Origin of the sequence: Gramella sp. Hel_I_59 (assembly GCF_006714895.1) — a bacterium.
Lineage (GTDB): Bacteria > Bacteroidota > Bacteroidia > Flavobacteriales > Flavobacteriaceae > Christiangramia.
Genome location: NZ_VFME01000001.1, coordinates 1,384,119 through 1,441,789, shown reverse-complemented (window position 1 = coordinate 1,441,789; position 57,671 = coordinate 1,384,119). Strand labels below are relative to the sequence as shown.

Here is a 57,671-nt window from a genome sequence, read left to right as displayed (position 1 = left end):
TTATTAACCAGATTCATTATATCTTTTGAAAATTATAAAATTCCTTTTATCCACCTTTTTAATAATTAGGTAATTAATTTGAAAGTATAGATCTAAAATTTCTGATTAAACTTGGAGTGAATAATCACGTCTTTGAATTGATTATTTATAAAGCAATGTTCACTTAGTACAGCTTCTTTAGAATAGCCAGAATTTTCTAAAATACTATATATTTGTGGCCTCAAATCAAATGCATAAGTGTGAATTTTATGAAATTTAAGTTCTTCAAAAGCTACCTTCTCTATTAAATTTAAATAATTAGTCCATAGCTCATCAAATCGAAATTTTTCGAGTTTAGTATCCATCACAAATGAAATTTCTGCATTTTTATCTGGCCAATTGATGTGTACCAATCCACCATAGCCCAGAAATTTATCATTTTCTAAAAAGGAAAAAAGTAATTGTTCGGGTTTCTCAACTACAAACAATTTTTCAACAACATTTTTAAAGTATTTATCCTGGTCTTCTACGGACAACTGTTTTTGTTGCCGTAAATGATACAATTGCTCATTGCGCCATTTCATAATTTGATATCGGTCTTCTAAACGAATTGGAATAAGAGAAAATTCGTCTTGTGAAAATTCTTTTTGGTTTAAGATTTTATAGGAATTCATTTCTTTCTAATTTAGAATAGTCACTTAAAGGATTTTTTTAAGAAATTATAATATTCTTAAATGCTTTAGCCAATTCAAGATCCTCATAATTATCAATATCAACAGCATTTTTCCAATCCATTTCCCAGAAAATATGTCCGTCTCCGTAGAATGTCTTTTCTTGTTTCAATTTATCGACCTTTCCAATCCAGATTGCACCTGTAGGTGAATATAATTCTGGTAAGTCCTGAGATCTTTTCATTTCACCTTCAAATATCCAATCTGGCTTATTGTTATCGTCCAAGGTTACAGCCCACCATGGATTCATCCATATAAATTTGTAACAGGACAATGAGAATGGAACATCTCGACTTAGAAAATCTTGATAGCTATTGATAATATCATCTGATGTTCTAAGTGGGCATACAGCAAATAATTGCACTACATCATCATAAAACTCACCCTGTTCCTCCAACTGCAATACTGTGCGCAAGGTTGCATCGCTAACAGGACTATGATCATCTGCAGCAGCATCTCTCAAAAAAGGAACTTCCGCGCCGTATTCTCTGGATACTTCAGCAATCTCTTTAGAATCAGTACTTACAACAATCTTATCAAATAGATGAGATTTCTTTGCGGCCTCAATAGTCCAGGCAATTAGAGGCTTTCCTAAAAAATCTATAATATTTTTTTTAGGAATTCTTTTCGATCCACCTCTTGCTGGGATTATGGCAATTATTTTTCTGTTATTTCTCAACTTGCTCTATAATTTTTAAAACATTCAGTCCATCTTCCAAAGTAGCATTATGACTTGTGCCATCCTTAATAAATTGACAGAAATCCTCCATTTGATTTTGATACATTTGTAAACCTGCTTCAGGCGGACAAGAGAAGATCATTTGCCTTTTGCCGTCATCATACTTTATAAAATTAACTTCTCCATTACTCCATTCATATTTACCCTTATCAGTAAATGCTTCTCCAGTATTAATATTATTAGGGGAAAAGAAATCTAATTCAAAATTAATTCTAGCTTCATGTTTACTTTTCAAAGTAAAAAAAGCGTAATCATCGACATCCATATCTAAAAATGAAACCTTGTCTACAACACCATTTACACTCTCGGGCTCACCAAACCAATCCAGTGAAATATCGATTTCATGGCTTAAGGTTCTAATAACGCCACCACCTAATTTGCGTTGTGCAGTATATTCTGATCTATAATCTGCATAAGGATGCCAATTGGGTAAATAAAAAGAGCGTTTGAAACCAACTTTGAATGGTTTGTCCTGATAGAAGAGATCTTTTAGAAAAATAGATTGAGGATGGAAACGTAAACAATAAGCAACTCTAATATTTTCCCTGTAAGGTAATAGCTTAGTAGCGTTTGAAATAGAATAATCAATAGGTTTTTCTATTAGAACCTTAATACCTTCTTTCAAGAATGGCAAAGCCGTTTCTACGTGTAAGGAAGTTGGATTGGAGATAATAACACCGTCTGGGTGAAAATTGAGGGCGTCCTCTAATTCAAAGAACTCCGTAATATCACTCTTATCAGCCATTGAACCTCTACCTGTTCTAAGAGCTGCAGGCGTGACCCCTTCTATTGATCGTAGATGCTGCACATGTCTTCTACCTATTGACCCTAATCCTACTAAAAGTATTTTTATTTCCTTCCCCATTCAATAATTTTAACGAGTTCTAAAGTTTCTTCTTCTGGAATTAATAATTCATCTTTTTCAATCTGTTTTATAAAACTAAATAAAGAACTTCTAAAACAAGCGAATGAATCTTTAAACCTTTTTGTGATGGTACCATTAAGCCCATAAAATGTTAAAAATGGTAATGTTGGTAAACTACCAGTCACTTTAATATAAGCATTCAAGTGCTCCCATTTAATTAAAGCCTGATGAATAGCATTATTCTTTACTGCTTTAAGCTCTAATAAATTTCCTCTGTCAGGGAATTGAGCTATAATAGGTTCGATAACATGAATAGCATAAGTGTCCCATTCTTTACTTATTCCAGCTTCAACGTATAAAATCTCACCCAAAGTTTCTCTATCTGAAGTTGTCAACTTTAATTCTTCAGCATATCTAATAGATGAACAAGTAAATATTTGATTTTTAGACACTCTACACGAAAGCATTTTTTCAGCATCAGAAATGCTTAACGCAAAAGGTTTATCGATAAAAATGGGAATCCCAGCGTCAAGGAATGGTATTGCCATTTCGACGTGATGCTCTGCATCATCACGAGCTAGTAGGATGGCATCAACCTTACCAATCATCTCATCGGCTCTATCAACTACCCAATCAATATTTGAAGCTTTAGCGATATGCTCAGATAATTTTCTATCCTGCGTCCATATATGGGTAACTTGACCTAGTTCTCCTAAGCCATCTTCTGGAAACTGTTGATTTTTTAAATATGCTGGAATTGCCGGAAAAGGACATTCCTCCATTATCTCTCTATTATACCCATTAAAGATAGCACTCCACGAATATGGATGACCATTACCTTTGCTCATGCCTATAATACCAAGTCTTATCTTTGAGGCCATCTTGAAGGTATTAAGATATTATCTGAAATTTCCATATCTAAAGCAGGAAGAGAACTGGCATATTTGAGTTCGTTCATATTTTGGTCTAATTGATGGCAGTTTTCAACGCCGATAATTACTTTATCTATAAACGGTTGTTTAAGCACAAAGTTTAACAAAGAACCACCTAATCCATCTACATTTTGAAGTTTTATCAAGTTCGGTTTGATAGAATTAAAATAATTATTAAGGCTATGTGGATTCATAAAAAATAACCCTTGCAGAAAAGCCGATCTTGTATGAATTTCACAACCTTTACTTTTTAGCTTGAGGATTACTGTCTCGAAACGTCTATCAAAATAGTTATATGGAACCTGTACTAAATCTGGTATGAAACCATTCTTAAGCAATTTTTCAATTTCCCCAGGATCATTTAAAGAAAAACCGACTTTTTTAACTTTCCCTGTAGCTTTCAAAGCTTGCAATTCCTCCCATTCATTAGGATAATCTAACAAATTCATAGGTCGATGAGCTAAATATCCATACAAAGTTTCAGTTTTCAGATTCCTCAAACTATTAGCCAATTGAGCATCAACAGTTATGCCCAGAGAAGCCGGTAAAAATTTTGACACTATTTTAAATCTGCCTAGATCGCATGTCCCTAAAACTTCTTCTGCATTACCATAAGCCGATGCTGAATCCAATATATTTATGTTATTTGTTTCAGCAAAATTTAAAATCTTTTGAACTTCCTTTTCTGAAGTTTTACCAGAGTTATTAGAAATACCATATGATAAACCAAATTGAACAGTTCCTAAGCCTAATTTTTCACTAAGCTTCATAATATGAGTTTATTCTTTCTATTACGTAGGATTGTTCTTCATTTGAAAGTGTTGGAAATATAGGTAGACTAATACACATTTTATAATATTCTTCAGCATGCGTAAAATCACCTTCCTTCCATCCAAGATTTCTATAATAAGGCATTAAATGACAAGGAATATAATGTATTTGCGCGTAAATATTATTTTCCTTTAAATAGTTATATAATCCAAGCCTATCAGAAACCTCAATAACATATAAATGATAAGCATGACCTTCTATATCACATGACTGACCCTTTATATAATCTTTATCAGCAAAGTTTGTAAAATATTCTTTAGCAAGTTCTCTTCGTCTCTCAAGACCGTCATCTGCTCTTTTTAATTGGCTTGAACCTAAGGCTGCCTGAAAATCTGTAATTCTGTAATTATAACCCAAATCCTGCATTTCCATGTACCATCCAGGATAATTTTCAGAATTAGATTCTTTGTTGTTCTCAACCCCTTGTGCAAATTCAAGTGAATTCTGATACTTGTTATCATTTTTCACGATCCCATGAGTCCTCAATTCTAGTAGCTTTTCGTAGAGAACTTCATTATTTGTAGTGATCATCCCACCTTCTCCACTGGCTATATGTTTAACTGGGTGAAACGAAAATATAGATAAATCTGCAAAATTACCGTTACCACAGGTTTGGTTGTTTCCATTAGAATCTTTGAAATATCCACCTGGAGCGTGGCAGGAATCTTCAATAATCCATAAACCAAATTCGTCAGCTAATTTCCTATAATCCTCAAGATTTACAGCCCTACCAGCGAAGTCGACAGGAATAATCCCCTTATATGTTCCTTTTGGAGACGCTTCTAATAGCGCACGAACCTTATCTATATCCAAAAGATAGGTATCAGGATCTATATCAGAAAAAACTACTTCGCCACCACAATATCTAATACAGTTTGCGGAGGCAGCAAAGGTTATAGGGGTAGTTATAACCTTATCCCCTTGCTCTACGCCCAATGCCATAGCACATAAATGTAAAGCCGCTGTTCCATTAGAAACAGCCACAGCGTATTTACTACCGCAGTATTTTGCAAATTCAACCTCAAACTCCTTAATCTTTGGACCTTGAGTCAAATAATCAGACTTGAGCGTCTCGATGACAGTATCTATATCTTCCTGTGTAATATTCTGCCTACCGTATGGAATTGTTTTTTTCATAACTACGCTTGAAATTGTGGATCTACATGTTCTTTTATTAGCCTGCGAAGATCTTCTACAGATTCCCATTCTGTATTTTCACCAGAGTTGTACTTAAATCCTTCAGTAACCTTCTCGGCTTTAAACTCACTTACAAAATCTTCAAGCTTCCATCGATGTGTGTTTGGAACTATAACATAATATTTACCTAGATCATAAGTATAAAAAGAATCGGAAGATGTGATCATCTCCTCATGAATCTTTTCACCAGGACGAATACCTATAATAGGTTTCTCACATTCTGGCCCTATCGCCTCAGCAACCTGAGTAATTTTATAAGAGGGTATTTTAGGCACAAAGATCTCTCCACCCCAAGCCGTATCCAGTGCATGCATTACCATATCAACGCCTCCCTGTAAAGATATATTGAAACGAGTCATTGTAGGGTCGGTGATAGGAAGAACTCCTTCTTTTCTTTTCTTTAGAAAGAAAGGAATAACAGAACCGTTAGACCCCATTACATTTCCATATCTCACAACCGAAAAACGTATTGGATTTGATCCAACGATATTATTAGCTGCAACAAATAGCTTATCAGAAGCTAGTTTGGTTGCTCCGTATAAATTAATTGGTGCAGCTGCTTTATCTGTAGATAATGCAACAACAGAACTAACACCGGTTTCAATACATGCATTTATGATATTTTCTGCTCCCAGAATATTTGTCTTCACACATTCCATAGGATTATACTCAGCTATTGGGACATGCTTCATTGCAGCAGCGTGAATCACATAATCCACACCTCGAAACGCTCTCTTTACTCGCTCAAAGTCTCTAACATCACCAATAAAAAATCTGAGTTGAGGGTATTTTGAAGATGGATATTCCTGCGCCATTTCAAATTGTTTTTGTTCATCTCTCGAGAAAATGACAAGTCTTTTAATATCAGGGCAGCGTTTTAAGATATGGGCAGTTAAGGCTTTTCCCAAGGAACCCGTTCCGCCCGTGATAAGGACAGATTTACCAGATAAATCTAACATAAATTAATTGGTTTTTTAATAATTGACAAAATTACTGACTTTAAAAGTTACAGTAATAGAACCGTAAGTAAATTAAAGATATTTTAACAAAAAAAATAATGAAAGTAAAAAGCAATTTATATTCGAATATATATTGTGATAAACGATGATTAATATGAAGCATAGAAGCTTATTCCTTTGAAAAATTAAACTATTAAGCTGCTCAATTGGGTATACGTCAAAGAATTACTTAAGTCGAACTAAAGTTATGAAAAAATGAATCAGTAGTAATCTTGAATATTTAGTAATATCCATATTGAGAAAGATCAGTATTGATTTTTTTTGCAAAATCTTTATTGTTATCTGCATATCTTTTCATCACCATTGTTTCGTGAGTTGCTGAAATTCCAATTTTAAGGCTTTTCAATCCCAATATATTCCTTATTAACTTTTTCATTTGCGCCCGTTGCTCTTTAGAGGAAATTAGCTTAATTGGACCAGACATTTTGCTTATGAAATTGTTTCTTTCAAGTGGCTGTGCTTTATAAGATGCATTCCAATTATGATCATCTAAATTTTTTTTTACGTTTACATCTCTCTTTTCTAAATCAGTATTTAATGCAAGATCTGCGATACCTGTGAAATTTCTTATGGATCGCCAGGTCTTATCTTCGTGAAGAGCTTCGAATGGCAGAGCTAGAACATTTTTGGCCCCTAAATTTTCAACCAACTGCTCATATAGTAAATTATAATTTAGAACTTGAGTAGAATGATGGTCTTTGTTTAAAAAATAATCCAATCGATCTTCAAAATCTTTTTGAGATGGGTTTTTAAGCTTATAACAAACCATAGAATAGATAGAAGGAAGCCAATCTGCCTGGCGTCTAAAAAAAAAGAAAACTTTTGTTTTACCGTGTGGCCAGGAATATTTGGATATCTCTTTTAACCTAGCACTTAAAAGATAAGGTTCAGCAACCAAATTTTCTTTGCTTTCTTTTGGTCTGAAAGGAACGTGTTCATATAAGCTTTCGTGGCTTATTACTACTGGTTCATCCAATGACAAATCGTATGTAAAGTATTTTTTGCTGATTTCTGGATTTCTCCAAACACTAGGATTTGATGAATGAAAGAAGGACTGAAACTCTCTGGCTTCTTTTTTATCCTCATTCCAATCTTTCGCCCTTTTAAGCGTATGCATTTTCCCATTGAAAACTTTTTTTTGCAAAAAAGAACTTGCTGTTTTCGTTAAACCTATATGGAATATTAAATCAGGCATTTTATATATTATTTTTGTTGAGATAAATTCATTTTTTTTCAATTCAAACTAAGGTCTAAGTGATCACACCTCCTGTAACTCCACTAATTTCTTGAAGTATGGAGAAGAATTTATTAACGGTTTGAATGCTCCTATATCTGTAATTTTTCCATCGTTCATTATGACTATGCGATCTGCATTCTTAATAGTGGAAATTCTGTGGGCAACAATCAATATTGTGTATTCACCCTTGAGTTTATCTATGTTTTCTTGAATTGCACGTTCAGTTTCAGAGTCCAGAGCCGATGTTGCCTCGTCAAGAATTAAGATTTCCACATTTTTGTATAACTCTCTGGCAATAGAAATTCTTTGCCGCTGTCCACCACTCAAATTGGTTCCATTATTGCCTAAAACCGAATCTTCTTTCTCTGGAAGTCCATCTATAAAATCAATAATAGCAGCCTGTTGGATCGCCTTCCTGAATTTCTTTAGGTTTGCTTCAGTTTTTTTATCCCAGAAGCTAACGTTGTTGAAAACAGAATCGTTAAATATTACCGGATCTTGAGTAATATACCCAGTTCGTTCCTGTAGACTACTGATATCCATCGTACGAGTACTAATACCATTAATCAAAAATTCTCCTCCATCTATAGGAAGAAGACCTGCAATCATATTTACCAATGTTGTTTTACCGCTTCCACTTTCACCTACGAAAGCTATCGTTTCATTGCTATTTATTTCCAAGGAAACCTCATTAATTACTGGCTTACTACCGTAATGAAATAAAACTTCTTGTAAATTGAAATTTTCCAGTTTACCAGTTAATCTATTCTTTCCCTTTTTTTCTTTGTTCGCTTTCAATTCTTTAACAAACTCTGTAAGGTTCTCCATTGATCCAGAAACAGAAAGGAATTTATTATATCTCACTTGCATTTGCATGAGATAATTCAAAGCCCTGTAAAAGAAAATCAAACTAATCAAAATTGGAGCTAATTCTGAACCCAAATAGGAGGTTTGAATAAAAATTACAGTAACCACCACAGTAATCAAAATCGGTTCCCTTCCAGCCGTCAATAAAGCTTCAAGTTTTCCAATTCTTTTATTACTACGCTCAATACCTTGAACAGATTCTTCAAGTTTTTCACCGTATCTGTCTAAAGAGCCTGTAGCTTTCAGGTATTTGTAATTAGAAACATTCTGGATAACAAGTCCTTGAAAAATATTACTTTCTCCAGTTAAGGTTTTAGAAATTCCTTTGGTATTTTTATAGAGACTTTTGTATAGGAAGTTAGTCAGAACACCGCCAATAGTCACAAGTATGGCAAATTGAGCATCCACTCTAAATGCAAACACCATGTATACAGCCACTAGAATAGCATATTCGAGAGCTTTGAAATAGTTAGTGAATGCGGTTGATATTCGCTCTACTTCCCCAGTTAAAGTATTTTGAATTCGACCTACATCAGAGGTTACAAAATATTTGTAGGAAAGATTATTCAAACCTTTAATGTTCGTAATCCTTACTCTTTTCATAAACCATTGCTGAACGTTCACCCGGTAAATACCAGCTATATACTGTGCGATCCCCTTTGCGAAAAAGAAGAAAGCCATTAAAACCAAAATGCTGAGTAAATTAATTGTTATTCCCATATTCTCCAGGAAATCTACTAAAAATTTTAAGGAACCCATTTCTTCAGAATCTACAGATGATGAATCACTTACTAACTGCAGTAGTGGCAAGAACATTGTTAACCCGAAACCATCGAGAATTCCTACAAGCAAATTAAACAATACTAATATGAGAATCCTGTAGCGTAAAAAGGAGTAAAAAAAAGCAAAGCTTTCAAAGTATTTCTTGATAAAATTTTTAATCAAAGCTTATATTTTTGATATTTTCGACTTTTACCAAATCATATGTGATAAGAGCCATTAATGATTAAGTTTTTCAGGCTTAGGTCTTATAGTATGAATTATACCATTTGACAAATTTTCTTACTCCCTCCTTCACAGGAGTGCTAGGATTATAACCAAAATCTTGCTGAAGTGGAGATACATCTGCCCAAGTCCTTTCTACGTCGCCTGGTTGCATTGGCAACATTTTCTTCTGTGCATTTTTACCCAGATTCTTCTCTATTTCAGTAATAAAATCAAAAAGTTTTACTGGCTTACTATTACCTATATTATAAAGAGAATATTTCTTATCACCGTCTAATTGCTCTTTATTCGTGATTTTCATAATTCCGTTGACGATATCATCGATATATGTAAAATCACGTTCTAAATTCCCGTGATTAAATACCTTTATAGGTAAATCGTTGCTAATAGCATCTGTAAATAGAAACATAGCCATATCCGGTCTTCCCCAAGGACCATAAACTGTAAAAAATCGAAGTCCTATAGTTTCCATATTGTATAGATGGCTATAAGTATAAGCCATTAGCTCATTGCTCTTCTTAGTCGCGGCATATAAGCTTACTGGCGTATCCACTCTATCTTCGGTCGAAAAAGGCATTTTTTCATTATTACCGTAGACGCTGGAACTACTAGCAAAGATAAGCCTGCTAACTTTATTGTGGCGACAACACTCTAGCAAATTTGCAAAGCCCGTCAAATTGCTATCTATATAAGCATCTGGATTCTCAAGACTATAACGTACTCCAGCTTGAGCGGCTAAATTACAAACAATATCAAAATTTTCTTTCTTAAAGAGCGCTGGAAGTGATTCTCGGTCCTGAAGATTTTGCTTTATAAAAATAAATTTTTCATTACTTGTACTTTCTAGTCGTTCATCGTATTTCAATTCATTTTGGATTGAAATGCCAAGTTCCTTTAATCTATCTAATTTCAGGTTGACGTCATAATAATCATTTAGATTATCAATGCCTACAACTTGATAATCCTCTTCAAGTAATTGCTTCACGAGATGAAAACCTATAAAACCAGCTGCACCTGTTACAAGAATTTTTTTATCCATTCTATTAATTCACCTTTTTTAATTCTATTAATACTTTAAAGCATTGTCGATCGTAAATAGCTTAAAAGGTATTATCACATACCTCATTCCAAAAAATAGAAAGCAATCTTAATTATTTACGCCAGAAATGATAAACATATTCCGGTTCCTTAATCTCGAATCCATATCTCTTATAAATAGCAAGTGCTTTCTTATTTAGATTTTGGGTACCACTTAAAACTTTAGTTACTCCTTTTGCAAACATAACTGACTCCGCAGCTTTCATTAATGCAAAAGAAATACCTTTTCCTTCATATTCTCTAGCAACCGCAAATAGTGGTGCATATCCAATTCCATTTCCTACTTGTAGAGTGGAAAAACCCACTATTTTACCGTCCTCCTTGTAAACTAACACATCCGAGGCCATTTCTCTATTAACTGAATTAATAATCCAATTTTTGAAGATGTCGTTGCACTCTTGTTCAGAAATATTAGGATCTTTTCCAAACCTTCCCTGCGCTCCCGCTAACTGTGATAATTTAATAAGTTCTTCATCCGGATAAGATACAGGATATGAAAATATTTTATCATGGCTGTAATCGATAGCCGATAGATCTTTCACAATAGGAACCCTGGTTATTACAAGATGTATATTAAAAAAATCATTATTTAATATATTTTCATTTAAAGGCGATTTACCTACGTAATAGGCTAATTTCACCTCATTTGAGTACATATCTTTTAATTGTTCAGACCCATTGTCCTTCTCAATTATATTTGCCTGCAAACGAGCTACCTTAAATCCGAAAAAGTTTGTATCCCAGGAAACAATCTCATAGTTCTTTTCCATAAAATTTAAAGATAATAAATTTTATACGTCAATGCTCTCTTAAAAGATATCATGGTATAGTATGTTAATAAGAGAATACCAGATTTTTGAATCCTACCTTTGATTAAACTCAAGAATTTCATAACACTATAAAGTCAATTATTTATACAATATATTGATATAATAGCTTAGATATATTAAGAACGTGTTGCATATTAGAATATATCATTAAAATTTATATTGTTAGCACCTAAAATATAATTAGGGAAATTTTCTCAACTTATATGATTCTGGTATTTAGGCAATTTAGGACTAAGTATTAACTCCCAATGGCATAGTAATCGAAACCGATATTCTCTTTTTCTACACGATCTAATATTCTTCTTCCATCAAATAAAAATGCTGGTTTAAGCATATTCTTGTAGATCGCTGTCCAATCAAGATCTTTAAATTCATCCCACTCAGTAAGTACGGCTAATGCATGCGCCTGCTTAGTGACATCTTCAGGAGAATTAACAATTGTCACGCGCGCTCTGTTTTCATCTTCCGGTCTTGAATTTAAATAATCAAGATCTGCATAAATTTGTTCAGCTTTTACTTGCGGATCATAAACCACAACCTCTGCGCGTTCATTAAGCAAATAGTCTACTACATATATCGAAGCAGATTCTCTAGTATCGTTGGTGTCCTTCTTAAAAGCCCACCCCAATATACCAATCTTTTTACCTGAAACCGTATTGAACAGCGTCTTCACGATATTAGCTGCAAATCTTTTTTTCTGATGATCATTCATGATGATGACCTGTTCCCAGTAATCTGCTACTTCATTCAATCCGTAAGACTTAGCTATATACACCAGATTCAATATATCTTTCTGAAAGCAAGAACCACCGAACCCAACGGACGACTGTAAAAATTTTGGACCTATCCTCGAGTCCATTCCAACAGCCTTTGCGACCTCATTCACGTCAGCACCAGTTTTTTCGCATAACTCTGAAAGCGCATTTATACTTGAAACTCGTTGAGCTAAAAAAGCGTTAGCGGTAAGTTTTGATAATTCAGACGACCAGACATTCGTAGTCAGAATCCTTTCACGGTCAATCCAATGCGCATAAACATCGACTAAAGCTTCCACAGCTTCAGCTCCTTCAATCGTATCAATATCTCCTCCAATGAGCACTCTATCTGGATCCATTAAGTCATCCACTGCTGTACCTTCGGCTAAAAATTCAGGATTAGATAAGATTTGATATTTGACACCATTTCCAGTGTTATCTAGAATATTTCTTAGTGCTTCCGCAGTTCGAACTGGAAGAGTTGATTTTTCGACTACAATTTTATCGGTTGTTGAGACTCTGGCAATTTGCCTGGCACATAACTCTATAAATTTCAGATCAGCTGCCATACCTTTTCCAATACCATAAGTTTTGGTAGGCGTGTTCACAGAAATAAAGATCATATCAGCTTGATCTATCGCAGCATCTACATCAGTCGAAAAAAAAAGATTTCTTCCTCGAGCCTGCTCTACAACTTCAGACAAGCCAGGTTCGTATATAGGGATATTATTTACATCCTTATCATTCCATGCAGCTATCCTTTTTTCGTTAATATCTACTACAGTGACATTGATTTCAGGACATTTTTGAGCTATTACCGCCATAGTTGGCCCGCCAACATATCCCGCACCAATGCAACAAATATTCTTGACTTTCATTTATTATAATTTTTTGTCACACTTGTCACCTAATACTCCTTTTACATCATACACCACAGAGGTAGGTTCTTTAAGATCTTCAAAATTAAGTTCTAAAAATTCTTTATGTGCCACAGTAAGCAGAATGGCATCAAATTTAGATTTAGGCAATGTTTTAACGATTTCTAATCCGTATTCATGCTTTACTTCGGAAGGACTCGCTAGAGGGTCGTAAATAGTAATCTCCATGCCATATTCTTTCAGGCTTTTAATTACATCTACCACCTTAGTATTCCTAACGTCAGGACAATTCTCTTTGAAAGTAATTCCTAAAACCAAGATCTTCGAAGCCTTTACCTTTATATCATTCTTAAGCATTAGTTTAACGAGTTCCGAAGCCACATACTGCCCCATACTATCATTCATTCGTCTCCCTGCGAGTATGATTTCCGGGTGATAACCAATTTCCTGTGCTTTTTGTGCTAAGTAATATGGATCTACACCTATACAGTGCCCTCCAACTAATCCAGGTTTAAAAGGTAAAAAATTCCATTTCGTACCAGCAGCCTCAAGAACATCCTGCGTATCGATACCCATCATGTTAAAAATTTTAGCCAGCTCATTTACGAATGCAATATTTATATCTCTCTGGGAGTTCTCTATAACTTTTGCCGCTTCAGCCACTTTAATCGTTGGCGCTAAATGTGTTCCTGCTGTAATTACTTCAGCGTATAGATTATTTACCTGCTCTCCTATTTCTGGTGTTGAGCCAGCGGTTACCTTAAGAATTTTTTCAACAGTATGTTCTTTATCCCCTGGATTTATTCTTTCTGGAGAATATCCTACAAAGAAATCTTGATTAAACTTTAGACCTGAATGTTTTTCAAGCACTGGAACACACTCATCCTCCGTAACTCCAGGATAGACCGTAGATTCATAAACCACTACATCTCCTTTTGACAATACTTTAGCCACAGTTTCACTACTCTTGTACAAAGGAGTAAGATCTGGCCTATTATTTTTATCAACAGGAGTTGGAACGGTAATAATATAATAATTGCAATCTCTTATCTCATCAAGATTTGCTGAACAATACAAGCCTTTAGCTTCAGAATTTTCATTTTTAAGGGAAGCTTGTAATACTTTATCTTCAACCTCGAGCGTAGAATCTGTACCAGACATTAATTCCTTTACTCTCGCCGAGTTGATATCAAAACCAACCACAGGAAATTTCGTTGAAAAAAGTCTCGCCAGCGGCAATCCGACATAGCCTAAACCTATAACTGCTATTTTTTTAGTGTCTTTCATCTGTCTATAAATTATCCCAGTACCAATTAGTAGCCTCTTTTAGACCATCTTCTATTCTATGTGTGGGATTATAATTAAGTAATTTTTTAGCCTTCTCTACCGATGCTAGTGAATGTGGAATATCTCCAGGTCTATTAGGCCCATGTTTTATTTCAACTTCAGCAATATCTGAGTCGAATTCAGCTAGATTTTGCTTAAGGAGCTGCGTCAATTCCTTTAAGTTTGTACGATCACCTACTGCAGTATTATACACCTCGTTTAAGGCTTTTTCATTATCTGTAACCAGACAAAGAAGGTTCATCTGCACAACATTATCTATATAAGTGAAATCTCTGGAATAAGTTCCGTCTCCGTTAATAACAGGACTTTCCTTTTCCATCAATTGCATAACAAATTTTGGAATGACCGCAGCATATGCGCCATTTGGATCCTGGCGTCTTCCGAATACGTTAAAATAACGAAGCCCTATTGTATTCAAGCCGTAAGACTTATTGAATATATCAGCATAAAGTTCGTTGACATATTTAGTGATAGCATATGGTGAAAGAGGTTTACCAATAACGTCCTCTACCTTTGGCAGGTTTTCAGAATCACCGTAAGTAGATGAACTCGCCGCATACACAAATCGTTTGATTCCATTATCACGAGATGCGACAAGCATATTTAAAAAACCTGACACATTAACGTCATTACTTGTTATAGGATCATTGATAGACCTTGGCACTGAACCCAAAGCTGCTTCATGCAGAACAAAATCTTGATTTTTAGTAGCCTGAAGACACGTTTCCAGATTTCGAATATCCCCTTCAATAAATTTGAATTTGGAATTTTCTAAAAACGGTTTGATGTTATGTTTATGACCGGTAGCGAAATTATCAAGGCAGGTTACTTCAGCTCCAAAATCTAAAAGCTTTTCGCAAAGATTAGAACCTATAAATCCGGCTCCACCCGTTACTAGTACTTTTGATGATTTTAATAAATCTTTCTGAGAATCAGTTATCAAATTATTAGTTTTAAATTATCAATTTGCAAAGATAGAATTTCAATCTTAAGTAATGTTAAAGGAAATTTAAATAAATTTTTCTAAAATTTACTCGATTCCAAATGAACCATAGTTGTTGCGATTATTTTCTCTTCAAATTTACCGGCAGCGATATCGCCAGAAATTCTTCGGTTTAGTACCTCTACAGCCTTAATTCCCAGTTCCGATGGATGCTGCTCGATATAGCTAAGTGATGGCGTAAGATATTCTGCGATGTCTTTATTTATATAGCCAATGATCTTTAAATCTTCCGGTATTTTGATATTTTGTTCATAAGCCACTCTTGTTGTGATGATCGCGCTTTCAAAATCTGTACAGAGTAAAGCCTCAACTTTTTCTGTCACTAACAGCTTTTCGATCTTGGACTTCAAAGTTCCCTCGCTGCTACTCCGTGCTGTGAATACTGGCAACTTATCCATCGCCTTTTGATAACCAGATATCCTAAGCTTTCCAATCCCAACATGGTGAATGGCTGACGCAATCCCAATTCGCTCCAAACCTTTTGCTCTAAAGAATTTCGTAGCATCATAAAAACTCTTTTCATCATCCACGCCCACTTTATCCGCAAGGAGATCCAGGTTGATTCGATCGTAGACAACCACTGGAATATCATAATCTAATAGAGCGAACAGGTGATCGTAATCTGCCTTTTTCTGAGTTTCTTCTGAAACTGCAATCAAAACTCCGTCGACCATTCCGGAAGTCAGTAGATCACAAATCTGCTTCTCGCGATCGAGTGACTCATTGGAAATATAGGTAATGATCTGCTGATCGTATTGCTGCGCCTGAGCTTCTATTCCAGATAGAACCCTGGCAAAAAAGCTGTTCGAAATATTTGGAATCACAACACCAATTGTTCCTGTCTTACTTTTTTTCAAATTGACTGCTACCGGATTTGGGCGGTAATTGTGAAGCTTTGCTAGCTCTTTAACCCGCTCGGCTGTTTTAGGACTGATTTCCGGACTATCATGAAGTGCTTTCGAGACCGTAGAAACACTCACATTGAGTAATTTTGAAAGCTCTTTCAAGGTTATTTTACTCTTCATAATAAACTGTTGTAATAAATTAATTCAATAATTACTGCGGGAATGCCTGCCTTCAAACGCCAATTTGCAAAGAAAAGAATAATTTATGGTTTTGCAGTTATCAGGCTAATCGAACGAATTTTGCGCTGTCTAACAAACACCTTAATTTTTAAGACCGTTAATCACAAACAAATATTTCATTCCTAAACCTGAAGGATACACATCATTACTTTATTCGTAAACTTCCCGAAAACCCTTATAAACACTCAGTTAAACTTATCCTAAACACGACCAACCACTTGTGCATAATCTGCTATCATCGTAATTTACATCTACTAAAATTAAACAACCATGAAAGATTACGGAACATTATCCCAGGCTATAAACAAATTGAAATTAGAAGAAGGATACAAACATGATTTCAACCTTCTTGATGAAAAGATCGAATTGAAGTCAGAAAATGCAACCTTCGGTGTTGAAGAATTCGAAGTTGATAAAGTCCTGCGCTTCGAAGGAATGAGTAATCCCGACGATAATTCGATCCTGTACGCCATTACCACCACTAGTGGGCAGAAAGGTGTGCTTACTGACGGATATGGTATCTCCAGCGGACAGATATCCAAAGAAATGATGAAGAAACTGGATCTGAAGGATCACAGACCTATAGATTAATGGTTAAAGTTCTACTAAACCATTGATTAAAATTTTGGATTTGGTACAATCATTATATTTTTGAATTGAATTTTAAAAAACTATAAACAAAAACTATGAACTATTTAGGATTAGATAAAGAAAAGACTGCAAAAACGGTCTCTGAATTAAATATTTTGTTAGCTGACTATCACATATACTATCAAAAACTTAGAAATTTTCACTGGAATGTAATTGGAAAAAACTTTTTCGATCTGCATGAAAAATTCGAAGAGCTTTACGATGAAGCCAAACTGAAAGTGGATGAGATAGCTGAGCGTATTCTTACTTTGAGATACCAGCCTACTAGCAACATGAGTGAGTATCTAAAAGATTCTAATTTAAAGGAATCTCCTAGTGATATTTCTGATAGTAAAATGATCGAAATTTTACTTGAAGACCACGGACTACTACTTAAGCAAATGAGAAAGGTCGTAGAAATTGCAGATAAATCGGGTGATGAAGGTACAATTGACCTAATTGGTGCTTATATTAGGGAGTTGGAAAAAACTAGCTGGATGTTGGATGCATGGAAAATGAAAACTTCAGATCAGCATAAACCAGTAAAAAAATAATTAAATTAAAATATGCAAGAATTTAATCTTCAGGATTCAATAAAAGGTATATGGGATAAATTAGAGGGATGGTTAGATACCATAATTCTTGGTCTTCCAAACTTCCTTCTCGCAGTGGTTGTCTTTATCGTTTTTGTTTTTATCGCGAAGTATGTCGGTAAAATCTTTGATAAGATTTTCGCTAAAAGTATCAAGCAAGATTCCATACGCCAGATGGCCACGAAAGTGATCAAAGCAATTGTTATCCTGATTGGTTTTTTCATTGCACTAGGATTATTAAATCTAGATACAGTCCTGACTTCAGTTCTTGGGGCAGCGGGAGTTGTTGGTTTAGCTATTGGTCTGGCTTTGCAAGGAACCTTAAACAATACTTTTTCAGGTTTAATCCTAAGTTTTCTCCCAGAATTACAAATTGGTGATTGGGTTGAAACTAACGGATTTGCAGGTTCGGTCATGGAGATCAATCTCAGAAATATAGTGATTAAGCAATCCGATAATAATTATGTTATTATTCCTAACGGAAAGATTATTGAAGAACCATTCAAAAATTTCACACGTACTGCTCGTTCAAGAGTATTCGTTAATTGTGGAGTTGGATATTCTTCAGACTTAGAAATGGTTAGAGAGCTTACTATTAAGACTATTGAAGATATTTTTCCGCAGAGAGGCAATGAAGAAGTTGAATTGATGTTTCAGGAATTTGGAGATAGTTCAATTAATTACGTCTTGAGATTCTGGACAGATGTTTCGAAGAATAGAGATATTCTTATAGCTCAGAATACAGCGATCATCGCTATTAAGAAAGCGTACGATGCGAAAGGAATCAATATTCCATTCCCTATTAGAACAATTGATTTTACCAATAAACTTTCAGTCAATAAGGACTAAGAATAACATGTTTCAAAACAAAAAAACCGGCTAAATAGCCGGTTTTTTTTGTTCTTGATTCAACTTTAGAACTTTAATCCTAGGCTAAACTGTAATCTTGGACCTTCACTTCCCGCGAAGACGCTCGCCTTGGCTTGTATAGCATCTGCACTGTTGATCCAAAGTCCACCACCATAACTATCATGCCATTGGTTACTAGACTTTTCATTCAACCAAACCCTACCAAGGTCATATCCTCCGTAGATCCCTAGCTGGAAAGGTAGAAAGTTCGTAGATACCGTATCAAACGAATACCTTAGATCTGCACCTGTACCAAAGGAACTTTTTCCTGAATACCTCTCAAACCTATAACCTCTTAGCCCGCTATTTGCTCCTAATTGTGCCGATTGATAAAACTCATACTCATTTCCAATATTTATATGTGCTTCTGCTCTAGTCTTCAAAACAAGTTTTCTATCCCGGGTTAAGGCGTTATAAAAGCCCATATATGGTTTGAAATAACCAAATTGACGATCAATATCTGCTGTATTCAATTTTGCGCCCAGGTTCAACTCAAACAGCATCCCTCTGGTAGGAACCAGAACATCGTCATAACTTTCATATCGATACATAGCATCCAGACCCGCAAAATGTTTTCTCTGAAAAATATCTTCTTCTGAACTGGTGAATACTTCAGATAAATAACTATTATCGTTTTCGGTTACTTCAATAGACTCAAAAGTTGCTGTGAATCCGAAAAAGCTACCGAATGGAGTCTTATTGACTAATGCAGCTTTTGCTGAAATTTCATTAATCCCTACCCGGTTATAATCCATTCCTAGTTGATCTTCAGGATTATTGGTCTCATTTCCGAAGCCAAAGAAGTTATCTGAATAATCCGGACTTTGGAAATTAGCTCCTAATTGCAAGTTGTATTTTCCAACAATATTAGCAAACTCCGCCTCATAGCCTAACTCAAAACCATTTGTTGCTGAATGGTATTCCGCAGAAACAGTATGCTGAGAGGTAAAAGGATTTCGCTTAAATCTATTGATGGCCTTCACATATTCCAGCTGAAAATTAAAAGCATCATCTGGATTATAACTAAAATCAGGCAAGATTGATCCCGACGCAAAAGTTTTTTTATCCTTATCGTATGTATTGATCTCGTAATTGTCTGTAAGCCGAAGTTTAGCGTTGTCTAATTCATTAATAGTATTCGGTAGTGATTGATGATCATAAAGCTTTAATTTTGAACCATTTGTAATTGTGTATTCATCATTGTTCTGACCTCCAATCAGTCGTACAAATATTGCTGCCTTCCCCTCGCCTTTTACAAAAATTTTATCGTCATCATCAAGTCCATAAACCCATATCTCATTTGTTTCGTCTTTTTTATAGACTTTATCGCTTAATATTTCGGCTCTTTCTCCTTCCTTATTGCGTGTAATAGTCACCCGGGTGTTTCCATCAGTCAACCTTTCAATATCAATAAAATCGTCCTTATCTGTCCCGGTTACGATCGCGAGATCTGCTAATTTTTCGTAATATCTATTTGCGATATCAACCAAATTATCTCTTCTCCCCTGGACGTTTTTTATAAGTTCCTGAGTAGCCTCTCCTGTAGTTTCCTCGGGCAAATTAGCAAATGCCTTCTGAATAGCTTCATCGGTTACATTTTCTTTAATGTACTCAGCCTGCTCTATCCAGGTATTTTTTCCGGTATTCTGAAGTAGTGATCTATCCAGTCCCATTGCAGCGATATTAAACCATTCAACGTCTTTAATATCATCTCCATACACAGCGAATTGATTGGCAAATCCTGTGATCGCTCTTAATGTCCCAAAAAACGCTCCATCAAAATTGCTGAACACCTGGTCTCGATCCCTCGGAATAGCTTTGAATACGTGCTTATCCCCTTCTTCAATTTCGGCCCATCTCCACTGATCCTGATGCCTGTCCCAATCTCCAATAAGCATATCGAACAGACGCGAGCGAACATATACTGACTCATCCAGCAAGTATTTCTCATCTCTTCGCAGTCTTTCCAGCATGTCTGATGTACTTACGATATCATGATCTGGAGTCCCAAAGGATTCGTAGCCTGTCCAACCTTCTTCAGGTCTTTCAACGATCATATAAATATCATCACCATGCACAGAATTGTATTTTCCTAGTGCTTCTTGCTTAGGCAGGTAAAATATTTCAGGATTGGTATGATACACGCCAGCAGCATCACTAAGCTCTGGAATTGCCATAAATCCGAACGGATGTGCAGCGGTATAAAAGTCTGTAAGCAAGTTTTCTGCGACCGTATTTTCTAATTTATTTTCAACTGGCTGATTTTTAAAAGCTACACTCTGCAGAAATCTAAGTGCATCCTTTCGAACTCTTCTAATATTATATTCTCGTCCCTGTTTATCTTTTACTCTAAGTGATACGGTTTGATGCCCTCCACCTTCGCGAACAACTTCTAACCCACCATAAAGTGTATCCAGATCTGCAGTTCTCATTGTGATCTCAGTACCATAAAGTTCCCGATATCGTTCACCCCATACAGTCTCATGAACCGGACTTTTCTCTGTGTCCTCTTCCGTGTAAATTGAAGTCGTATAAGTTTCCGGAAATTCATCTGGATAATCCTGGAGTTCGAATGGTACAGGAGTTTCCAGAACTTCAGTTTGATACAGTAATTTAGGTTTGTTTTCCTGATTTCCGTAGAAACTTACCCAGGAAGATCCATCCTTAAAAACATCTAGTACCGCAAATCCCTGACCCGGATATGCAAATAATCCGTCATTACTCAATGTCGCATAAGAAGCTTTGGAACCGGAACCCGAAACGATTTGCTTCACACTATCATGCTCAATATACTGCAGGGAATGTTCGTGTCCCGAAGCAAAGATCACTCGCGAAGAACCTTGTGCAATGGTACTCAAGCGTGTTGCCAGAGATTTATATCGATTGTTCTGAGCATCCTGTATAGACACACCACCAGTTGTTCTGATCAATGTAGCTAAAGACCCTAAAATTGGAAGAGGGATTTTCTTTTGTGAAGGATATATATGCCTGTCGAAAGTATATTGCCCACCATGTACACCATTCGTATAGATTGGGTGGTGAAGTGCAATTAGAATGGTTTTATTCTGATTTTTTTTGATCTCAGATTCTACTTCCAGGAACATTGCTTCCCGTGTTTTGATCTGTTCACAATTATCGTTGATCTTGGGATTGTCATTCCAATCTTCTAAATACCATTGGGAATCTATAACAATCATCTGGATATTATCAGAAACTTCAATAGACTCCATTCCGCAGCCAATTTCCGGACTCCATACTAGAATATCTTCAAATCTCTCTTTCAAATAATCTTTCTGTCTATCAAGACCTTCTAACTTTTCATTGTACCAGTCATGATTTCCAGGTATAAAAACTACTTTTCCCTCGTAGTTTTCGATCGCATCCAGCTGTGCATCTAATCGATATTCAGCCTCTTCTCTTCCCGAAGAACCTTCAGCAGGCATACCGTCAGGATAAATATTATCACCTAAGAAAATTGAAATATTCTCCGTTTTCTTTACTGAATCAAGGTAAGATTTGAAGGCTAACAGACCTAGTGAAGAACCACCCGGTGGAGAATAACCACCATCACCCAGCAGGTAAAATGATTTTTCAATCTCTCTATTAGAAGGGTAACCAAAATCTGAAGTTGATTCTCCATCCCTGTATTTTGGCTCAAGACTGGCACAGGAAATGACCATTAATATTGTAAGTATACCGGCTAAAAGTTTAACTTTTTTCATAGAAAACTGTGGTCATTATTTTTTGTAATTTGGTCCTTGGAATCAAAAATTCATGTATGAATAATCTCGTTGAGAAAGCTGAAAAATTTGTTGAAGATTTATTTAAAGAAAAGTTACCTAACACCTTTATTTATCATAACTACCAGCATACTCAGCGTGTGGTTAAAAGTACTAAAGAATTAATCGAGAATTCTGAAATTAATGTTAAAGACAAGGAGGCACTACTCCTGGCTGCATGGCTTCATGACACCGGTTATATTCATACTTACAGAGGGCATGAAGATAAGAGTGCAGAGATCGCGGAAGAATTTCTTCTGAAGGAAAACGCTACTCAGGATCTTATAGATTTGGTAAAGCAATATATCCTTGTAACCAATTTCAGCAATATTCCAAAAACACCCGGTGAGAAAATAATACGTGATGCCGATAGCTCTCACTTTGGTAAGGAATACTTTGAAGAAACCAGTGAATTCCTGAGACAGGAACTGGAAATGCATAATATCAAGAACTTCACTAATGCGGAATGGCTTGAAGAGAACATCCATGTTTTTACTGAAAAGCATACCTATTATACAGATTATGCCCTGCAGGAATGGAACCCAAAAAAGGAAGAAAATTTGCTTGAGCTTATAGAAGATAAGAATAAGCAGGAAAAGAAATTAAAGAAAGAAGAGCATAAAGCCAGAATGAAGGCTAAGTATAAGAATGAGAATCCAGAGAGAAGTATTCAGACGCTGTTCAGGGTTACTCTTCGAAATCATATAAAACTGAGTGACATTGCCGATACTAAGGCCAACATTTTACTTTCGGTAAATGCGATCATCATTTCACTGGCACTTGCCAACCTGATCCCTAAACTGGAAGCAGAATCTAACAAACATTTGCTAATACCAAGTTTGGTACTAGTACTTTTCAGTGTGGCGTCAATTATTCTTTCGATCCTGTCTACCAGACCCAACGTTACAACCGGAGAGTTCACTAAAGAACAGGTTAAGAACAGGAATGTGAATCTTTTATTCTTCGGAAATTACCATAAGATGCCTTTTGATCAATTCAAATGGGGTATGAACCAGTTGATCAAGGATAAAGATTATGTATACGAAATGTTGATGCTGGATCTTCACCTTTTAGGTAAGGTACTACATCGAAAGTATTTCCTACTAAGAATGACCTATACGGTATTTATGTTAGGAATTATTATTTCGGTAATCGCCTTTATTCTGGCTTTTTACTTAATGTAGTTCCTCCATTAGATCTTCATAATTGATCGTTCTTTCTGGATGATTGGAATCGGGTGAATATAATATGTTCACCCTTATTGCTTTAAGCCCTACCACTCCCTGTACATCTTCCAGTTCCAACAATTCAACATTATCACCGAAGTAATTCTTTGCCTGAAGGTATTTGATATACTGTAAATACTCTCGTTCATCGCTTGCCTGGGAGTAGACAATTGTAAGTTTGCCTTTTTGAGTTACACGCTCCTCGGTACCTTTTACAAATGCCTTGTCAATACGTTTTTTAATAATCTCATAACGAGCATTATAAGTTCCATCTACATCGAACTTTTTCTCATCCATTCTGTATCTTATAGACATTGTACTATTAAAAACTAGAATTAAAGAAGCCGCTTCAAGCATTACGGGAGTTCTTTCCTGTAATTGATAGAACCTGTTCTCCATTTCGCACATAGTGCTCAACTGCCACAATCTCAGATTAAACAAATAGACCTTGTTAAAAGGTCGCTTGTTGGCCATGGAAGCGCCTATATACATATTATGGTCTACTCCATCAGTTTTATACCTCTCAAAGTAATGCGGATAGATATTCTGAGCCTGCACCTGCCTTTTATCAATATAGCGGGACATGGTACGATTTATTTGCTGTACTGTCTCGTCATACTTCTTACGGTGATTATAAACCAATCCGGTTTCAGGATTGAGCATGCCCGTATATTCCTCAACAAGCTCCCTTATTTCCTCCGACTGTTTTTTCAAATGGCTCATTAAAGGGTTCACTTCCTTCTTCAGTAAATTAAAAACTTTCTGTTCACTACTGGCATTCAGTCTATCCTGTAGTTCTTCTTTAAAATCTGAAACCCGATACTTTACCTGATCATAAATTGGAAGTTCTTCAATTTTGTATGCCTTGTCAATGATGTTCATGATAATCTCCAGCTGATCCATAAGATCACTTTTGATTGCGTTGTTCCTGGCTTCAGAAGATGCAACGATGTCAATCTGGCCATATAATGGAAAAACGTCCTTAAAAGTTATATCCTTAAAAGAAGCAAGTCCATCCTTATCCAGATCCTTGATAAACTTCTTGGCTTCTCTCTCAAATACCCAAAGAACACTTGGATGAATAGAGGTACACTCACTCTGGATTACCGCCTTTATTCTGTTTTCAAAATCGTTCCGGTTTCTCTCCACCGTAGTCACGATATAAGGCAGAATATCGTCTAGCTTTATAGCATTAATACTATTTAGCTCATTCTTTCTACTGGAGGCCAATTCCAAAATTCCCAGAAGCTTACCATTCTTCGCAACCGGAGCTAAGAGACAGCTTTTTACATCGTTCTTAATAAGATTCTTAGATAGTAAATTGTCATATTTACGCGCATAAGACTCTACATTGGAAATAGTGAAATAGGCATTGTCATCTATCAGGGTTTTGAAGCCTTTTTCACAGATTCCCGACTCACAATCATTCATCAGAACTTCGTCAAGGATAAAACTTTGAGCCTCTTTATTATCCATTCTTTCAAAAACCATATCCTTTTTATTGAATACGGTGAAACCAACCCGAAGGTCTGAAATGTTATATATTGAACGGAAAATCTCCTGAAGTTTGGCCAACTCTTCCTCTTCATTCACTTCTTCGAAAAGCAGGGTAGTTTTTAATTCTGAAATAGCATCATCTATAGTAACATCGGTTAAATTAACGATGGTAAAACCTTTGAAAATATAACTGTGCGGAGGAATCTTTTCCTTCCAGAGTTCGATATCATCTACATTTTGCAATAGAATATCCACATCTTTCTGTGTAACTTCCGGTGCATCATCTTTACGAATGATATCGACAAAATCAGCATTCATGGATATTCTGTAATGACGTTTTATTCCATCTTCATCTGGAATATCATAGTACAGAGGTCTCGAGATATCTATTTTGTACCCATAGGATTTTAAAATCTGTATACTCGAAAAGATATAAATTAGCTCATCATCCATATGCCTGAACTTCAACTTAAAATCTTTTCCGGCATTATTCAGAATAGCTTTTAGTCGTTTGGAAACATTGAAGAGAATATTATGGAATGGAACTGCTGCAGCTTTGATCTCGTTATTAGATAAAATGTTCGGAAACAGATCATCCAGCAAGATATTAATGGGAGCGTGATATTTCTTTAAAAGTTTTGGGTCTGAAAATCCTTCAGATAATTCCGGAAATTGACTAACATGATCAAGCATTTTCTGCATGTATTCCCTGGAAATCTCACTTTCTATCTCATCAAGCTCCTTTTGATACTCTTCGATCACCTTATGAAAACTGATCTGTATATCGAATGGAAAATCTTTTAATTGCTGCAACATAACTTGATAATTTAAGGTAAAATTAAATGGAAAAGTAGCCAGGACAGAGCAACGGCCTGAAATTAACATTTATTTATAAGAACGCCATCAGAATGAAGCATGAGTTCATTATTTTTGCAGAAATAGACATAAAAAATGAAGAAATTCTTATTCTTATTTAGCTCAGTCCTTTTCTTATTAACCGGATGTGGAGAAGATAAAGGTTATTATTTAAGTGGTGATGTGAAGGGTGTTGAAAATGGGACTAAAATCTATATATCAGAACTGGATGGAAAGACTCGTTCACCAAAAGCAGTAGATACAGCCATCGTTCAGGATGAGAAATTCGAATTGGATATGAAAGAAATGGATCTTCCTGCTCTAAGTTTTTTGCGTATCGAAGGAGTGAATGGAAATCTTGTATTTATTGCTGAAAACGAAAAACTGAAATTCAACATCAATAAAGACAGTATTCGTAGTTCACGTGTTAGTGGCGGACAGGAAAACGAAGCTCTTTACGAGTATCTGGATCATATGAAAGAAATGAACCGGAAGATCGGGAAAATGCAGAAGGAAGCGAGAACTGCAATGATACAGAAGGATACTGCAAAACTGAAGAGTATTCAGGCAACCGAAACCGAGCTTAAAGACAATGATCGTAAAGCTAAAGAAGAAATCTTCAGTCGGAATACAGATACTTTCCTCGCCGTTACTTTGCTTGCAGATATGTTGAGTTCAAAAAGCCATAGCTCCAAGGAAGTTCGCGATATGTTTAGTGAAGTTTCAGATCGTATCAAGCAAACTGATATGGCAAAAGATCTGAAGAGTGAATTAGAGAAGATGAAAAACGCTGAAACAGGATCTAAGGCACCAGATTTTGAAGCTCCTACACCAGATGGTGAAATGCTCGCACTTTCTGATCGCATGGGCCAGGTTACCGTAGTAGATTTCTGGGCGGCATGGTGTAAGCCTTGTAGAATAGAAAATCCAAACCTGGTTAATACTTATAACAAGTACAAAGATCAGGGCTTAAATATTATTAGTGTAAGTCTTGACCGACCAGGACAGAAAGACCGATGGGTACAGGCTATTAAAGATGATAAACTTGAACAATGGGATCATGTTTCTAATCTTCAGTTCTGGCAGGATCCTGTAGCAAGGTTATACGGAATCACAGCAATCCCGGCGACTTATATTCTTGATAAAGACGGAATCATTGTAGCGAAGAATCTTCGTGGTGATGCCTTAGCTGAAAAGATTGGTGAACTACTGAATTAATTCTACTTACTTAGATAGATACCCGGTTCTTTGAAGAAAGAACAATATTACGATAGGCACAGCTAGTAAAATAACCATTAGCAAGTGACTTTCCAACACCCAGGGTGCCAGAATCATCGTTAGAATATATCCACCGGTAGCACCGCCAAAGTGCGCATCATGACCAATATTATCTGTTCTGCGCTTCATTCCATAAATAGTATAAAGTAAATAACCTATTCCGAAGATGTAAGCGGGAACAGGTATGATAAAGAACAAACCAAGCGTCATATCTGGTTGTAATAGTATGGCAGAATATAAAATTCCCATGACCGCACCACTGGCACCTACGGCCGTATAATACGGATCATTTTTATGGAAATAGTAAGACAATAAATTCCCCAGTAACAGACTCCCAAGATAGATAATAAGAAAAGCTACAGAGCCTAACTGCCAGATAACCACATTTGCAAAGAAATAGAGCGTTAGCATATTTACAAAAAGGTGGCTTGTATCTACATGGAGGAATCCCGATGTGAATATTTGAAATTTAGAACCTCTTTGAATATCTGAAGTACTGAACTTGTACTTGTTGAAGAAGGTCTCATCGCTAAAACCTTTAAAAGAAATTAATGCATTTGCCGCTATGATCACCAGCGTGACCAGGCTCAATTCTCCCATTTTTACTAAAGTTTAATTTCAAATATACCATATATTTGCGGAAAGTTTTTTTATGCAAGGATTAGTTTTCTGGCTTGTTTACCCCCTACTCTGGCTTATATCCATTCTTCCGTTTCGTATTTTCTACATATTCTCAGACTTTATATATTTCCTGGTTTTTAGAGTCATTGGCTATCGCCGAAGTACTGTTCAAAAGAATCTAAGAATGGTGTTTCCTGATAAGCCTTCCGAAGAATTGATACGTATAGAAAAAGTTTTCTACAAGCATATGTGTGACATGTTTCTGGAAATGATCAAAAGCATCTCTATTAGTAACGAGGAAATTCAAAAGCGCTTCAAATTCACTAATCTTGAAGTTTTAAGAGATATTGAAAGCAGAAACAAGAGTATCGTCCTGATGTGCGCACATTATGCTAGTTATGAATGGATTATCGCGCTACAACTCTACGGACTCAAATATAAATCCTTCGGAATCTACAAGAAGATAAGGAACAGGTATTTTGATGATATGGTTCGCAAGATACGTAGTAAGCTTGGTGGAGAGCTTGTAAACACTCACAAAGCGACCAAGAGAATTATTCAAAATGAGCGGGAAGGATTACGGGGTAATTACGCTATGATCGCCGACCAATCGCCAAGACTTCAGCGTTCCAATCTATGGATGAAATTTATGGGTATTTCTGTTCCTGTTTTTGAAGGTTCTGAAAAACTGGCTCGTGGTCTGGATCTTAATGTAATCTACCTACATGTGGAAAAAACCGGCAGAGGATTTTATGAAGCTACGCTGGTTCCTATAACTGAAAATGCCCCGGAAGAACCGGAGCATTTTATTACTCAAAAGTTTTTTGAACTTCTCGAAAAGCAAATTCGTGAGAAACCGGAGTACTATCTCTGGACGCATAAACGCTGGAAACATAGAAATGAACCTGTTCCAGAAGGAGCTACCAGAGTAAGTTAGGCTATGATCTGCTCAATTTCAGATATCATTTTCTGTGCCAGCTCATCTGCTTCCTGTTGAGATTTTGCTTCAGTATAGATCCTGATGATTGGCTCTGTATTGGATTTTCTTAAGTGAACCCAATTTTCTGGAAAATCGATCTTTACTCCGTCTACTGTAGAAATTTCTTCTGAAGCGTGTCTTTTTTCAACCGCCTTCAAAACACCATCAACATCCAGATCTGGAGTCAGCTGAATTTTATTCTTACTCATATAATAAGAAGGATAACTTGCTCTTATTGAAGAAACCGACTCTTTCTTTTCTGCCAGATATGTAAGAAACAAGGCCGTACCCACGAGGCTATCTCTACCATAATGTGCTTCCGGATAAATGATACCACCATTACCTTCACCACCAATGATCGCATTTGAATCCTTCATAAGCTGAACCACGTTGACTTCACCTACGGCACTAGCATTATACTCTCCATTATGTTTTTCTGTAATATCTCTTAATGCTCTGGACGAGCTAAGGTTACTAACAGTGTTCCCGGGAGTTTTAGATAATACATAATCTGCACAAGCGACCAATGTATATTCCTCACCAAACATTTCACCGTTTTCGTCTATAAAAGCAAGACGATCTACATCTGGATCTACTACGATCCCAAGATCTGCCTTCTCCTTTTTCATTAAGTCACAGATATCGGTTAAATGCTCTTTTAAAGGTTCTGGATTATGAGGGAAATGTCCGTTTGGTTCACAGTATAATTCAATCACCTCTACACCCATTCTCTTCAGCAGTGCTGGAATAGCAATTCCTCCAGTGGAATTTACTGCATCCACAGCTACTTTAAATTTCGCGGAAGAAACTTTATCAGCATCAACAAGTTTAAGCTTCAGGACCTCTTCAATATGTCTGTCGATATAATCATCGATCACGGTGATTTTCCCCAGATCATCCACTTCAGCAAAATCAAAATTTTCACTTTCTGCTATTTCAAGAATCAGGGCTCCGGCTTCTCCGTCAAGAAATTCTCCTTTACTATTCAATAGTTTTAAAGCGTTCCATTGTTTAGGATTATGGCTGGCAGTAAGTATGATTCCACCATCAGCATTTTCCAAGGGAACCGCGACCTCTACCGTTGGAGTCGTAGACAAGCCTAGATCGATCACATCGATTCCCAGACCAGTTAGGGTATTCATCGTTAGTTCCTGGATCATTTTTCCAGATATTCTGGCATCTCTTCCTACCGCAACCTTTAGATTCTTGTTAGTAGAGTTATTTTTTAACCACGTGCCATAAGCTGCGGCAAATTTCACTGTATCTAAGGGAGTTAAATTATTACCGGTTTTCCCGCCAATAGTTCCTCTTATCCCCGAAATTGATTTTATTAATGTCATTATTAGTTATTTATAGATCTTGATAAGACCTGTAAGAAATTTTAACAAATATAATTGTGTCACCCCGTACTTTCCAAAACTTAACAAATATTAACCCTGGCCCTGTTTAATTCATATATTCCCGCATGAACTTTCTGGCACATATTTATCTATCTGGTGATGAGGACCTCGTTAAAATCGGCAATTTTATGGCAGATTCCATCAAAGGGAAAAAATATCGCAAATATGGCTCTCAAATTCAGAAAGGTATAATTCTTCATCGTGCAATCGACTTTTATACCGATACTCATCCGGTTTTTAAAGAAAGTAGTCATCGTTTGTCTGAAAGATACCGGCATTATAGCGGTATCATAGTAGACATTTTTTATGATCATTTCCTGGCAGCTAACTGGAAAGACTATTGTGATATACCATTGGAGGAATATACCATACAGTTCTATGAGCTACTGAAGCTTAACTACGAGGTTCTACCTCCAAATGTCAAGAATTTTCTCCCATATATGATTGAACAAAACTGGCTTTTGAGTTATGCCTCTATAGATGGAATTCAAAGTGTTTTGAATGGTATGAATAAAAGAACGAAGCTAAAATCTGGTATGGATCAGGCTACAGATGAACTAAAATTACATTATGATGAATTTGAAAATGAGTTTAGGCAATTTTTCAAGGATGTACAGCGCTTTTCAGATCAAAAACTGGAAGAAATAAGTTCTGAAAAATAAATAGCCCGACATCATATCGGGCTTTTCTTTTAATAAGTATCGTCTGTTTATTTAACGAATCTCCATCTTCCGTTAATTAGCTCAACTTCCCTTAGGTTTTTACCTTTTTCAACATACCATGTATCATTGTTTCTTAAAACCATAACACCTTCAATAACGTACCATTCCCCATTAATATATTCTGGCTCTGGATTCGTTGGTTCAGGTTCGGTTGGTTCTGGCTCTGTAGGTGCCGGCTCCTCTTCTCCTGGATACATCACTTCAATACCTTCCTGATCACCACTGGAAAGTACAGAACGTTGAACAGAATATAGGGATCCATCTTTTCGTGTGATCGTAGGCTGTCCATTGGCAGAAAATGAATAAGGACTATACATCATAATTGATCCAAGATCCAGACCAGCAGTATAATCTGCGCCATCATAACCGGCCTCTACGTACGTATAAAAATTATGTTCTCTTCCTGAAAGGATATTATTAAAATTTACCGTAATGGTTTGATCCCTGTCAGCTCTACTCTGTTCATGCCATAATCCAACGGCATGACCAATCTCATGTATTGTGTTTCCAGTTGAACAACCATCTGCAAGAGTAATTGGTTGTCTACCTCCTACCATACCCACGTAAGAAGAACATCCTCCTCCGGGCGTGAAATAAACATAGTTAGCTTCTGAAGATCGTTGCACGAATTTTACAGCAGTATTGCTTTCCCAGTGCGCAATTGCGTCTGAAACTCTCTGTTGGTTAGGTAATGCAGGATCTATGTTATAATAGACTACATTCTCAGGCCAGAAGAATTTTGTACGTCCAACACTTTTATCAGTGACTAGTACATCTTCATCAGCATTTAAAACCAGATCTAATGGAGTTTTAGAAATATTATCTTCTGAAAGAAAAATATCTCCCTGGTATACATACTTGCCATTTAATTCTTCTACTGGAAGTTTTCTTCCCGCAAAATAAATATCAGAAACAGTTCCAGATTCGTTCGGAAATGCAATTTCTGTAAACTCATCGTTCTGGAAGGAACTGGTTTCGCTCATTCCAGTATTAGAATCATCATAATTCTCTTCGTTACAGGCGACAAATGCCAATAACGGAACAGCTAAAATAAATTTTAGGTTTTTCATAAGTAGGTTAATTAGTTAATGTATAAGTCTGAAAATGATTTGGATTTAATTCAGACAATTTCAAATTAATCAAGGGAAAATCATCGAAAATTCAAACTCTTGAACTTTCGATGAGTAAACTAAAATTATTGAAGTGGGTTTGTATTAAGCAAAATACCAGACACCTTCTATCAACTCAACACGTTTCCAACCGTACCAGCCCATATTATAGTACCATTGATCGTAATATCTTAAAACTGTAAGACCTTCGATAGTGTAGTATTCTCCGTTTATATAGTTCTGAGTTGGTTTCTCTTCCCCACCATTAGATGAAGGGTACATAGCATTAATCCCTGTAACATCACCGTTGGACAGCTGAGATCTCTGAACACTATAGGTGTTACCATCAGTCTTAGTGATCGTAGGTTGACCATTTTTAGAGAATGCGTATGGGCTATACATCATGATAGAACCAAAATCTAAATTGGTTGTAAACTCATCACCATCAAAGTTATTTTCCTGGTAAGTCTGGAAATTGTATTCTCTACCTGTTTGAATATTTTCAAAGTTGATAGTAATATGCTTATCTCTATCCACTCGGCTTTGTTCGTGCCAAAGGCCAATGGCATGTCCAATTTCATGAATGGTGTTACCAGTGGAACAAGCATCGGCTAGAGTAATATTCTGCTTCCCGCCAACTTTTCCAACATAAGAAGAACAACCTGATCCCGGAGTGAAATAAATATAGTCTGACTGACCAGATCTTTTCACGAATTCGAGATTAGTGTTTGCTTCCCAATGGCTAATAGCATCGAATACGCGATCCTGGTTGCCTAGCCTGGAATCAATTTCGTAGTACACTGTATTATCTTCCCAGTAAGCTGAAGTTCTACCAACACTTTTAGCTTGAGATACCTCATCTCCTTTTTCTAAAACTAAATTTACAGGGCTTTTAGAAGCTTTACCCTTGGGAATCATAATATCCCCTTCAAAAATATAATTACCGTTGACATTCTCTACAGCCATTTTAATACCTGTATAATAAACATCAGTAGCAGTTCCTTTAGAATCTGGAAATGCAATCTCGGTAATATCATCTTTTGATTCTGTTGAAGTGATCTGGGTTTCATTTTCAGCAGTTGCAAGTTCTGAAGTTGAATCCTCGCTACAGCTTATCATTGCAAAAGCTGATAGCAGGAGTAAACTCTTTAATTTTGTCATAAGTAGGTCTTTTTTTAAAATTTAATAGTTAATAATACACTCTGGGTTTAGCAATTCTCATTCCATAAAAATTAACTAATAATTTAGTTAATTTTTTAACAATCTAATTCTTACAAAATGCTTAGAATCAGTCATTTTCAATTTATTCTACAGTTCGCGTTTCAGCTTTATCAGGAAATCATTTAACTGATAAAACCCTTATTAATGCAACATATCCCAGTTACTATGTACGTGGATTCCTTCATACAGTTAACTGATTTAGAATCGTTAACATATATATTTTTTTAATACCTCCACAAAAAAAAACTGTCTGGATTTCTCCAGACAGCCTTACACACACTCCACAGGAGTGGGTAAAAAACCCGCAAATTAGTCACCCCCCGGTTAATTAATCATGCGGGTCTTTTTAAGAATTAATTCACAGAAACTTCACAGATATCGAATTCGATTTTCAAGTATAAATCATCGAATGATGGAATTGTAAGTGTCTCGTTCGCCGAACCGCCCGCCGCAATTGAAGAACCAGATTCAACTATCGGGTCACTACCATCTGCATTTAAGCTTGCACTAATTGTGTATCCCGTTACTTCATAGTCTCCGTCTTCTAAATTAATAGCTACTCCAATTCCTCCTTCAACTGTACTCAACTGAATTGAGCCAATTTCCAGGTTTTCATTTAAACCATCTAAAGTAGAGGCTTCAGCAAAAATCCTTACAGGAAAAGCAAAATCTGAAACGATTACAAGACCAAAACCTTCTACGAGATCATCACGTCCCCAGGTTGCAGTTCCACAATCAGTTCCTCCTACATCTACGGGACAACCGTCTTCATCTACTGTAGTACCAGTTGGAGTTTCTTCACATAGATCATCATTGTCATAAACTCCATCTCCGTCTGAATCTGGACATCCAACTGCATTTACAGTAGCCCCGGCTGGTGTATTAGGACATTGATCCACATCATTGTCAACACCATCGTTGTCAAGATCTGTGTCTCCTGTTCCACCACCATTTCCACCAGTACCATCTCCGGTCAAGGCACCTTCACATTCACCAATAAGCAGGTGATAATATTCATTTGTTGTTCCATCTCCATTGAGTAATGACTTAACCATGTTCCATGATAAAGTTATTCCCTGTATTGGTGAGTTATCAATGTCACCAGTACCATCCCAATCTTGCGGGTACAGCACCATAAATAAGTAAGGTTCGTTGTCACCAAGATTAGCAGGTGGACCTGGAACTACAAGACAAAGTGGATCTGCGTAATACTGACCATCTCCGTAATCTCCAGTTGAAGCCATAGCTGAACTTTCGGTATGATCATAAAGTTGAATACCAGACGCATCCTCTCCAAAGTACAGATCAATACTATAATCAGCTACATAATGTCTGCCATCTTCGTCACAGTAGTTTACAAATAGACATAATGGATATATAACTTCTGGAAGAATATCAAAAAATACGTATCCATATTCGTTTACCATACGGCGATCAAAACAGAGAACTTCTACATCAATGTATGGTTTAGTACCATCTTCAACAGTAAAATCGAAAGGCAGTGCCTGGTCTACATAACCATCGAAATCACCATCAGACTCTTTTGGAGCTACCCAGATCAAGTTTCCGGTAGTATCCGGATCACCATCATAGACCATAAAACCGTCCAGGCTAATTGTCACCTGTCCATTGTTAGGAACTAATATTTTAAGATCTTCGGAATAGTCGGTAAAATATCCATTTGCATCCTTTAGAATTGATACATCTGTCTGGTAACTGTTTCCACCGTAGCTAAAATCTATTCTTGCTACAGCTGGTTCAGCATCAGAACAATCAGGAATTGTATTGAAATGATCCTTGCTTATGCTTTGAGCCGCTCGATCTACCAGATCATTAAGCGAAGCTCCAAACGTAATTTCCACTGCCTGAAGTTCTGCGTCATCTAGTCCCTCAGAACTTTCATCCTTACTACAGGATGTAAACATCATAGCGAACACGGCTACCAATGCTATATATTTATTAATAAATTTCATCATTTATATATTTGGTTAATATTTTATTCAAAATATTCCATCCTGGAGTTAATTAAAGTTTCTCCAAGATGGAACAATTTTTTATCTAATAACAAGCTACTCCGTGAACGATTATCCAAAAACTGGAATCGTCACTGGTACGGTCTAGAGTGAAATCTAAATTACCTGTACTTACCTCATCATTTCTGTTATACTGACCTGGACTTTTTGCTGTATTTCCAGGGTTATCTTCGCTTAAGTAAACGTGAAGATCATCCAAACTAACTCCTGACTCAAGATCGATATCAAAATTCACCTCGTCTCCATCGACAGTAATTGTGACAGTACCTACAAGTTCTCCTTTGCTAGTATCATTTTGACCAGCTCCAGCCCAGAAATTGAAAGTTTTACTGTTGCCATCGATAGTGGTATCGAAATTTTCGGCCCATCCCCAACGATTACCATTTGAAATGTCATTGATCTGTGTATCACCAAACATAAATGCTGTTTCACAAGTATCACCTCCATTATCTTCTGGACAACCATCATTATCTGCTGGACCCTGAGTATCTGGACATTCATCTTCACAATCTACTACACCATCATTATCAGTATCAGTGGTACAATCATCTACTGGGCAACCAAAATTATCAGCTGTTCCAGCATCGTTAGGACACTGATCACAGTCTCCGAACAATCCATCACCATCTAAATCCTCTCCAGGACATTCATCATCTGGACAACCAAAATTTTCAGCAGTACCTGGAACTTCTGGACATTCGTCATCAACATCTGGCACGCAATCTCCATCCATATCTCCTTCTGTTGGTACACCAGGACAATCTCCTATTGGTGGCTCGCAACCTATAAATAGGTGTATATAGTCTACAGATTCGCCATCGGCGCTTAATAATTCGTCAACATCATTCCAGTTTAGACCAACTTCTGCTAGTGGTGTATTGTCTATATCACCATAAGAATCTGCCCAGTCTAAAGGAGTAACTGTATAGAAAAGATATTCAGTAGTAGGATCTTCAAAAGGAGATTCTGGTACTACTAAACAAAGAGGATCTGCAAAGTATTCTCCATTAGTTTCACCAGTTGTTGGCGTTTGTGCTGTAGAATAAAGTTTAATACGCTCTTCACCATTATCATAATAAAGATCTACGCTATAGTTACCTACATAATGTCTACCATTTACGCTAGGGCAATAGTTTGCAAAAAAGCACAGAGGATACAGTTTTCCAGGTACCAGATCAAAGAAAGGATAACCATATTCGTTGACCATTCTGCGATCGAAACATAAAACTTCAATGTCGATATAAGGTTTCGTACCGTCACGAACTTCAAAAGTGAAAGGCAAAGGGTTATCTACATATCCATCAAACTGTCCGGGTGTAGCTTCAATTGGAGCTACCCAAATTAGCTCACCATCATCATCTGGATCACCGTCATAAACACGAAAACCATTTAAGGTCACGGTTACAGAGCTATTATTAGCTACTGGTATTTTTAGATCTTCTGAATATGCTGTATAAAAATCTGATCCGTCATTCAGAATGTCCACATCTACATCATAGTCATTTCCGCCATAGCTAAAAGCTATACTAGCTACCGCTGGAAGTGCATCTGAACAATCAGGAATTTGGTTAAAATGATCCTTATTTACGCTCATGGCCCGGTTTGCCAGGTCATTTAATAATGCTCCAAATTGTAAGTCTACAGACTGAACATCTGTGCCCGTTTCAGAGGAAGATTGATCTTCCTGGCTACATGACATTACCAGCAACGCTAACATTGCTAATAATCCCAAGCAAATTTTAAAATGTTTCATTTATGTTGTGTTTTAAGTTGATTTAAAAAAAGGGACACTTTGAATAAGTGTCCCTTTGATACTATTGAACTAAAGTAAGTTCTCCACATGCTACTGGTAAAGTAGCATTGCCATCAAGACCATGAATTACAATCACATTCTTATCAAGAGATGTAAGATTTTCCATTTCTTCCGCTGAAAGTGTGAAAACTCTTTCGTAGATATAATTTCCATTTGCATCGGCAACCGGGAATTCATCTCCAGAAACAGACAGACCTAGTTGGACAGGTCCATAGAAAGGAACGCCTTCTGCTAGGGTTAGAATTCCGTCAGCACCAGCAGCGTCCATAGTTGGACAGGTTGCATCCTGTTGAACTCCCTGTACAGGAGCAAATCCATGAATATGCTGTAGATGACTCATTCCTGCAGTAGTATTAGTAGCAAGTACGGTTACATCAAATTTATTTCCTGTTTTTGCAACAGAAGCCAAGGCTATAACACCAGAATCATTTAATTCTTTAGCACAAGTCTTATAAACCATGGTATCGTCACGAGGATCATCAAAGATTTGTGGATCATCAGACTCTCCACAACCTTCAAAGAAGTGGTAGTATTCCAGGTTATCATCGCCATCAAAAAATGTTCTAATCTCTAGATCTGTAAGAATTGCAGTTCTAATTAATTCACCTTCATTAGCGTCATAATCAGGACCATCTTGAATTCTAATTTCAATACGATATCTATCGGTCTCGTCTAATCTATCTGGTAATACGATACATAATGGGTCTGCAGAATACTGTCCGTCTTCTTCAACGATCATATTTTCTATTCCACCATCATAAAGATCTACAAGATTATTACCGTTTTCATCTACTGTCCATACATTTACGCTATAAGAAGCAAGGTAGTGTCTACCAGATGGTGGACAGAAGTTTCCAAAAATACAGAAGTTGATTAGTTCAGTATTTTCAAGTTCAAAGAATACATATCCATATTCATTTACCATACGTCTATCATAACACAAAACTTCAATATCAATGTATGGTTTTGTACCATCTCTAACATCAAAATCAAATGGTAGAGGATTATCTACATACCCATCAAACTGACCTTCTTCAGAAGATTTAGGTGCGATCCAGATAATATCACCATCTGTAGTAGGATCTCCATCATACACCATAAAACCAGTTAAAGTAACGGTAGTCGTACCATTATTTGCTACTGGGATCTTTAGTGCTTCAGAGTAATCTGTAAAGTATGCAGTTCCATCAAACAAAATATCTACATCTGTCGAATAATTCTGCCCTCCATAGGAAAATTCGATTCTTGCTACAGTAGGTGTAGCATCTGAACAGGTTGGAACTTGGTTAAAATGATCCTTATTAACCTGTACGGCCCGGTTTACGAGTTCGTCAAGTGATGCTCCAAAAGTGATCTCAACAAATGCTGAATCTTCGCCTGGATTTATTTTTTCGTTTTCATCTTTGCTACACCCGGTGAGCACCAAAGCACACATCGAGAAAATAGCGAGGTATAAATTAAATTTTTTCATGATTAAAAAGTTTTGGTTAAAATTTTTAGAATGGTTAATAAATGTCTGGTCCAGGGAACGATATATGTTCGTGGATAAAGGTTCTTAAGATCTAATCTTACGAGTTTTCCGGTTCAGATGGAACCAGGTGGGAGTGACTATCTACTTCATAATTACAGAGTTTTGGTTAATAAATTTTCGAATGGTTAATAAATAATATTTGTTATCTCAAATGAGATGATTCTTTTCAATTTATTAAGTAAGGATCGGGGGCGATCTTAGTGTAGGAAAGATTTTGTGAAGATGGGGGCAACCTCTTTTAGAAATCTAGGTAAATATATGTCATTGTATCTCTCAATTTTATAGGGGAAATCCCCTATTATAGATCTTAAAATACCTGTTTAACAATGCTTTAAGATTTAGGCATTTCAACCAGGTTGTGATTGATAGCGTAAATAATGCTTTCAAGGATCGTATCTGAATTTGTTCTTTTTATAATACTCGATCTGTGCTTCTCTATTGTTTTCGGACTTATAAATAGTGCTTCTGAAATCTCCTTAGTCTTATAGCCCTTACATAAAAGTGTAATGATCTCTTTTTCTCTTCTCGTGAAATTCTCCTCTTCCATACATTTTGCCATCGACAGAGAATTTTCAACTTCCGTAGCCGTAGAACCCACGTTCCCACGAAGGCTATATTCATCACCCATAAAATCGATTAGCATTATATAGGTATCCTGAATTTTCGGAGTCAGTTTTGAAAGCGTAATGCGTGCATTTCTAAGCTTCTGACTGGTGATCCTGAGAGTAGTTTCAGTTGTAGCATGCATATGCTTACCTTTTGCAAATTTGCGTAAGCATTCCCGTATGGTATTTTTAGTATCCGGTCTCACTATATCTGTAATATCCAGCATTTCCTCACTGGTCCTGAATGTATTTCTTGCGACATCGTTCATATTAACTATCTGGTCTTTCTCTAGAAGCAGCACGGGTTGATTCATTAAGTGAAAAAGTCCCATAAAGCATTCATGCCAGTAATTAAGTTTGTGTTGCTCTGCAGTGCGAGCGATTCTAGAAACCAATTGCTCTAAACCTGTGGCAGTAGAATGATACTCATCTACAAGATCTTTGTATCGTTTTGCCATCATCTTAATTTCCAACGGACTTCCATAGATTGCAAGATGTGCTCTTTTTAGAAAGTGGGTTGCTTTAAAGTTTTTCAGATTCTTAAAATCTGAAGGTTTACGATAGGAAGTTTTGTCAAAAACGATCGTATCTGGTAATAAGTTAAGAACCCTGTGATAAGCTACATGGATGGATCCTTCTATGGAAACATCAAACATAGTGCTCAAACCCTGAACAAGTTCCTGGATAAGCAATTCATTCTTACTTACAATAAGTAATTGTTTCTTCTGCATTTTCTCTCAAACATTAAATAAATATAAACAAGCTCCAATTGCAACTGAGTAGGGTTACAGTTACACTTCTAAATGATCATGAACAGATCGGGAACATTTTTAGGGATACTCAAATATAGTAGCTGTAAATCCAGAGATAAAATTTTTATAGTAATATTACTCTGACAATCAATAATTTAGATTGTAGGCAATTAAGATTTTATTAACGACATTAACTCCGTTAAACGAATGGAAAGTCAAAATCAGTCTTAATTTATGATTCGCTTAACAAGTTTAGCTCTGATTCCTTCTTACAAATAAATTACAGGTATCTTAACAACAGTACTTTGACTTCGGCTTTCTTAATAGCGCTACAATAAGTAACTTTGCCATCTTGAAAAAATGTATGGCGAAATTTGAAGACAGTATCGAAGTATTAGGAGCTAGAGTTCACAATCTTAAGAATATAGATGTTTCCATACCCAGGGAACAGCTGGTTGTGATTACCGGTCTCTCGGGATCTGGTAAATCTTCACTCGCATTTGATACTATCTATGCTGAAGGACAGCGTAGATATATTGAAACTTTTTCTGCATATGCCCGCCAGTTCTTAGGAAGCCTGGAACGTCCAGATGTGGATAAAATTGAAGGTCTCTCTCCAGTGATCGCCATAGAACAGAAAACAACCAGTAAAAACCCTAGAAGTACTGTAGGAACGATCACAGAGATCTATGATTTTTTGAGATTATTGTTTGCCAGAGCCGGAGAAGCCTACAGTTACAAGACTGGTGAGAAAATGGTGAGCTATACAGACTCCCAGATCAAAGAACTCATCTTGCAGGATTTTAAGGGTAAAAAGGTAAATATTCTTGCACCAGTAATAAGAAGTAGAAAAGGTCACTACCGCGAATTGTTCGAATCCATTGCCAAGCAGGGATTTATAAAAGTTCGGGCAGATGAGAAAGTGGTGGATATTGAAAAAGGCATGAAGCTGGATCGATACAAGACTCATGATATTGAGATCGTTGTAGACCGCCTGAAAATTGAAAAAAAGCCTGAAGCAGATAAAAGACTTGATGAAAGTATCAAAACTGCTATGTATCATGGTGAGGATACTCTTATGATCCTCGATCAGGATAGTGGTGAAGTTCGATACTTTAGCAGGAATCTTATGTGTCCTACTACTGGAATAAGTTACCCTAATCCAGAGCCTAATAGTTTTTCTTTCAATTCGCCTAAAGGAGCCTGTCCTAATTGTAATGGGATAGGTACTTTGTATCAGGTGAATATTGACAAGATTATTCCGGAGCCTAAGAAATCCATTAAAAACGGAGGTCTGGAACCTCACGGGCCTCAAAAAAAGAACTGGGTATTTTCTCAACTTGAACTTATAGCTGAACGCTTTGATTTCAGTCTGAATGATCCTATCAATAAGATTCCGAAGGAAGCATTGGATATGATTCTATATGGAGGAAAAGAAAAATTCTCCAAGGAATCCAAGGCTTTAGGAATCACCCGGGATTTTAAGATCGATTTTGAAGGTGTCGCAAGCTTTATTGAAACAACCTTTAAGAACAACGATTCTACTTCTTTACGCAGATGGGCAAAAGAATACATGGACAAGGTAGATTGCCCCGAATGTGAAGGTACCAGATTAAAAAAGGAAGCATTATACTTCAGAATAAATGATAAAAATATTGCAGAACTTGCTAATCTTGATATTTCAGACCTTGCTGACTGGTTCGAAAATATCGAAGCGAAGCTTTCAGCAAAACAATTACAGATTGGTGAAGAAGTCGTAAAAGAAATACGCGCCCGTATCGCCTTTCTGGTAGATGTAGGTCTTACGTACCTTAATCTAAATCGTGGTTCCAAATCACTTTCAGGTGGGGAAGCACAACGTATAAGACTTGCTACACAGATTGGATCTCAACTGGTAGGTGTTTTGTACATTCTTGATGAACCAAGTATTGGACTGCATCAACGCGATAACGAAAAGCTGATCAATTCTCTGGAATCTTTGAGAGATATCGGGAATACTGTGATCGTTGTGGAGCATGACAAGGATATGATCGAAAGGGCAGATCACGTGATCGATATTGGACCACGTGCCGGGAAATTCGGTGGTGAGATCATTAGCGAAGGTCCTCCTTCAGAACTGCTGAATCATTCTACGTTAACCGCAGATTATTTGAGTGGTAAAAAGGCCATCGCCATTCCGCAGAAAAGACGAAAAGGTAACGGGAAGTCGATCGAATTAAAAGGTGCGACAGGAAATAACCTGAAGAATGTGAGTATCAAGATTCCGTTAGGAAAGATGATCGCGGTAACTGGTGTTTCGGGAAGTGGTAAATCCACTTTGATCAATGAGACCCTCTACCCTATTATGAATGCTCATTATTTTAATGGAGTTAAGGTTCCTAAACCTTACAAAACTATTAAAGGACTGGATCATATAGATAAGGTAATTGATATTAACCAAAGTCCTATTGGACGAACCCCGCGTTCTAATCCCGCTACATATACCGGCGTATTTTCTGAAGTGCGAAATCTTTTTGCCAAAACACCCGAATCACTAATTCGTGGTTATAAACCAGGAAGATTCAGTTTCAATGTAAAAGGCGGAAGATGTGAAACTTGTAAAGGTGGCGGACTTCGTGTGATCGAAATGAATTTCCTGCCAGATGTTTACGTAGAATGCGAAACATGCCAGGGGAAACGATTTAATCGTGAGACTCTGGAGATTCGATATAAGGGAAAATCTATCGCAGATGTGCTGGAAATGACCATCAATGAGGCTACTCCTTTCTTTGAGAACATTCCGAAAATCTACAGAAAACTAAAGACGATTCAAGATGTTGGACTGGGATATATTAGTCTAGGACAACAATCCACAACACTTTCTGGAGGGGAAGCCCAGAGAATTAAACTGGCGACTGAACTTTCCAAAAGAGATACCGGGAATACTTTTTATATCTTGGACGAGCCAACTACCGGTTTACATTTCGAAGATATCAGGGTTCTAATGGATGTCTTAAATTCGCTAACCGATAAAGGAAATACTGTCCTTATTATAGAACACAATATGGATGTGATTAAAATGGCAGATCATATCATCGATATAGGATACGAAGGCGGTAAAGGTGGCGGTGAAGTTGTCGCAATCGGCACCCCTGAACAAATAATTAAAAACACTAAAAGTTACACTGCTCGCTTCCTGAAGAAGGAAATGAGTTAAACCAACCATATGAAAGCAGCAAATAGCAATAAAGCCTGGAACGAGATAAGAACGAATGATTCCTGGGCGATTTTTAAGATAATGGGTGAATTCGTGAATGGATACGAGAAACTAAGCCAGATTGGACCTTGTGTTTCTATTTTTGGATCTGCACGAACTAAACCCGATATGAAATATTACGGACTGGCCGAAAAAGTGGCGAAAAAGATTGTTGACCATGGTTATGGCGTGATCACTGGTGGTGGTCCCGGGATTATGGAGGCTGGTAACAAAGGAGCTCACCTTGCCGGCGGTACATCTGTTGGACTTAATATCGATCTTCCTTTTGAGCAGCATGATAATCCATACATAGACAACGATAAAAGTCTTGATTTTGATTATTTCTTCGTTAGAAAGGTAATGTTCGTAAAATATTCCCAGGGTTTTGTTGTGATGCCTGGTGGTTTTGGTACGCTTGACGAATTGTTCGAGGCGATTACTCTAATTCAAACACATAAGATCGATAAGTTTCCGATTATTCTTGTAGGAACAGAATTCTGGGGAGGCCTTGTTGAATGGATTAAAACTACCCTTCTTGATAGTTTTCAAAATATTAGTCCTGCAGATATTGATCTGGTGCAGGTTGTAGATACTGAAGACGAAGTAATAGACATTCTGGATAAATTCTATGATGAATATAACTTAAGCCCGAATTTCTAATATTTTCAACTGCTGAAGGTATCAAACTTTGTTTATATTTAGATCTGATTTTTATCAGCACTAAACTTAAATTTCGTTGAAATACCTTCAGTGTTTCTTTCTAGTCTTACTATTCCCGTTATGGCTTTCTGCACAAAATGCCATAAAGGTGAATGCCCGCCTGGTTGACAGTCTTCATACTATTAAAGTCGACCAGCAAATTACCTTTATTAATACTGAAGAGAGGGAACTGGTAAGTATTTACCTGAATGACTGGAACAATGCATTTAGTTCCAAGACTTCTCCGCTGGCGAAGAGGTTTGCTGAAGATTTTGCACGCCGATTTCATTTTGCCAGGCAGGAAGAACGTGGTCATACCACCATTGATTCTATTAATTCTGCTGAAGGATCCTCCCTGGAATGGGATCGTCCCGGCAATATTGAAGACCTCGTACGAGTATTTCTCCCAGAACCATTGGCCTCCGGAGATTCTATCACCTTAAATCTACAATACGACTTAAAAATCCCTGATGACAAATTCACCCGATTTGGTCGGGATGGTAATGGGAATTACAAATTGCGTTACTGGTACATGACTCCTGCTCCACTGGATAATGGGTGGAAACTCTATAGCCACAAGGATCTAGGTACCCAATATGTAAGTCCGTACAATATTGAGATCGCTATCGATATTCCTACTGAATATTATGCGGCTTCAGCATTAGACCTTACCCGCACCCAAACTAGAAAAGGTTTTAAGACCATTCATTTTAGCGGAGACCAACGCGTGGACAGCAAAATGTACCTGACCAATACTTATATTTTTGAATCTCTACCTGCAAACTCTAATAAAGTAATAACCAATATCCGTGATGAAGATATTGAGCTGGAAAACAAAACAAAGCTGCTCTCCCGAACTTTTAGTTTTCTTGATGATCGGCTGGGAAGCTATCCCAATGAAAATATCTTTATTACCCAGGAAGATTATCTGAACAGTCCTATTTATGGCCTGAACCAATTACCAGGTTTTATACGGCCATTTCCCGACGGATTTCAATATGATCTAAAACTATTCAAAACTGTAACTAATTACTATCTCCAGAACTCAGTTTTCATCAATCCAAGAACCGAAAAATGGGTGACCGATGCTATTCTGGTTTCATTAATGATCGATTACGTGGACACTTACTATCCCAAAATGAAACTTATTGGGAACTTAAGTGACATTATTGGAATTCGCTGGTTTCATGCTGCAGATCTTGAATTTAACGATCAATACCAGTTCCTGTACATGAACGTGGCCAGGATGAATATTGATCAGCCACTAAATACCAGCCAGGATTCGCTGGTCAAATTCAATAAGAATATCGCAAACGCCTATAAAGCTGGTGTTGGGATCAAATATCTTGAAGAGTTTCTAGGCGACTCGACGGTGTCGAAATCAATTGGTGAATTTTATAAGAATTATAAACTGAAATCTACTAGCGATGATCAGTTTGCAGAGATCCTTCAGAAAAATGCAGGGAAAGATATTTCATGGTTTTTTGAAGATTACGTAGGTAGCAATACTAAAATTGATTTTAAGATTCAGAAGGTAACAAAAAGAGAGGATGACTCTCTGGATGTTCAAATTCAGAATTTAAGGCAGAACGAAATGCCTATTAGTCTCTACGGACTTAAGGACGGAAAATCGATCTATAAGACCTGGGTCGAAAAGGTTCGGGATACCAAAACCGTTACTATACCCCGAATGGATATCGAAAGACTTGCTTTAAATTATGAAGCAGAGATCCCGGAGTTTAATCAAAGAAACAATTACAAGAGAGTAACCACGCTCCTCAATAAGCCTATACAATTCAGATTACTTCAGGATATTGAAGATCCAAGGTACAACCAGATCTTTTTTATGCCAGAATTTGATTTTAACCTGTATGATGGTATTTCCATTGGACCCAAACTTTATAACAAAACAGTCCTGAGCAAAACTTTCAACTTTTCCCTTTCTCCAAAATATGGTTTTGGCAGTGAAACTGTTGTTGGGTCGGCATCATTCTATAATGCCCATCAGTTCGATAATAATGACCTGTACCTTATCTATTATGGGATTGGTGGTTCACGGTATTCTTATGGATATGATCTATTCTACCAGAAGTACAGTCCCTTCCTGGTTTTCGCTTTCAGAAACTCATATTTAAGGAGTAATGAAAGTCAGCGTTTATTGATTAGAAACATTAATGTTCATCGGGATCAAAATCCTGAGGATCCACTCCTTCAGCCAGATTATAATGTCCTGAATGTAAAATACAGCTATAGCAATCCTAACTTTCTAAAGCATCTAACTGCATCTTTCGATTACCAGCTATCAGATAAGTTCAGTAAAATAGCGGTCACAGCAGAGTATAGAAAATTGTTCACCAATAACAGGCAAATCAATTTAAGATTCTTTGGAGGAACATTCTTATACAATGATGCCCGTAATAATGATTACTTCAGTTTTGCGCTGGATCGTCCTACAGATTATCTTTTTGACTATAATTACTACGGAAGAAGTCAGGGAAGCGGGTTGTTCAGCCAACAGATCATTGTTGCGGAAGGTGGCTTCAAATCTCAACTCCAACCGGAATATGCTAATGAATGGATTACCACTATGAACGCAAGTACCAATATCTGGAAATGGATCTACGCTTATGGTGATGTGGGCATTGTAAAGAATAGGCATGAGAATGGGAAATTACTTTACGATTCCGGTATACGTATGAGTCTGGTTCAGGATTATTTTGAACTGTTTCTTCCCGTTTACTCGAATCTTGGCTGGGAAGTAGCTCAGGAAAATTACGATGAAAAGATCAGGTTCATCGTCTCCCTTGATATTGGCACAATTATAAAGCTATTTACAAGACGCTGGTATTAAATATATTCCCTTACGTTATACTCAGAACAATTTCGTATTTAACAACGAATTCTAGATCTCACGCCTATTATTTCTGAAATAAATAATAAATAAAGGTTAAAATTGAATTATTATCAGTTTTGTGGTCAAAATTTGAATTGTGTATAATTTTGATTTTCGCTACATTTGCTACTATTCAAAATAATGTTCATGCAAAGCGAAACACAAACTGAAAATTCTATTTCTTTTGATGAATTCAAGTCTCAGGTAATTGAAGATTACAAAATTGCTGTCACCAGCAGAGAGTGTAGTCTTTTAGGTAGACGGGAAGTACTTACCGGTAAGGCGAAGTTCGGAATATTTGGAGATGGAAAGGAAGTACCTCAACTGGCGATGGCCAAAGCTTTCAAGAATGGTGATTTTAGATCGGGTTACTACCGCGATCAAACTTTTATGATGGCTATAGGCGCTCTTACTCCGGAGCAGTTGTTTGCCGGTTTATATGCTGATACGAATCTGGAAAATGAACCAATGTCTGCCGGAAGACAGATGGGTGGTCATTTTATGACGCATAGCCTCGATGCGAATGGAGAATGGAAAAACTTGATGGAACAAAAGAATTCCAGTTCAGATATTTCTCCTACTGCCGGGCAAATGCCGAGACTACTTGGTCTTGCTCAAGCATCCAAGATCTATAGAAATGTTGATGGAATTTCTGCTGAGAAATTTACAGATAATGGAAACGAAGTAGCATGGGGAACCATTGGGAATGCCAGTACAAGTGAAGGTCATTTCTGGGAAACCATTAATGCTGCCGGTGTTTTGCAGGTACCAATGGTGATGAGTGTCTGGGATGACGAGTATGGAATTTCTGTACACGCCAGGCATCAAACTACAAAAGAAAATATATCTGAAATCCTTAAAGGCTTTCAGCGTGATGAGGAACATGATGGTTATGAGATCATTGTGGTAGAAGGCTGGAATTATCCAGCTTTGGTAGATGCCTATGAAAAAGCATCGTCTATTGCACGTGCAGAGCATTGCCCGGTTCTCATCCATGTTCAGCAATTGACACAGCCCCAGGGTCACTCGACTTCTGGATCTCACGAGAGATATAAATCTGAAGACCGATTGAACTGGGAGAAGGAACATGATTGTAATGTGAAGTTCCGTGAGTGGATTATAGAAAATAATTTCTCCAATGCTGAAGATCTTGAGGTCATGGAGAAAGAGATCAAAAAACAGGTAAGAACAGCTAAAAGCAATGCCTGGAACAATTACTTAAAACCAACTCTGGCGAGAAAGAAGCAAGTTGTAGAACTTCTTGGTAAGGTAGCTGGCAATAGTTCTAACGGGAACTTTATCAATTCTCTCAAAGAGAATATTGCGAATGACAGAGAACCTTTGAAGAAAGATCTTATTTCTGCTGCAAGACAAACCTTGAGATATACAATCGGTGAATCTTCTGCTGAAAAAGATGAATTACTTAATTGGTTGAGTGAATTTGGAGAAGAAAATAAAGGTGAATATAGCTCACATTTATATATCGAAGAAAATACGTTAACAGAAGTATTGCCTGAATATAATGAGGAAGCAGATGAAGTGGATGCTCGGATTATCCTGAGAGACAATTTCGATCAGATCTTTGAAAATCATGCAAATGCTTTGATATTTGGTGAAGATGCAGGTGAAATTGGTGACGTAAACCAGGGTCTTGAAGGACTTCAGAATAAATATGGGAAATTCAGAGTTTCTGATGCCGGGATTAGAGAAGCAACTATTCTTGGACAGGGAATTGGAATGGCAATGAGAGGACTCCGTCCAATTGCAGAGATCCAGTATCTTGACTATGTAATGTATTGTCTTCAGGGAATGAGTGATGATCTTGCAACTTTACACTACAGAACTAAAGGAATGCAAAAGGCACCACTAATAGTTAGGACTAGGGGACATCGCCTGGAAGGTATTTGGCATAGTGGTTCGCAAATGGCCGGTATTCTTAATCTTGTAAGAGGAATGTACGTTCTTGTTCCTAGAAACATGACGAAAGCTGCTGGTTTCTACAATCACTTGCTTGCATTAGATACTCCAGCATTAGTTATTGAATGCCTAAACGGATATAGACTTAAAGAAAAGCTACCTACGAACCTAAAGGATATTAAAACGCCTATTGGAGTTACTGAAACTTTGAAGGAAGGTACAGATATTACTCTTGTTTCTTACGGTTCTACATTACGAATCGTTGAAGAAGTAGCAAAGGAATTGGCTCAGGTTGATATTGATGCCGAGGTGATAGATGTTCAGTCTTTATTACCTTTTGATATTAACCATGACATTGTAAAAAGTGTTCAGAAAACAAACCGACTACTGGTAATCGATGAAGATGTTCCTGGAGGAGCTTCAGCCTATATCCTGCAGAAAGTTCTTGATGAACAGAATGCATACAGATACCTGGACAGTAAACCGCAAACATTAAGCGCTAAAGAACATAGGCCAGCTTATGGTACAGACGGTGATTATTTCTCTAAACCATCTGCGGAAGATATTTTCGAAAAAGTGTATGCGATCATGCACGAAACGAATCCGAATAAATATCCGAAACTACGATAGTGAGATCTATCTATTATTATATAAGCCGCGATTCATTCGCGGCTTTTTTGTTTTCTTTAAGCACACTTTAAGATGTGCTTTCGATAGACTTATTTCTAAGATCGTAGCTTTATAATTATTCAAATAATAAAGATTATGGGTAAGGAAATTGAAGACGTGATCAAAAATCACGAACGAGAAGGGAAATATTTTGACATTAACGGTATCAACACATTCGCTCTGGACAGAGGAAGTGGTGAAGTGGTTTTTTGTGTTCACGGAGTGCCTACTTCCTCCTTTCTATATAGAAAAGTTATAGATTCACTAGCTGAAAAAGGTCGTCGTGGTGTCTCTGTGGATCTTCCCGGGCTTGGCTTAACCGACAGGCCAGAAGATTTTGATTATGAATTCAATAATTTTGCCGACTTCCTTACAGACTGTTTAAAAGAATTAAAAATTGAAAAGTTTCATTTAGTAGTTCATGACATTGGTGGTCCAGTTGGGTTTGCGCTAGCTGCTAAAAATCTTGAAAAGGTACAATCGATTACAATACTGAATACGATGATAGATATTCAGAATTTCAAGAAGCCACTGGTGATGCGACCATTCGAGAAAAAAGTCCTGGGTGAGGCTGAGTTAATTTCGATTACTCACGCTACCTGGCCAATTATGTTTTCTCAAATGGGAGTAAACGATTCTTCCTGCTCGACTTCTGCGGAAATTAAAGCCTACGTTGATCTACTAAAGAGAGAAGATGATGGTAAAGCTTTTCTGAAGCTCATGAGAAATTTCAACCAAACTGAAGAATTTCAGAATTTAGTACAGACTGCTTTAAAAAATGTAGACTATCCAATTCAGGCAGTATGGGGTGAGGATGATCCGGCACTAACCTACGAACATTTCAGCAAAGAACTGGAGGAATTAACCGATACTCAGGAAACTCATTTGCTTTCATCAAGACATTTTCTCCAGGAGGAGGTTCATGAAGAAATTGCAGCAAAAATTGATGACTTGATTAAAAGAACGTATTAAATTCCAGATATATCGGGACTAAAAAAAGCCGTGTATTTCTACACGGCTTTTTTATTTATTGTCGTAGTTCATTGATTTTATTGATCTTCCCTGCTATAGAACATCCTAGGTCCACCACAATCATCCACAGTATTTATCAGGATATTTTCGTCATCCTGAATCATATAAAGATATTCTTTTCTACTCATACAAGTTGAATAGATCTCAATATCATCCATAGTTGGTTCTCCATCATATTGCAGTGTATAAGCTGGGGTATCATAATACGATTTAGTTACTTTAAAAGTTCCTTCTACCTTTATCGTATCATTCTGCCTGATCCTGATCTTTTCAACCGTTTTATCTTCCCTGAAGGTATAAGTATCCTGGAAATCCATTTCATCTCCTTCTTTTGTACACTCCTCGGTATTACTACAGCTCATTTTAAATAATTTCCAAACTTGAGGAAGTTCTACTTCAATTTCGGTATCTGAGTCTTCTTCCTTATCGTCGCTTTCGGCTTCGGCTTCAGTTTCTTCCTCAGTAGCTTCTTCAACCACTTCAGGTTTCTCCTTTAGAACTTCCTGATCAAGAATTCTAGGATCTGAATCTTCAGAACAAGCGACAATCAGGAATACTGACATCAGAATAAGTAGTTTTTTCATATTGAAGTCTTAAGTCTGTTTAGAAGTATAGTTTTTACCCAAGACCGTGAAATTATACTTAAACATCTCGTTTTAAATAATCCTATAACCAGGTAAAGTCAGTCAGTTTAAAACCAACAAAACAATCATCTGCACAATCCTTATTTACATAACCACAGGTATTGATAACTCCTTCAGAAGTAGTATCAAAATATATAAGGTTGGAATCAGTATCTACAGTTAGATATTCTGCAAAACAAAGGCTATATAGTTCATCTATGGTCAGAATATCTGCTCCACTCTCATGAGTTCCAAGATCAGATTCTGTTTCTATATATTCTTGGACAATTTCAGTTTCGGCTGGATTCTCTTCCTGGGGCTGGGTAGAGGTAAATTCTCTACTTGCTACTTCCCCATTTTCAACCTTGATTGTAGTTGAAGTAGCGAAGCCTGTCCAGGATACTGTTTCTATGGTATACTCATAGCTATCCTTATTAGTACTTTTCAAGGATAGCCATAAATCTTTGCTTTCTGAAGAATTGATACCACTTTCACCAACAAATTCGTTTTCATTTTCAGTTTTATCATCGCTACTACATGAGCTAAAGCTTACAACTGTTAGAAACAGGACAAAGAATTTGTATACTATTTTTGGGAATCCCATAATCATCTAAAATTTAGTTCTACTACAAAGACGTTCTTTTCCTGAAATGGTTGCGTGAATTCTCTATGGAATCCACTTTTTTTCGAAATTTGGTTTCCTTTTCTCTAAAAATGCATCTCTACCCTCTTTGGCTTCATCTGTCATATAAGCCAGTCTGGTGACCTCACCAGCAAATACCTGCTGCCCTACCATCCCATCATCGGTAAGATTCATAGCAAACTTCAGCATTTTTATGGAAGTCGGTGATTTTTCTAAAATTTCCTGAGCCCATTCAAAGGCAGTAGTTTCCAATTCTTCATGTGGGATCACGGCGTTCACCATACCCATTTCATAAGCTTCCTGAGCAGAATAGTTTCTTCCTAAAAAGAAGATCTCTCTGGCTTTCTTCTGTCCCACCATCTTTGCAAGGTATGCAGAGCCATAGCCGGCGTCAAAACTGGTGACGTCTGCATCTGTCTGCTTGAAGATTGCATGTTCCTTAGAAGCCAGCGTAAGATCGCAGACCACATGTAAACTGTGACCACCACCTACTGCCCAACCGGGAACCACACAGATCACTGCTTTTGGCATAAATCTAATTAGCCGTTGTACTTCAAGAATATTCAGCCTGTGATATCCATCTTCACCTACATAACCCTGGTGGCCTCTAGCCTTCTGGTCTCCGCCACTACAAAATGCCCATTTTCCATCTTTTGTAGAAGGTCCTTCAGCAGAAAGTAGTACCACACCAATCGAAGTATCTTCATGTGCATCCTGAAAAGCATGCAGAAGCTCTGAAGTTGTTTTTGGTCTGAAGGCATTTCTAACATCTGATCGGTTAAATGCTATTCTTGCAACCCCGTCTGCCTTCTTATAGGTTATATCATCATATTCACGTACTGTTTTCCAGTTTATCGTAGCCATACAAATAGTTTTCAGTAAAAATAAAGTTTTAAGTTCACTTCAGAAAGTAGATAAAAAAACCTGTTCCAGAGAACAGGTTTAGATCATACTTGACAGCAATTAATTATTGCATATATTTTGCCATCATAGGTTGTAATTCCATTCCCCAGGCCTGGCCTATCTCCATAGCTTTTTTCGTTATGTCTGGAGTAAGTTCAACCATCTTCTCTCCTACCGGTGTAGCATAGAATGCAAGAATCTCATCAAGTTCTTCTTCTGTAAACTTTTCAGTATAGATCACCGCCATTTTCTTATACAATTCCTCAGTGCTGGCAGAAAGTTCTTTCTTAAATTCTTCTCTTTTATCTTCAGCAACCATTTTCACGATCGGCTCGGTCATAATATCAAATTGCTGACCTGAAGTAAGCTCTATTAATTTGATTGCTTTTGTTTCTTCTGAAGTCATTTGCTCCTGCGCCATAGAGGTGAATCCAATAAACGCAACTCCAATACTCCATATTAATCTTTTCATATTTGTGTTCGATTTTATAATTTGGAAGTGAAAATAATAGTTTTTGCAAAACTGTTTCAATAATTTTTAAAAGAATTGGAACATATTTAATGTTTTTGCACCATTTTTGATATTCTTCAGAAAAAAACTGATCATGAGAATTCTTTACATCCTACTTTTTTTGCTGGCAGGTTTTAGTACTTCTGCTCAGGAATTCGGGTATTGGGATCGTAAGGACTTCGAAATTGGTAACCGTGGTATCCAAAACGACTGGAAAGATTTCAGTTTTAACTGGCAGCAACCTTCAGAATTTAATATTTCTGATGGTTCTTTTATGCATCTTCGGAATGATATTCAGAAAGACCAGATCGATATGCTGGCGATCATAGACAAATCAAATAGAAATAAAATTACGCGTGAAATTGACCTTGGATCTCCGCTTCCGCAGAGAACCAGAGAAAAGAAAATTTTTGAAGTGACGGGAAGTATCCAGGCTAGAGATAGAAATGATTCCTTTAGCAACCCATTCTACAATCCTTTCCTGAACAATTACAATCAGCGTAGTTATGGAGTGAGAAGATATAATACTCCGTATCGATATATCTATTGATCCTGCTCTTCCTCTTTTAAAGTGATTCCGTCTTCATTCAGATCAATTTGCCTGTTCTTGTAAAGGCTACCAATTGCTTTTTTAAAGCTCTTTTTACTCATTTGCAATCTGGATTTGATATCTGCAGGATCAGACTTATCTGTTAGATCAATAAAACCTCCTGAAGACTCGAGCTTATCAAGAATTTTCTGAGCATTTGGCTCGATACTTCGATATCCCGGCCTTTGCAACATGATATCGATCTTATTATCGGTTCTTATTTTCTTAATAAAACCTCTTAGAGAATCACCAATTCGCAGTTTTTTAAAGACTTCATCGTGATAGATCAAACCTAAGTGCAACTGGTTAATGATCACATTAAAACCAAGGTCGGTTTCGTTACTCACGATTAGATCCACCTCTTCAAATGGTTCTACGGTAAGTTCAGAATTATCAAGAAATGCATGTACTTTGGAAGATGCAGTAAGTCGTTCTGTTTCAAGATCCAGGTAACAGAACACAAGATAGCGCTCTCCTTTTTGCATAGGGATCACCTGTTCCTTAAATGGAACAAAAAGATGCTTCTCCAGTCCCCAATCCAGGAATGCCCCGAATTTACTAACCTCAACACAGGTAAGATTTTCGAATTGATCTAACTTGATCTTAGGCTTCAAAGTTGTTGCTACCGGTCTTTCTGAATGATCCAGGTACACAAAAACATTGATCTTATCATAGACCATCCAGGTTTCAGGAACGTATTTATTAGGCAAAAGCACCTCATCACCGGCATCGTTCTCAAGATACACACCGTGATCACTTTCTCTAATAATACTTAATTCATGGTATTCTCCTAACCTGATCATAGTCTAAAAATTTAGCATACAAAGATACTGTTAATCAGCAATAAAAAAATCCGTTTATGAGATTATCACACAAACGGATTTTATATATGGTTGAAGTAATCTATTTGTACATACTTTCCTTACCAAAATGCTTGGTTAGAAGGTAGTAAATCACCACTCTGTATTTATTACGATTTGATTTTCCATACTTTTCCATAACCTGGCTAATAGCTTCGTCTGCCTTCTCTCCATCAGTCACTCCAAGTTTTTTCATAACGAAGTTGTTCTTTACTGTTTCAACTTCAGATTTACTGGAAGCAGCAACAGTTTCAGCATCGGCGTTATAAATACTTGGACCCATGGATTGAGCCAGTTTCCGCAGAAGATCCACATCAGGATTATCCTCTCCTACTTTGGTTTTAAGGTCATCTATATACTGACCTACTTTTTCATCAAGTTTACTCATGATCTAAATTTTAAGTTTTAGCTCAGGTAAGTTAATAAAAAAGTGAAAATAGAAGCCTATAACAGCCGACTAAGATTTCATAAAACTGAAATATTCCAGCAATACCTTGTCGTTCATTTTACGCGGAGTAAAAATTTCAAGCAATTTAGGTTTTTCAGAAGCATCAAAGAAATCTTTCAGTTCATGCTCTATTTCCTGTTCATTGGTAGCTTTGGAATAGTCAAAGCCATACAGCTCACAAACAGGCTTCGCCTGCAATTCATGAGTAGTTTCGAAAAAAGTGTCAAAATTCTCTGAATCTTTATTTCCCGGCAATATTCTGAAAATACCTCCACCACTATTATTCAGTAAAATAATGCGGTAATTGGATGGTATATGATCATTCCACAGTGCATTACTGTCATAAAAGAAGCTTAAATCACCCGTAATAAACAAAACAGGTTTATCTGAAGCTATCGCTGCTCCAATAGAAGTTGATGTACTACCATCAATCCCACTGGTTCCTCGATTACAAAAAGTGTTCAGACTTCGATCCCATTCGAAAAGCTGCGCATATCTAATGGTAGAACTATTCGCGAAATGCACGATACTATGATCTGGCACCTCTGGCGCGATCAATTGCATCGCTTTAAGATCTGAATATGGGATCTCAGACATGTATTCTTCGTGGCGATGCTGCCGTTTAGATTTTATATCTTTCCAGAAATTTCCATAATCGCTGGCAAATGTCTCAGTAAGCGGTATAAATGAATGAAAGAAATCATTCACCTCTGTTTCAAAATGTTTATTAAGACAAAAGAAGGTATTATAAGCCTTTTTAGAATCTACATGCCAGTGATGCTTAGGATTGTAATTACGCAGAAAGTTTTTGATCTTTTTTGATACGATCATTCCGCCGAAAGTGAGCAAAATATCAGGTTGCAATTTTCTGAATAATTCCTCTTTATTTTCTTCCTTTTCGATAGGTCCTACCAACGTATCGATCCTGGTAAAAAAATCTGGATGATGAATATTCGATGTGGTTTCAGTAAAAACGATCACGCTGGGATCTTTAGCAAGCATGTCAAGAAACTTCTGTTCTATAAGGTTTGGCTGGGCCACCCCGACGATCACCATCTTACGCTTGGCGCTATTCCACTCCTGTACATAGCTGTTCAATTGCGCTTCTGTATAGTGCTTCTCATTCACCTCGGGAAGGATCTGTAAAGGATCTACTTCTATATGTTCTACCGTATCATAAAGTGGCTCGTAGAAAGGCACATTAATATGTACAGGCCCCTTTTCTTCTATCGCTTTATTCAAAGCCAGGTTGATTTCCCGTTCGTTATGTTTTCGTGCTTCAAATTGTTTCTGCTGAAGCTTGGTATCTTCAGATTGATGTTCCAGTACCAGTTCAGAATAGAGATTGGCAGAATACAGAATATGATTTTCGAAAACGTTCTTCTGCCTGATGGTTTGTCCATCACCAATATCAATACGCTCTATGGGCCGATCTGCGGAAATTACCACCAATGGAATATCGCTGTAAAATGCTTCAGCGATCGCCGGATAATAGTTTAGCAATGCCGAACCTGAAGTACAGACCAGTGCCACCGGTGTTCTCTTTTGTTGAGCAATTCCCAACGCGAAAAATGCTGCACAACGCTCATCTACAATACTATAAGCTGTAATATCATCATGATGCGTAAAACCGATCGTTAAGGGCGCATTCCTCGAACCTGGCGAAATTACTACATGCTTAATATTCTTGGCAACGCAAAGAGCTACCACAGACCTCGCTACCGGAATTTTTGAATATTTCATAGACTTCCAAAATTAGTATTTACGTCTAAGCTGGAAAGAGTTTTTGAAGCTTATTTAACAAGAACCCTGCGCATGGTGACAGATTTATTCACCGTCTCATACCATTCTTCCCCTGCATTGGAATCTTTAGTGATGCCACCACCAACAAAAATCTTTGCGATATCCTGCTCCAGTTTCATGCAACGAAGATTTACATAAAGGTTAGAAACTCTGGAAATCGATGCAAATTGCTGATTTTCTTGATTTCTTCGGTTCGAATTCCTCTTCACTTCCTTACTGAGTTGAACTTCCCCCAGATATCCACTATAATATTCTCTGTCCATTTCTTCATTCTGAAGGATAAATTGTAGTGCCTCAGCTTTCGGTATACCACAAATCGCCGGTGTAGGATGAAGCGCCGTCACGATTCTGGAAAGTGCAGAACTGGAATCAAAAGACCCCTGAATATCTGTTCTTATATGCAGCAGATTTCCTGCTCTTACATTATAAGGCTCTCCGATCTTTAGTTCTTTTACTTCTGAAATCTTTTGCAACTCTTTATCGATATAACTGGTTACAATTGCCTGCTCCTCTATTTCTTTTTGACGCCAGGTAATTTCCGAACCTTCTTCGTAAAGCTGGGTGCCGGCAAGAGCCATCGTTTTAAATCTATTACGTTCAGAATGCAAAAGAGTTTCCGGAGTAGCGCCCATCCAGGTGCCGGTTTCCGGATGATACCAGAAATAGACGAAAGCCTCCTCATACCTGTCGAGTAGTCTTCTAAAAATGGGAATGGGATCGGGGTCGTGGACCTTTACCTTTTCAGCCCTTGCCAGTACGATCTTATCAATACTACTATTTTTGATCTGATCGATCCCAGATTGCACTAATTGTTCATGCTTGACCTGGTCCTGAGAATTCCTTGCCGGCATGGGTTGCTCAGGCTGTGGGGGAACTGGCTGACTTACTGGTCGGT

The 57,671-nt window shown here is 37.0% G+C and carries 46 protein-coding genes (1 of these 46 only partly in view); 13 read left to right on the top strand and 33 right to left on the bottom strand.

Annotated features, from left to right (window positions below; all coding sequences use genetic code 11):
* Positions 1-92 precede the first annotated feature (92 nt).
* The 15 genes from JM79_RS06570 to JM79_RS06500 all read right to left on the bottom strand — a co-directional run bounded on the left by JM79_RS06570 (position 93) and on the right by JM79_RS06500 (position 16,338).
* A complete protein-coding gene (locus JM79_RS06570; protein ID WP_141877382.1) occupies positions 93-653 on the bottom strand; it encodes a GNAT family N-acetyltransferase in 561 nt (186 codons plus the stop codon).
* 37 nt (positions 654-690) lie between these two features.
* Positions 691-1,389, bottom strand: coding sequence for an acylneuraminate cytidylyltransferase family protein (locus JM79_RS06565; RefSeq protein WP_141877381.1), 699 nt, complete (start codon positions 1,387-1,389; stop codon positions 691-693).
* On the bottom strand, positions 1,379-2,314 hold the full coding sequence (locus tag JM79_RS06560) for a Gfo/Idh/MocA family oxidoreductase (RefSeq protein WP_141877380.1): 936 nt from the start codon (positions 2,312-2,314) through the stop codon (positions 1,379-1,381). Before JM79_RS06560 ends, JM79_RS06565 begins: the two co-directional genes overlap by 11 nt.
* The gene (locus tag JM79_RS06555; protein ID WP_141877379.1) at positions 2,299-3,195 is read right to left on the bottom strand and encodes a Gfo/Idh/MocA family oxidoreductase; all 897 of its coding nucleotides are present in this window, start codon (positions 3,193-3,195) and stop codon (positions 2,299-2,301) included. The genes JM79_RS06560 and JM79_RS06555 overlap by 16 nt, the downstream gene beginning before the upstream one ends.
* Positions 3,180-4,016, bottom strand: a complete 837-nt coding sequence (locus tag JM79_RS06550) for an aldo/keto reductase (RefSeq protein ID WP_141877378.1) — start codon at positions 4,014-4,016, stop codon at positions 3,180-3,182. The genes JM79_RS06555 and JM79_RS06550 overlap by 16 nt, the downstream gene beginning before the upstream one ends.
* Complete coding sequence (gene pseC / locus JM79_RS06545; RefSeq protein WP_141877377.1) at positions 4,006-5,214, bottom strand: UDP-4-amino-4,6-dideoxy-N-acetyl-beta-L-altrosamine transaminase; 1,209 nt, start codon at positions 5,212-5,214, stop codon at positions 4,006-4,008. Before pseC ends, JM79_RS06550 begins: the two co-directional genes overlap by 11 nt.
* A gap of 2 nt (positions 5,215-5,216) precedes the next feature.
* Positions 5,217-6,233, bottom strand: a complete 1,017-nt coding sequence (gene pseB, locus JM79_RS06540; RefSeq protein WP_141877376.1) for a UDP-N-acetylglucosamine 4,6-dehydratase (inverting) — start codon at positions 6,231-6,233, stop codon at positions 5,217-5,219.
* A 280-nt stretch (positions 6,234-6,513) separates the two neighbouring features.
* Positions 6,514-7,530 carry a hypothetical protein gene (locus tag JM79_RS06535; protein WP_141877375.1) on the bottom strand — a complete coding sequence of 339 codons (1,017 nt, stop codon included), beginning with the start codon at positions 7,528-7,530 and terminating at the stop codon, positions 6,514-6,516.
* A 21-nt stretch (positions 7,531-7,551) separates the two neighbouring features.
* Complete coding sequence (locus JM79_RS06530; protein WP_260443482.1) at positions 7,552-9,258, bottom strand: ABC transporter ATP-binding protein; 1,707 nt, start codon at positions 9,256-9,258, stop codon at positions 7,552-7,554.
* A gap of 160 nt (positions 9,259-9,418) precedes the next feature.
* On the bottom strand, positions 9,419-10,441 hold the full coding sequence (locus tag JM79_RS06525; RefSeq protein ID WP_141877374.1) for an NAD-dependent epimerase: 1,023 nt from the start codon (positions 10,439-10,441) through the stop codon (positions 9,419-9,421).
* A gap of 112 nt (positions 10,442-10,553) precedes the next feature.
* Complete coding sequence (locus JM79_RS06520) at positions 10,554-11,270, bottom strand: GNAT family N-acetyltransferase (RefSeq protein ID WP_141877373.1); 717 nt, start codon at positions 11,268-11,270, stop codon at positions 10,554-10,556.
* 298 nt (positions 11,271-11,568) lie between these two features.
* Positions 11,569-12,963, bottom strand: coding sequence for a nucleotide sugar dehydrogenase (locus JM79_RS06515; RefSeq protein ID WP_141877372.1), 1,395 nt, complete (start codon positions 12,961-12,963; stop codon positions 11,569-11,571).
* Between the two features lie 3 nt (positions 12,964-12,966).
* Positions 12,967-14,250 carry a nucleotide sugar dehydrogenase gene (locus JM79_RS06510; RefSeq protein WP_141877371.1) on the bottom strand — a complete coding sequence of 428 codons (1,284 nt, stop codon included), beginning with the start codon at positions 14,248-14,250 and terminating at the stop codon, positions 12,967-12,969.
* Between the two features lie 4 nt (positions 14,251-14,254).
* Positions 14,255-15,250 carry an SDR family oxidoreductase gene (locus JM79_RS06505; RefSeq protein ID WP_141879191.1) on the bottom strand — a complete coding sequence of 332 codons (996 nt, stop codon included), beginning with the start codon at positions 15,248-15,250 and terminating at the stop codon, positions 14,255-14,257.
* A gap of 83 nt (positions 15,251-15,333) precedes the next feature.
* Positions 15,334-16,338 (bottom strand): LacI family DNA-binding transcriptional regulator, encoded by a 1,005-nt coding sequence (locus JM79_RS06500; protein WP_141877370.1) that lies wholly within the window; start codon positions 16,336-16,338, stop codon positions 15,334-15,336.
* A 330-nt stretch (positions 16,339-16,668) separates the two neighbouring features.
* Here JM79_RS06500 and JM79_RS06495 point away from each other — a divergent pair, with 330 nt between their 5' ends.
* From JM79_RS06495 to JM79_RS06485, 3 genes are all read left to right on the top strand, one after another.
* Entirely contained in the window at positions 16,669-16,989 is a 321-nt protein-coding gene (locus JM79_RS06495) for a phosphoribosylpyrophosphate synthetase (RefSeq protein WP_141877369.1), read from the top strand.
* A gap of 95 nt (positions 16,990-17,084) precedes the next feature.
* Positions 17,085-17,582, top strand: a complete 498-nt coding sequence (locus tag JM79_RS06490; RefSeq protein ID WP_141877368.1) for a Dps family protein — start codon at positions 17,085-17,087, stop codon at positions 17,580-17,582.
* 12 nt (positions 17,583-17,594) lie between these two features.
* Positions 17,595-18,470 carry a mechanosensitive ion channel family protein gene (locus JM79_RS06485; RefSeq protein ID WP_141877367.1) on the top strand — a complete coding sequence of 292 codons (876 nt, stop codon included), beginning with the start codon at positions 17,595-17,597 and terminating at the stop codon, positions 18,468-18,470.
* A 65-nt stretch (positions 18,471-18,535) separates the two neighbouring features.
* Here JM79_RS06485 and JM79_RS06480 read toward each other — a convergent pair whose 3' ends face one another.
* Positions 18,536-22,252 (bottom strand): metallophosphoesterase, encoded by a 3,717-nt coding sequence (locus JM79_RS06480; RefSeq protein WP_141877366.1) that lies wholly within the window; start codon positions 22,250-22,252, stop codon positions 18,536-18,538.
* 56 nt (positions 22,253-22,308) lie between these two features.
* Between JM79_RS06480 and JM79_RS06475 the strand changes: the two genes are divergently transcribed.
* Entirely contained in the window at positions 22,309-23,493 is a 1,185-nt protein-coding gene (locus JM79_RS06475) for a Pycsar system effector family protein (protein ID WP_141877365.1), read from the top strand.
* On the opposite strand, the gene JM79_RS06470 is transcribed toward JM79_RS06475, so the two are convergent.
* On the bottom strand, positions 23,485-25,848 hold the full coding sequence (locus JM79_RS06470) for a GAF domain-containing protein (RefSeq protein WP_141877364.1): 2,364 nt from the start codon (positions 25,846-25,848) through the stop codon (positions 23,485-23,487). The two genes, JM79_RS06475 and JM79_RS06470, sit on opposite strands and share 9 nt — an antisense overlap.
* A gap of 135 nt (positions 25,849-25,983) precedes the next feature.
* On the opposite strand from JM79_RS06470, the gene JM79_RS06465 reads away from it, so the two are divergent.
* Complete coding sequence (locus JM79_RS06465) at positions 25,984-27,105, top strand: TlpA disulfide reductase family protein (RefSeq protein ID WP_141877363.1); 1,122 nt, start codon at positions 25,984-25,986, stop codon at positions 27,103-27,105.
* Between the two features lie 6 nt (positions 27,106-27,111).
* Here the strand turns inward: JM79_RS06465 and JM79_RS06460 are convergent, their stop codons facing one another.
* Positions 27,112-27,765: a rhomboid family intramembrane serine protease gene (locus JM79_RS06460; protein WP_141877362.1), complete on the bottom strand. Its 654-nt coding sequence runs from the start codon at positions 27,763-27,765 to the stop codon at positions 27,112-27,114.
* 52 nt (positions 27,766-27,817) lie between these two features.
* Between JM79_RS06460 and JM79_RS06455 the strand changes: the two genes are divergently transcribed.
* Positions 27,818-28,723 (top strand): lysophospholipid acyltransferase family protein, encoded by a 906-nt coding sequence (locus tag JM79_RS06455; protein WP_141877361.1) that lies wholly within the window; start codon positions 27,818-27,820, stop codon positions 28,721-28,723.
* Here the strand turns inward: JM79_RS06455 and glmM are convergent.
* Positions 28,720-30,105, bottom strand: a complete 1,386-nt coding sequence (gene glmM, locus JM79_RS06450; protein WP_141877360.1) for a phosphoglucosamine mutase — start codon at positions 30,103-30,105, stop codon at positions 28,720-28,722. The genes JM79_RS06455 and glmM overlap by 4 nt on opposite strands.
* 188 nt (positions 30,106-30,293) lie before the next feature.
* Here glmM and JM79_RS06445 point away from each other — a divergent pair, with 188 nt between their 5' ends.
* Complete coding sequence (locus tag JM79_RS06445) at positions 30,294-30,827, top strand: acyl carrier protein phosphodiesterase (RefSeq protein WP_347707203.1); 534 nt, start codon at positions 30,294-30,296, stop codon at positions 30,825-30,827.
* A gap of 47 nt (positions 30,828-30,874) precedes the next feature.
* On the opposite strand, the gene JM79_RS06440 is transcribed toward JM79_RS06445, so the two are convergent.
* The 6 genes from JM79_RS06440 to JM79_RS06415 all read right to left on the bottom strand — a co-directional run bounded on the left by JM79_RS06440 (position 30,875) and on the right by JM79_RS06415 (position 39,930).
* Positions 30,875-31,957: a M12 family metallopeptidase gene (locus tag JM79_RS06440; RefSeq protein ID WP_141877358.1), complete on the bottom strand. Its 1,083-nt coding sequence runs from the start codon at positions 31,955-31,957 to the stop codon at positions 30,875-30,877.
* A gap of 144 nt (positions 31,958-32,101) precedes the next feature.
* Entirely contained in the window at positions 32,102-33,157 is a 1,056-nt protein-coding gene (locus JM79_RS06435; RefSeq protein ID WP_141877357.1) for a M12 family metallopeptidase, read from the bottom strand.
* A gap of 413 nt (positions 33,158-33,570) precedes the next feature.
* Positions 33,571-35,193 carry a hypothetical protein gene (locus JM79_RS06430; protein WP_141877356.1) on the bottom strand — a complete coding sequence of 541 codons (1,623 nt, stop codon included), beginning with the start codon at positions 35,191-35,193 and terminating at the stop codon, positions 33,571-33,573.
* A gap of 82 nt (positions 35,194-35,275) precedes the next feature.
* A complete protein-coding gene (locus JM79_RS06425) occupies positions 35,276-37,003 on the bottom strand; it encodes a hypothetical protein (RefSeq protein ID WP_141877355.1) in 1,728 nt (575 codons plus the stop codon).
* A 61-nt stretch (positions 37,004-37,064) separates the two neighbouring features.
* Positions 37,065-38,534: a hypothetical protein gene (locus tag JM79_RS06420; RefSeq protein ID WP_141877354.1), complete on the bottom strand. Its 1,470-nt coding sequence runs from the start codon at positions 38,532-38,534 to the stop codon at positions 37,065-37,067.
* Between the two features lie 391 nt (positions 38,535-38,925).
* A complete protein-coding gene (locus tag JM79_RS06415; RefSeq protein WP_141877353.1) occupies positions 38,926-39,930 on the bottom strand; it encodes a LuxR C-terminal-related transcriptional regulator in 1,005 nt (334 codons plus the stop codon).
* Between the two features lie 385 nt (positions 39,931-40,315).
* Between JM79_RS06415 and uvrA the strand changes: the two genes are divergently transcribed.
* The 5 genes from uvrA to JM79_RS06390 all read left to right on the top strand — a co-directional run bounded on the left by uvrA (position 40,316) and on the right by JM79_RS06390 (position 50,336).
* Positions 40,316-43,147 carry an excinuclease ABC subunit UvrA gene (gene uvrA / locus JM79_RS06410; protein WP_141877352.1) on the top strand — a complete coding sequence of 944 codons (2,832 nt, stop codon included), beginning with the start codon at positions 40,316-40,318 and terminating at the stop codon, positions 43,145-43,147.
* 9 nt (positions 43,148-43,156) lie between these two features.
* Positions 43,157-43,846 carry a TIGR00730 family Rossman fold protein gene (locus JM79_RS06405; RefSeq protein ID WP_026915679.1) on the top strand — a complete coding sequence of 230 codons (690 nt, stop codon included), beginning with the start codon at positions 43,157-43,159 and terminating at the stop codon, positions 43,844-43,846.
* 76 nt (positions 43,847-43,922) lie between these two features.
* Positions 43,923-46,736 (top strand): metalloprotease, encoded by a 2,814-nt coding sequence (locus JM79_RS06400; RefSeq protein WP_260443390.1) that lies wholly within the window; start codon positions 43,923-43,925, stop codon positions 46,734-46,736.
* A gap of 189 nt (positions 46,737-46,925) precedes the next feature.
* A complete protein-coding gene (locus JM79_RS06395; protein WP_141877350.1) occupies positions 46,926-49,325 on the top strand; it encodes an alpha-ketoacid dehydrogenase subunit alpha/beta in 2,400 nt (799 codons plus the stop codon).
* A gap of 135 nt (positions 49,326-49,460) precedes the next feature.
* A complete protein-coding gene (locus JM79_RS06390) occupies positions 49,461-50,336 on the top strand; it encodes an alpha/beta hydrolase (protein ID WP_141877349.1) in 876 nt (291 codons plus the stop codon).
* 77 nt (positions 50,337-50,413) lie between these two features.
* Here the strand turns inward: JM79_RS06390 and JM79_RS06385 are convergent, their stop codons facing one another.
* The 4 genes from JM79_RS06385 to JM79_RS06370 all read right to left on the bottom strand — a co-directional run bounded on the left by JM79_RS06385 (position 50,414) and on the right by JM79_RS06370 (position 53,037).
* The gene (locus JM79_RS06385) at positions 50,414-50,980 is read right to left on the bottom strand and encodes a hypothetical protein (RefSeq protein ID WP_141877348.1); all 567 of its coding nucleotides are present in this window, start codon (positions 50,978-50,980) and stop codon (positions 50,414-50,416) included.
* A gap of 82 nt (positions 50,981-51,062) precedes the next feature.
* A complete protein-coding gene (locus JM79_RS06380) occupies positions 51,063-51,623 on the bottom strand; it encodes a hypothetical protein (RefSeq protein WP_141877347.1) in 561 nt (186 codons plus the stop codon).
* 63 nt (positions 51,624-51,686) lie between these two features.
* Positions 51,687-52,526, bottom strand: a complete 840-nt coding sequence (locus JM79_RS06375) for a 1,4-dihydroxy-2-naphthoyl-CoA synthase (protein ID WP_141877346.1) — start codon at positions 52,524-52,526, stop codon at positions 51,687-51,689.
* A gap of 103 nt (positions 52,527-52,629) precedes the next feature.
* Positions 52,630-53,037: a DUF2059 domain-containing protein gene (locus JM79_RS06370; protein WP_141877345.1), complete on the bottom strand. Its 408-nt coding sequence runs from the start codon at positions 53,035-53,037 to the stop codon at positions 52,630-52,632.
* 133 nt (positions 53,038-53,170) lie between these two features.
* Between JM79_RS06370 and JM79_RS06365 the strand changes: the two genes are divergently transcribed.
* Positions 53,171-53,626, top strand: a complete 456-nt coding sequence (locus JM79_RS06365) for a hypothetical protein (protein WP_141877344.1) — start codon at positions 53,171-53,173, stop codon at positions 53,624-53,626.
* On the opposite strand, the gene JM79_RS06360 is transcribed toward JM79_RS06365, so the two are convergent.
* The 4 genes from JM79_RS06360 to JM79_RS06345 form a co-directional block, all read right to left on the bottom strand.
* Positions 53,620-54,468, bottom strand: a complete 849-nt coding sequence (locus JM79_RS06360; RefSeq protein WP_141877343.1) for a S1-like domain-containing RNA-binding protein — start codon at positions 54,466-54,468, stop codon at positions 53,620-53,622. The two genes, JM79_RS06365 and JM79_RS06360, sit on opposite strands and share 7 nt — an antisense overlap.
* Before the next feature lie 100 nt (positions 54,469-54,568).
* Positions 54,569-54,913, bottom strand: a complete 345-nt coding sequence (locus tag JM79_RS06355) for a DUF2853 family protein (protein WP_141877342.1) — start codon at positions 54,911-54,913, stop codon at positions 54,569-54,571.
* 69 nt (positions 54,914-54,982) lie between these two features.
* Positions 54,983-56,716, bottom strand: coding sequence for a 2-succinyl-5-enolpyruvyl-6-hydroxy-3-cyclohexene-1-carboxylic-acid synthase (gene menD, locus JM79_RS06350; RefSeq protein ID WP_141877341.1), 1,734 nt, complete (start codon positions 56,714-56,716; stop codon positions 54,983-54,985).
* A 50-nt stretch (positions 56,717-56,766) separates the two neighbouring features.
* A protein-coding gene (locus JM79_RS06345) for a chorismate-binding protein (protein ID WP_141877340.1) crosses the window boundary here: on the bottom strand, positions 56,767-57,671 show its 3' portion. 241 nt of this gene lie beyond the right edge of the window; only the last 905 of its 1,146 coding nucleotides appear in the window; its start codon lies beyond the right edge, outside the window; it ends in the stop codon at positions 56,767-56,769.

What these genes read in the sequence shown, in the direction of transcription:
- JM79_RS06440 (WP_141877358.1), bottom strand. Translation starts at nt 31,957, where the DNA reads ATGAAAAACCTAAAATTTATTTTAGCTGTTCCGTTATTGGCATTTGTC.
- JM79_RS06435 (WP_141877357.1), bottom strand. Translation starts at nt 33,157, where the DNA reads ATGACAAAATTAAAGAGTTTACTCCTGCTATCAGCTTTTGCAATGATA.
- JM79_RS06415 (WP_141877353.1), bottom strand. Translation starts at nt 39,930, where the DNA reads ATGCAGAAGAAACAATTACTTATTGTAAGTAAGAATGAATTGCTTATC.
- JM79_RS06485 (WP_141877367.1), top strand. Translation starts at nt 17,595, where the DNA reads ATGCAAGAATTTAATCTTCAGGATTCAATAAAAGGTATATGGGATAAA.
- menD (WP_141877341.1), bottom strand. Translation starts at nt 56,716, where the DNA reads ATGAAATATTCAAAAATTCCGGTAGCGAGGTCTGTGGTAGCTCTTTGC.
- JM79_RS06510 (WP_141877371.1), bottom strand. Translation starts at nt 14,250, where the DNA reads ATGAAAGACACTAAAAAAATAGCAGTTATAGGTTTAGGCTATGTCGGA.
- JM79_RS06570 (WP_141877382.1), bottom strand. Translation starts at nt 653, where the DNA reads ATGAATTCCTATAAAATCTTAAACCAAAAAGAATTTTCACAAGACGAA.
- JM79_RS06490 (WP_141877368.1), top strand. Translation starts at nt 17,085, where the DNA reads ATGAACTATTTAGGATTAGATAAAGAAAAGACTGCAAAAACGGTCTCT.
- JM79_RS06425 (WP_141877355.1), bottom strand. Translation starts at nt 37,003, where the DNA reads ATGAAACATTTTAAAATTTGCTTGGGATTATTAGCAATGTTAGCGTTG.
- JM79_RS06385 (WP_141877348.1), bottom strand. Translation starts at nt 50,980, where the DNA reads ATGAAAAAACTACTTATTCTGATGTCAGTATTCCTGATTGTCGCTTGT.
- JM79_RS06360 (WP_141877343.1), bottom strand. Translation starts at nt 54,468, where the DNA reads ATGATCAGGTTAGGAGAATACCATGAATTAAGTATTATTAGAGAAAGT.
- JM79_RS06370 (WP_141877345.1), bottom strand. Translation starts at nt 53,037, where the DNA reads ATGAAAAGATTAATATGGAGTATTGGAGTTGCGTTTATTGGATTCACC.
- JM79_RS06500 (WP_141877370.1), bottom strand. Translation starts at nt 16,338, where the DNA reads ATGAAGAGTAAAATAACCTTGAAAGAGCTTTCAAAATTACTCAATGTG.
- JM79_RS06515 (WP_141877372.1), bottom strand. Translation starts at nt 12,963, where the DNA reads ATGAAAGTCAAGAATATTTGTTGCATTGGTGCGGGATATGTTGGCGGG.
- JM79_RS06555 (WP_141877379.1), bottom strand. Translation starts at nt 3,195, where the DNA reads ATGGCCTCAAAGATAAGACTTGGTATTATAGGCATGAGCAAAGGTAAT.
- JM79_RS06365 (WP_141877344.1), top strand. Translation starts at nt 53,171, where the DNA reads ATGAGAATTCTTTACATCCTACTTTTTTTGCTGGCAGGTTTTAGTACT.
- JM79_RS06355 (WP_141877342.1), bottom strand. Translation starts at nt 54,913, where the DNA reads ATGAGTAAACTTGATGAAAAAGTAGGTCAGTATATAGATGACCTTAAA.
- JM79_RS06560 (WP_141877380.1), bottom strand. Translation starts at nt 2,314, where the DNA reads ATGGGGAAGGAAATAAAAATACTTTTAGTAGGATTAGGGTCAATAGGT.
- JM79_RS06550 (WP_141877378.1), bottom strand. Translation starts at nt 4,016, where the DNA reads ATGAAGCTTAGTGAAAAATTAGGCTTAGGAACTGTTCAATTTGGTTTA.
- JM79_RS06445 (WP_347707203.1), top strand. Translation starts at nt 30,294, where the DNA reads ATGGCAGATTCCATCAAAGGGAAAAAATATCGCAAATATGGCTCTCAA.
- uvrA (WP_141877352.1), top strand. Translation starts at nt 40,316, where the DNA reads ATGGCGAAATTTGAAGACAGTATCGAAGTATTAGGAGCTAGAGTTCAC.
- JM79_RS06465 (WP_141877363.1), top strand. Translation starts at nt 25,984, where the DNA reads ATGAAGAAATTCTTATTCTTATTTAGCTCAGTCCTTTTCTTATTAACC.
- pseB (WP_141877376.1), bottom strand. Translation starts at nt 6,233, where the DNA reads ATGTTAGATTTATCTGGTAAATCTGTCCTTATCACGGGCGGAACGGGT.
- JM79_RS06380 (WP_141877347.1), bottom strand. Translation starts at nt 51,623, where the DNA reads ATGGGATTCCCAAAAATAGTATACAAATTCTTTGTCCTGTTTCTAACA.
- JM79_RS06405 (WP_026915679.1), top strand. Translation starts at nt 43,157, where the DNA reads ATGAAAGCAGCAAATAGCAATAAAGCCTGGAACGAGATAAGAACGAAT.
- JM79_RS06390 (WP_141877349.1), top strand. Translation starts at nt 49,461, where the DNA reads ATGGGTAAGGAAATTGAAGACGTGATCAAAAATCACGAACGAGAAGGG.
- JM79_RS06430 (WP_141877356.1), bottom strand. Translation starts at nt 35,193, where the DNA reads ATGATGAAATTTATTAATAAATATATAGCATTGGTAGCCGTGTTCGCT.
- JM79_RS06495 (WP_141877369.1), top strand. Translation starts at nt 16,669, where the DNA reads ATGAAAGATTACGGAACATTATCCCAGGCTATAAACAAATTGAAATTA.
- JM79_RS06460 (WP_141877362.1), bottom strand. Translation starts at nt 27,765, where the DNA reads ATGGGAGAATTGAGCCTGGTCACGCTGGTGATCATAGCGGCAAATGCA.
- JM79_RS06375 (WP_141877346.1), bottom strand. Translation starts at nt 52,526, where the DNA reads ATGGCTACGATAAACTGGAAAACAGTACGTGAATATGATGATATAACC.
- pseC (WP_141877377.1), bottom strand. Translation starts at nt 5,214, where the DNA reads ATGAAAAAAACAATTCCATACGGTAGGCAGAATATTACACAGGAAGAT.
- JM79_RS06520 (WP_141877373.1), bottom strand. Translation starts at nt 11,270, where the DNA reads ATGGAAAAGAACTATGAGATTGTTTCCTGGGATACAAACTTTTTCGGA.
- JM79_RS06395 (WP_141877350.1), top strand. Translation starts at nt 46,926, where the DNA reads ATGCAAAGCGAAACACAAACTGAAAATTCTATTTCTTTTGATGAATTC.
- JM79_RS06475 (WP_141877365.1), top strand. Translation starts at nt 22,309, where the DNA reads ATGAATAATCTCGTTGAGAAAGCTGAAAAATTTGTTGAAGATTTATTT.
- JM79_RS06480 (WP_141877366.1), bottom strand. Translation starts at nt 22,252, where the DNA reads ATGAAAAAAGTTAAACTTTTAGCCGGTATACTTACAATATTAATGGTC.
- JM79_RS06470 (WP_141877364.1), bottom strand. Translation starts at nt 25,848, where the DNA reads ATGTTGCAGCAATTAAAAGATTTTCCATTCGATATACAGATCAGTTTT.
- glmM (WP_141877360.1), bottom strand. Translation starts at nt 30,105, where the DNA reads ATGACATTAATAAAATCAATTTCGGGGATAAGAGGAACTATTGGCGGG.
- JM79_RS06525 (WP_141877374.1), bottom strand. Translation starts at nt 10,441, where the DNA reads ATGGATAAAAAAATTCTTGTAACAGGTGCAGCTGGTTTTATAGGTTTT.
- JM79_RS06455 (WP_141877361.1), top strand. Translation starts at nt 27,818, where the DNA reads ATGCAAGGATTAGTTTTCTGGCTTGTTTACCCCCTACTCTGGCTTATA.
- JM79_RS06420 (WP_141877354.1), bottom strand. Translation starts at nt 38,534, where the DNA reads ATGAAAAAATTTAATTTATACCTCGCTATTTTCTCGATGTGTGCTTTG.